The sequence below is a fragment of the Nocardia sp. NBC_01377 genome, from assembly GCF_045040005.1.
GTDB classification, from domain to species: domain Bacteria; phylum Actinomycetota; class Actinomycetes; order Mycobacteriales; family Mycobacteriaceae; genus Nocardia; species Nocardia noduli.
Genome location: NZ_CP109566.1, coordinates 2417565 through 2473247, shown reverse-complemented (window position 1 = coordinate 2473247; position 55683 = coordinate 2417565). Strand labels below are relative to the sequence as shown.

The 55683-nt window shown below is 66.1% G+C and carries 58 protein-coding genes and 7 pseudogenes (1 of these 65 cut by a window edge); 28 read left to right on the top strand and 37 right to left on the bottom strand.

The features are described from left to right. Positions 1-165 precede the first annotated feature (165 nt). The 5 genes from OG225_RS11235 to OG225_RS11215 form a co-directional block, all read right to left on the bottom strand. The gene (locus OG225_RS11235) at positions 166-426 is read right to left on the bottom strand and encodes a hypothetical protein (protein ID WP_405183537.1); all 261 of its coding nucleotides are present in this window, start codon (positions 424-426) and stop codon (positions 166-168) included. 311 nt (positions 427-737) lie between these two features. Next, complete coding sequence (locus OG225_RS11230) at positions 738-1226, bottom strand: hypothetical protein (RefSeq protein ID WP_405181611.1); 489 nt, start codon at positions 1224-1226, stop codon at positions 738-740. Further along, the gene (locus tag OG225_RS11225; protein ID WP_405181610.1) at positions 1227-1832 is read right to left on the bottom strand and encodes a hypothetical protein; all 606 of its coding nucleotides are present in this window, start codon (positions 1830-1832) and stop codon (positions 1227-1229) included. A gap of 118 nt (positions 1833-1950) precedes the next feature. Next, positions 1951-2289, bottom strand: coding sequence for a hypothetical protein (locus OG225_RS11220; protein WP_405181609.1), 339 nt, complete (start codon positions 2287-2289; stop codon positions 1951-1953). Positions 2290-2722: 433 nt separating this feature from the next. Then, complete coding sequence (locus OG225_RS11215) at positions 2723-3184, bottom strand: SLATT domain-containing protein (protein WP_405181608.1); 462 nt, start codon at positions 3182-3184, stop codon at positions 2723-2725. Between the two features lie 67 nt (positions 3185-3251). Here OG225_RS11215 and OG225_RS11210 point away from each other — a divergent pair, with 67 nt between their 5' ends. Further along, positions 3252-3521: a hypothetical protein gene (locus OG225_RS11210; RefSeq protein ID WP_405181607.1), complete on the top strand. Its 270-nt coding sequence runs from the start codon at positions 3252-3254 to the stop codon at positions 3519-3521. Between the two features lie 376 nt (positions 3522-3897). On the opposite strand, the gene OG225_RS11205 is transcribed toward OG225_RS11210, so the two are convergent. After that, on the bottom strand, positions 3898-4593 hold the full coding sequence (locus OG225_RS11205; RefSeq protein ID WP_405181606.1) for a hypothetical protein: 696 nt from the start codon (positions 4591-4593) through the stop codon (positions 3898-3900). 89 nt (positions 4594-4682) lie between these two features. Between OG225_RS11205 and OG225_RS11200 the strand changes: the two genes are divergently transcribed. The 3 genes from OG225_RS11200 (at position 4683) to OG225_RS11190 (ending at position 8166) form a co-directional block, all read left to right on the top strand. After that, a complete protein-coding gene (locus OG225_RS11200; protein ID WP_405181605.1) occupies positions 4683-5450 on the top strand; it encodes a transcriptional regulator in 768 nt (255 codons plus the stop codon). 59 nt (positions 5451-5509) lie between these two features. Continuing rightward, positions 5510-7228, top strand: a complete 1719-nt coding sequence (locus tag OG225_RS11195) for an MOSC domain-containing protein (protein WP_405181604.1) — start codon at positions 5510-5512, stop codon at positions 7226-7228. Positions 7229-7668: 440 nt separating this feature from the next. After that, complete coding sequence (locus OG225_RS11190) at positions 7669-8166, top strand: hypothetical protein (protein ID WP_405181603.1); 498 nt, start codon at positions 7669-7671, stop codon at positions 8164-8166. An 84-nt stretch (positions 8167-8250) separates the two neighbouring features. On the opposite strand, the gene OG225_RS11185 is transcribed toward OG225_RS11190, so the two are convergent. Further along, positions 8251-8820, bottom strand: coding sequence for a TetR/AcrR family transcriptional regulator (locus OG225_RS11185; protein ID WP_405181602.1), 570 nt, complete (start codon positions 8818-8820; stop codon positions 8251-8253). Positions 8821-8962: 142 nt separating this feature from the next. On the opposite strand from OG225_RS11185, the gene OG225_RS11180 reads away from it, so the two are divergent. Beyond that, positions 8963-10252: a glycosyltransferase gene (locus OG225_RS11180; RefSeq protein ID WP_405181601.1), complete on the top strand. Its 1290-nt coding sequence runs from the start codon at positions 8963-8965 to the stop codon at positions 10250-10252. Between the two features lie 76 nt (positions 10253-10328). Here OG225_RS11180 and OG225_RS11175 read toward each other — a convergent pair whose 3' ends face one another. The 3 genes from OG225_RS11175 to OG225_RS11165 form a co-directional block, all read right to left on the bottom strand. Then, on the bottom strand, positions 10329-11192 hold the full coding sequence (locus tag OG225_RS11175) for a class I SAM-dependent methyltransferase (RefSeq protein WP_405181600.1): 864 nt from the start codon (positions 11190-11192) through the stop codon (positions 10329-10331). A gap of 101 nt (positions 11193-11293) precedes the next feature. After that, entirely contained in the window at positions 11294-12304 is a 1011-nt protein-coding gene (locus OG225_RS11170; protein ID WP_405181599.1) for a hypothetical protein, read from the bottom strand. Between the two features lie 76 nt (positions 12305-12380). Continuing rightward, entirely contained in the window at positions 12381-12977 is a 597-nt protein-coding gene (locus OG225_RS11165) for a helix-turn-helix domain-containing protein (protein WP_405181598.1), read from the bottom strand. 94 nt (positions 12978-13071) lie between these two features. Between OG225_RS11165 and OG225_RS11160 the strand changes: the two genes are divergently transcribed. Both OG225_RS11160 and OG225_RS11155 read left to right on the top strand, forming a co-directional pair. After that, positions 13072-13770 carry an MFS transporter gene (locus tag OG225_RS11160; RefSeq protein WP_405183235.1) on the top strand — a complete coding sequence of 233 codons (699 nt, stop codon included), beginning with the start codon at positions 13072-13074 and terminating at the stop codon, positions 13768-13770. Between the two features lie 23 nt (positions 13771-13793). Continuing rightward, positions 13794-13943, top strand: a complete 150-nt coding sequence (locus tag OG225_RS11155) for a hypothetical protein (RefSeq protein WP_405181597.1) — start codon at positions 13794-13796, stop codon at positions 13941-13943. A gap of 22 nt (positions 13944-13965) precedes the next feature. On the opposite strand, the gene OG225_RS11150 is transcribed toward OG225_RS11155, so the two are convergent. The 4 genes from OG225_RS11150 to OG225_RS11135 all read right to left on the bottom strand — a co-directional run bounded on the left by OG225_RS11150 (position 13966) and on the right by OG225_RS11135 (position 16366). Beyond that, a complete protein-coding gene (locus OG225_RS11150) occupies positions 13966-15063 on the bottom strand; it encodes a YihY/virulence factor BrkB family protein (protein ID WP_405181596.1) in 1098 nt (365 codons plus the stop codon). A 130-nt stretch (positions 15064-15193) separates the two neighbouring features. After that, positions 15194-15448: a VOC family protein gene (locus OG225_RS11145; RefSeq protein WP_405181595.1), complete on the bottom strand. Its 255-nt coding sequence runs from the start codon at positions 15446-15448 to the stop codon at positions 15194-15196. Continuing rightward, complete coding sequence (locus tag OG225_RS11140; RefSeq protein ID WP_405183536.1) at positions 15352-15654, bottom strand: hypothetical protein; 303 nt, start codon at positions 15652-15654, stop codon at positions 15352-15354. The genes OG225_RS11145 and OG225_RS11140 overlap by 97 nt, the downstream gene beginning before the upstream one ends. Positions 15655-15682: 28 nt before the next feature. After that, positions 15683-16366, bottom strand: a complete 684-nt coding sequence (locus OG225_RS11135; protein WP_405181594.1) for a TetR/AcrR family transcriptional regulator — start codon at positions 16364-16366, stop codon at positions 15683-15685. Between the two features lie 213 nt (positions 16367-16579). On the opposite strand from OG225_RS11135, the pseudogene OG225_RS11130 reads away from it, so the two are divergent. Beyond that, positions 16580-17149, top strand: a pseudogene (locus OG225_RS11130) (molybdopterin-dependent oxidoreductase); the annotation flags it as partial. 361 nt (positions 17150-17510) lie between these two features. Then, positions 17511-17693, top strand: coding sequence for a DUF6011 domain-containing protein (locus OG225_RS11125; RefSeq protein ID WP_405181593.1), 183 nt, complete (start codon positions 17511-17513; stop codon positions 17691-17693). A gap of 97 nt (positions 17694-17790) precedes the next feature. On the opposite strand, the gene OG225_RS11120 is transcribed toward OG225_RS11125, so the two are convergent. Then, complete coding sequence (locus tag OG225_RS11120) at positions 17791-18195, bottom strand: nuclear transport factor 2 family protein (RefSeq protein WP_405181592.1); 405 nt, start codon at positions 18193-18195, stop codon at positions 17791-17793. A 68-nt stretch (positions 18196-18263) separates the two neighbouring features. Continuing rightward, positions 18264-19145 carry an SDR family NAD(P)-dependent oxidoreductase gene (locus OG225_RS11115; protein ID WP_405181591.1) on the bottom strand — a complete coding sequence of 294 codons (882 nt, stop codon included), beginning with the start codon at positions 19143-19145 and terminating at the stop codon, positions 18264-18266. Positions 19146-19468: 323 nt separating this feature from the next. Between OG225_RS11115 and OG225_RS11110 the strand changes: the two genes are divergently transcribed. Next, complete coding sequence (locus tag OG225_RS11110) at positions 19469-20338, top strand: helix-turn-helix domain-containing protein (RefSeq protein WP_405181590.1); 870 nt, start codon at positions 19469-19471, stop codon at positions 20336-20338. 60 nt (positions 20339-20398) lie between these two features. On the opposite strand, the gene OG225_RS11105 is transcribed toward OG225_RS11110, so the two are convergent. Further along, a complete protein-coding gene (locus OG225_RS11105; RefSeq protein WP_405181589.1) occupies positions 20399-21103 on the bottom strand; it encodes an SDR family NAD(P)-dependent oxidoreductase in 705 nt (234 codons plus the stop codon). Positions 21104-21223: 120 nt separating this feature from the next. On the opposite strand from OG225_RS11105, the gene OG225_RS11100 reads away from it, so the two are divergent. Next, complete coding sequence (locus tag OG225_RS11100) at positions 21224-21601, top strand: winged helix-turn-helix transcriptional regulator (protein ID WP_405183234.1); 378 nt, start codon at positions 21224-21226, stop codon at positions 21599-21601. 59 nt (positions 21602-21660) lie between these two features. Here OG225_RS11100 and OG225_RS11095 read toward each other — a convergent pair whose 3' ends face one another. Both OG225_RS11095 and OG225_RS11090 read right to left on the bottom strand, forming a co-directional pair. Beyond that, positions 21661-22638, bottom strand: a complete 978-nt coding sequence (locus OG225_RS11095; protein WP_405181588.1) for a zinc-binding dehydrogenase — start codon at positions 22636-22638, stop codon at positions 21661-21663. A 5-nt stretch (positions 22639-22643) separates the two neighbouring features. Beyond that, a complete protein-coding gene (locus tag OG225_RS11090) occupies positions 22644-23162 on the bottom strand; it encodes a nuclear transport factor 2 family protein (RefSeq protein WP_405181587.1) in 519 nt (172 codons plus the stop codon). 71 nt (positions 23163-23233) lie between these two features. On the opposite strand from OG225_RS11090, the gene OG225_RS11085 reads away from it, so the two are divergent. Continuing rightward, a complete protein-coding gene (locus OG225_RS11085; RefSeq protein ID WP_405181586.1) occupies positions 23234-24094 on the top strand; it encodes a LysR family transcriptional regulator in 861 nt (286 codons plus the stop codon). Between the two features lie 8 nt (positions 24095-24102). Here the strand turns inward: OG225_RS11085 and OG225_RS11080 are convergent, their stop codons facing one another. Then, complete coding sequence (locus OG225_RS11080) at positions 24103-24693, bottom strand: TetR/AcrR family transcriptional regulator (protein ID WP_405181585.1); 591 nt, start codon at positions 24691-24693, stop codon at positions 24103-24105. A 104-nt stretch (positions 24694-24797) separates the two neighbouring features. Here OG225_RS11080 and OG225_RS11075 point away from each other — a divergent pair, with 104 nt between their 5' ends. Both OG225_RS11075 and OG225_RS11070 read left to right on the top strand, forming a co-directional pair. Then, positions 24798-25757 (top strand): SDR family NAD(P)-dependent oxidoreductase, encoded by a 960-nt coding sequence (locus OG225_RS11075; protein WP_405181584.1) that lies wholly within the window; start codon positions 24798-24800, stop codon positions 25755-25757. Positions 25758-26112: 355 nt separating this feature from the next. Continuing rightward, positions 26113-26373, top strand: a complete 261-nt coding sequence (locus tag OG225_RS11070; RefSeq protein WP_405181583.1) for a hypothetical protein — start codon at positions 26113-26115, stop codon at positions 26371-26373. 153 nt (positions 26374-26526) lie between these two features. Here OG225_RS11070 and OG225_RS11065 read toward each other — a convergent pair whose 3' ends face one another. Next, the gene (locus OG225_RS11065) at positions 26527-28116 is read right to left on the bottom strand and encodes an MFS transporter (RefSeq protein WP_405181582.1); all 1590 of its coding nucleotides are present in this window, start codon (positions 28114-28116) and stop codon (positions 26527-26529) included. A gap of 93 nt (positions 28117-28209) precedes the next feature. On the opposite strand from OG225_RS11065, the gene OG225_RS11060 reads away from it, so the two are divergent. Then, positions 28210-28671 carry an Lrp/AsnC family transcriptional regulator gene (locus tag OG225_RS11060; RefSeq protein WP_405181581.1) on the top strand — a complete coding sequence of 154 codons (462 nt, stop codon included), beginning with the start codon at positions 28210-28212 and terminating at the stop codon, positions 28669-28671. Between the two features lie 82 nt (positions 28672-28753). Here OG225_RS11060 and OG225_RS11055 read toward each other — a convergent pair whose 3' ends face one another. The 5 genes from OG225_RS11055 to OG225_RS11035 all read right to left on the bottom strand — a co-directional run bounded on the left by OG225_RS11055 (position 28754) and on the right by OG225_RS11035 (position 35361). After that, complete coding sequence (locus tag OG225_RS11055) at positions 28754-30520, bottom strand: ATP-binding cassette domain-containing protein (protein ID WP_405181580.1); 1767 nt, start codon at positions 30518-30520, stop codon at positions 28754-28756. Further along, positions 30517-32361, bottom strand: coding sequence for an ATP-binding cassette domain-containing protein (locus OG225_RS11050; protein WP_405181579.1), 1845 nt, complete (start codon positions 32359-32361; stop codon positions 30517-30519). The genes OG225_RS11055 and OG225_RS11050 overlap by 4 nt, the downstream gene beginning before the upstream one ends. Positions 32362-32592: 231 nt before the next feature. Then, positions 32593-32856, bottom strand: coding sequence for a hypothetical protein (locus OG225_RS11045; RefSeq protein ID WP_405181578.1), 264 nt, complete (start codon positions 32854-32856; stop codon positions 32593-32595). Between the two features lie 22 nt (positions 32857-32878). Then, the gene (locus OG225_RS11040) at positions 32879-33682 is read right to left on the bottom strand and encodes a HEAT repeat domain-containing protein (RefSeq protein ID WP_405181577.1); all 804 of its coding nucleotides are present in this window, start codon (positions 33680-33682) and stop codon (positions 32879-32881) included. Between the two features lie 155 nt (positions 33683-33837). After that, complete coding sequence (locus tag OG225_RS11035) at positions 33838-35361, bottom strand: carboxylesterase/lipase family protein (RefSeq protein ID WP_405181576.1); 1524 nt, start codon at positions 35359-35361, stop codon at positions 33838-33840. A gap of 263 nt (positions 35362-35624) precedes the next feature. Here OG225_RS11035 and OG225_RS11030 point away from each other — a divergent pair, with 263 nt between their 5' ends. Beyond that, complete coding sequence (locus OG225_RS11030) at positions 35625-36512, top strand: YihY/virulence factor BrkB family protein (protein WP_405181575.1); 888 nt, start codon at positions 35625-35627, stop codon at positions 36510-36512. Between the two features lie 47 nt (positions 36513-36559). Here OG225_RS11030 and OG225_RS11025 read toward each other — a convergent pair whose 3' ends face one another. Both OG225_RS11025 and OG225_RS11020 read right to left on the bottom strand, forming a co-directional pair. Then, positions 36560-36940 (bottom strand): inorganic diphosphatase, encoded by a 381-nt coding sequence (locus tag OG225_RS11025; protein WP_405181574.1) that lies wholly within the window; start codon positions 36938-36940, stop codon positions 36560-36562. Positions 36941-37096: 156 nt separating this feature from the next. Beyond that, positions 37097-37747: a TetR/AcrR family transcriptional regulator gene (locus OG225_RS11020; RefSeq protein WP_254189130.1), complete on the bottom strand. Its 651-nt coding sequence runs from the start codon at positions 37745-37747 to the stop codon at positions 37097-37099. 415 nt (positions 37748-38162) lie between these two features. Here OG225_RS11020 and OG225_RS11015 point away from each other — a divergent pair. Both OG225_RS11015 and OG225_RS11010 read left to right on the top strand, forming a co-directional pair. Continuing rightward, positions 38163-38636, top strand: a pseudogene (locus OG225_RS11015) (TetR/AcrR family transcriptional regulator C-terminal domain-containing protein); the annotation flags it as partial. A gap of 9 nt (positions 38637-38645) precedes the next feature. Next, entirely contained in the window at positions 38646-39071 is a 426-nt protein-coding gene (locus OG225_RS11010) for an STAS domain-containing protein (protein ID WP_405181573.1), read from the top strand. A 47-nt stretch (positions 39072-39118) separates the two neighbouring features. On the opposite strand, the gene OG225_RS11005 is transcribed toward OG225_RS11010, so the two are convergent. Next, positions 39119-39520 carry a DUF2867 domain-containing protein gene (locus OG225_RS11005; protein ID WP_405181572.1) on the bottom strand — a complete coding sequence of 134 codons (402 nt, stop codon included), beginning with the start codon at positions 39518-39520 and terminating at the stop codon, positions 39119-39121. Positions 39521-39783: 263 nt separating this feature from the next. Between OG225_RS11005 and OG225_RS11000 the strand changes: the two genes are divergently transcribed. Beyond that, on the top strand, positions 39784-41064 hold the full coding sequence (locus tag OG225_RS11000; RefSeq protein ID WP_405181571.1) for an FAD-dependent oxidoreductase: 1281 nt from the start codon (positions 39784-39786) through the stop codon (positions 41062-41064). A 146-nt stretch (positions 41065-41210) separates the two neighbouring features. Further along, a pseudogene (locus OG225_RS10995) lies at positions 41211-42512 on the top strand (protein kinase domain-containing protein); the annotation flags it as partial. On the opposite strand, the gene OG225_RS10990 reads toward OG225_RS10995, so the two are convergent. Further along, entirely contained in the window at positions 42437-43444 is a 1008-nt protein-coding gene (locus OG225_RS10990; RefSeq protein WP_405181570.1) for a putative zinc-binding metallopeptidase, read from the bottom strand. The pseudogene OG225_RS10995 and the gene OG225_RS10990 sit on opposite strands and share 76 nt — an antisense overlap. A 531-nt stretch (positions 43445-43975) precedes the next feature. Between OG225_RS10990 and OG225_RS10985 the strand changes: the two genes are divergently transcribed. Then, positions 43976-44548 carry an aldo/keto reductase gene (locus tag OG225_RS10985; RefSeq protein WP_405181569.1) on the top strand — a complete coding sequence of 191 codons (573 nt, stop codon included), beginning with the start codon at positions 43976-43978 and terminating at the stop codon, positions 44546-44548. Here OG225_RS10985 and OG225_RS10980 read toward each other — a convergent pair. Further along, positions 44487-45476, bottom strand: coding sequence for a cupin domain-containing protein (locus OG225_RS10980; protein ID WP_405181568.1), 990 nt, complete (start codon positions 45474-45476; stop codon positions 44487-44489). The two genes, OG225_RS10985 and OG225_RS10980, sit on opposite strands and share 62 nt — an antisense overlap. A gap of 82 nt (positions 45477-45558) precedes the next feature. On the opposite strand from OG225_RS10980, the gene OG225_RS10975 reads away from it, so the two are divergent. Both OG225_RS10975 and OG225_RS10970 read left to right on the top strand, forming a co-directional pair. Then, on the top strand, positions 45559-46404 hold the full coding sequence (locus tag OG225_RS10975) for an NAD(P)H-binding protein (RefSeq protein ID WP_405181567.1): 846 nt from the start codon (positions 45559-45561) through the stop codon (positions 46402-46404). Between the two features lie 1024 nt (positions 46405-47428). Continuing rightward, positions 47429-48529, top strand: coding sequence for a GDSL-type esterase/lipase family protein (locus tag OG225_RS10970; protein WP_405181566.1), 1101 nt, complete (start codon positions 47429-47431; stop codon positions 48527-48529). A 187-nt stretch (positions 48530-48716) separates the two neighbouring features. Here OG225_RS10970 and OG225_RS10965 read toward each other — a convergent pair whose 3' ends face one another. The 4 genes and pseudogenes from OG225_RS10965 to OG225_RS10950 all read right to left on the bottom strand — a co-directional run bounded on the left by OG225_RS10965 (position 48717) and on the right by OG225_RS10950 (position 50415). Next, on the bottom strand, positions 48717-49187 hold the full coding sequence (locus tag OG225_RS10965; protein ID WP_405181565.1) for a response regulator: 471 nt from the start codon (positions 49185-49187) through the stop codon (positions 48717-48719). Between the two features lie 272 nt (positions 49188-49459). Next, positions 49460-49656: pseudogene (locus OG225_RS10960) on the bottom strand (aldehyde dehydrogenase family protein); the annotation flags it as partial. A gap of 15 nt (positions 49657-49671) precedes the next feature. Continuing rightward, positions 49672-50141, bottom strand: a pseudogene (locus OG225_RS10955) (CoA transferase). 25 nt (positions 50142-50166) lie between these two features. Beyond that, positions 50167-50415: a hypothetical protein gene (locus OG225_RS10950; RefSeq protein ID WP_405181564.1), complete on the bottom strand. Its 249-nt coding sequence runs from the start codon at positions 50413-50415 to the stop codon at positions 50167-50169. 90 nt (positions 50416-50505) lie between these two features. Between OG225_RS10950 and OG225_RS10945 the strand changes: the two are divergent. From OG225_RS10945 to OG225_RS10935, 3 genes and pseudogenes are all read left to right on the top strand, one after another. Continuing rightward, positions 50506-50778 (top strand): annotated as a pseudogene (locus OG225_RS10945) (hypothetical protein); the annotation flags it as partial. Between the two features lie 62 nt (positions 50779-50840). Continuing rightward, complete coding sequence (locus tag OG225_RS10940) at positions 50841-51293, top strand: TetR/AcrR family transcriptional regulator (RefSeq protein ID WP_405181563.1); 453 nt, start codon at positions 50841-50843, stop codon at positions 51291-51293. A 104-nt stretch (positions 51294-51397) separates the two neighbouring features. Next, positions 51398-51685: a hypothetical protein gene (locus OG225_RS10935; protein WP_405181562.1), complete on the top strand. Its 288-nt coding sequence runs from the start codon at positions 51398-51400 to the stop codon at positions 51683-51685. 42 nt (positions 51686-51727) lie between these two features. Here the strand turns inward: OG225_RS10935 and OG225_RS10930 are convergent, their stop codons facing one another. Together OG225_RS10930 and OG225_RS10925 are read right to left on the bottom strand one after the other, a co-directional pair. Further along, positions 51728-53065, bottom strand: a complete 1338-nt coding sequence (locus OG225_RS10930; protein ID WP_405181561.1) for a HupE/UreJ family protein — start codon at positions 53063-53065, stop codon at positions 51728-51730. Between the two features lie 67 nt (positions 53066-53132). After that, positions 53133-53267, bottom strand: a pseudogene (locus OG225_RS10925) (IPT/TIG domain-containing protein); the annotation flags it as partial. A 520-nt stretch (positions 53268-53787) separates the two neighbouring features. Here OG225_RS10925 and OG225_RS10920 point away from each other — a divergent pair. Further along, complete coding sequence (locus tag OG225_RS10920; protein WP_405181560.1) at positions 53788-54636, top strand: LLM class F420-dependent oxidoreductase; 849 nt, start codon at positions 53788-53790, stop codon at positions 54634-54636. Between the two features lie 444 nt (positions 54637-55080). Next, on the top strand, positions 55081-55683 hold the start of the coding sequence (locus tag OG225_RS10915; RefSeq protein ID WP_405181559.1) for a diguanylate cyclase domain-containing protein. The gene runs 687 nt beyond the window's last position; the window shows 603 of its 1290 coding nt (coding positions 1-603); it begins with the start codon at positions 55081-55083; its stop codon lies off the right edge, out of view.

The window sequence follows — 55683 nt, the reverse complement described above, 5'->3', positions numbered from 1 at the left end:
CGTGCAGTCGAGTGGACAGGTCCGGCAGATGCCGCGGGATTCGAGTACAGCATGTTGGCAGGTGTCGAAACGCTCCGAGTGCCTGTGAACAAGTCGATCGTTCGGCGGCTCCGATGGCTGAGCTGCGAAAATTCTGAGCGCCTGTTGTGGTGCTCCGGTGGGCGTTCAGCGATTCCCGGCCCGATTTTGCTCGACCGCGGCCACGAAATCCGGGTGCGCGGAAATGATCAGCTGGTCGGCTGTTTCGTTCGTCCAGACATCGGCGAAATAGCGGGAGCGACTCCAGGACAGCACCGCCACCAGCACCGCGATCGGCATGCATCCGGGCACGATCACGAAAGCCAAAGGTAGATAGAGCGGTTCGAGTTCAAGGGCTCGTGCGATGAGGACGGCCGCGATTGTCAGTGGTATCGCCAGCAGTGCCAACAGCGCGATTCGACGAAAGCGCCGGACCGCGTGGAGACAGAACTCGCAAGCCGGGCAGTCGAAGCGGACGCGCGCAAGGACCGGGGCCGCCCGCCCGGGTTTCACGGACCGCAACAAGGCTCGCGGTGTCGGCAGCTCCGATAGTGGGCCACTAGAATTGACTGTGCAGGCACGGGTCTCACTGGCGGTGATACCGTGCTCGCTGCACAGCCCCGGCATCGGCTCGGTGAGAACGAGCTCCGTAGGGGCCGATGAGAGAGTCGGCGTCCAATCCGGGTTGACCTCGGTGTCGAAAACCACCTGCGCCCTGGTCACTGCAACCATCCGCGCTGTCGGCGGTCCCGGAAGTGTTCGTCGTCCTCGTCGTCGTCATCAGTCGGGGCTACGATGCGATCGCGGTTGGGCTTGCGGGTACCTGGGATTACGGCGTTCCCGGCGGGCGCCGACTGCGCCGCAGGAGGGGGTGTCGGCTGGTCCGACGGCCGCTGGTCCTCTAGTGGCTCGGACCGGAGTCGCACCAACTCGGCTTGGCCCTGGGCCGCCAGCCGTTGTCGTTCCTCCTCCGACAAGTCCGCGAACTGCTGCATGGCGGCGGGCAACGTGCGATCGAGCACCCGATTGAATGCCTCGCTATGCATCAATTCGCGAGCACTGCCCTTGCCTTCGAGGACGCCGCGCAACTGCTCCTTCAATTGCGGATCGGTGGCGGTATCCATCAGCACCCGAATCGCCCGGGACAATTGGCGCGAAGCTCCGAGATCGCCATGGGCCAGATCATGAATCGGCTCGGGCGCGTTCATTCAGGCTCCAGGGTGATCGTAGGTGGCGGTGGGCAGGCTCGGCATATCGGCGGACTCGATCACCGCGACCACACCGAAGCCGACCCCGGCGATGGCCTCGAGTGCGACGTACGCGGCGTTGAACTTCTCGACCAGCAGACCCCATTCCGCGATCACCTTCGCCGTGGTCGCGGCGGCAGCGGCGACGAGGGCCGCCGTTGCGAAGATTCCGACGCCGGTGAGCGCTGAGGCCTCGGCCGCGGCCCACTCGATCACCGCCATCGCGGCCCAGTCAAGCAAGGTCTGCAAGGCATTACTCATGGCGGTCGAGAGATGGTACGCCGTCGACGCGAAGCGGTTGATCTCGGCCGCCATCTCCTTCAATGGCTCGACCTGCGCGGAAATCGCTGTCGAGAGCTTCGTGAAATAGCCTTGGGCGCTGGTTGCCGCGTTACCGTCCCACGTCGCGTCGACAGTCGTCGCGGCGGATTCGACCGATTCGGAGAAGCTCGCGCTGTAGGAAGCCAGGTTTTCCACCGCCTTGCCCGCCTTCTGCAGGGCCTCCCAATCGCCGGAGATCTTGGTGGTGAGCCATTCAGCGGGTCCGTCCCGAGGACGTTTTCGCACCACTTACAAGCCCAGTACGTCGGCGAAATGGCGTTCGAGGTGATGAGGAACTCGAAACTGTCGTTGAGGGGATCCTCGAGCGAAGGTTCCACCAAGTGCTCGGACGGCGTTGTGGTCATCAGTTGCTGCCTATGGGGTACGTGCTGTCCAACTCGTCGGCGCGTGCGCGGTCGGTAGTCCGGTAAACCTGCGCGACTTTGGTCAGTTCGGTCGCCGCCGACTCGGCGAGGGTGCCGAGGGTGCCGAGGGTGACGTAATTGGGCTTCAGCTTGTTGTGCGCCTCGGCAACGGCGCTGAGGCCGGTACGGATGAGCCCGCCGTCGCCCCACACGGTGTTATCCAGGTCCAGCCACTTGTCCAGATAGGTCGCGACATTCGCATTGGCCTCGGCGAGCGTCCTCAAAGCCTCGACGAACGTATCCAGTGCGACTGGATCGACTTTCAAAGTCTCCGACATAGGATCCCCCTCTCGGCTGTACGCCAGCCGCTCTCCACCGAAGCACCTTCACACGAGATATCGGCTCAGCGCAACTCGCCGATATCTCGGGCGGCATCGCATGGCAACCGTCCCGACCGGAACCCTTTGCGCGACTATGACTGGCGACTTCGCGGGGCGAATTTCACTCGGTACACGTTGGCTGGAGCAAGGACACCCGAGGCGGGGCCTATCGACGTGGAACCGTTCCAACTGCGGCTTGTCGAGAAACCCGGAACTGATACTCGGCGTCCAGCTTCCAGTAACCGAGACGACCGCGCGACGGGCCATCGAATTCTGCTCGAAGTCACCACGCCGCACGGGTGAAAGATTCACGAGCCCAGCTCATCTCGACCGGACGAACACACTGAGTTGCCGATGAACGCGGTCGCGGAACAGCGAGGCTGGATGAGCGTCAGCGTTCGGAGTGTTCGCGGAGTCTGATCCAGCTGGTGCCCAACTGCTCCCAGATTCTCTGGTACTCATCGAAGGTATCGCGAACTCGCTGGGGATCGAGTTGGTCGGCGGCGGTTGTGGCGACGTAGAACGCCAGTTCATCCCGGAGACGGTTGAATCGATACGATGCTTCCTCCATGGCAACCCACAGGGGTCGCCAGGCAAAGAATGGCTCGAGGGCGCTGAAAGCCGTGACCACGGCCACCAGCGCGAACGCGGTGCCGGTCCAGGGATCGAGGTTTTGCAGCCCGAGGATGATCGTCGACGCGGCAGAGAAGGCGACCAGCGCTACACGCAGCACGACAGCACGCCACCGGAATCCGTGCTTACGGCGCCGAGCGTAGGCGTGACCAGCGTCGATCTGAGCCCGGACGTAGGCTGCGAGTTCTAAAGGTGTTAAGCCAGAAGGCAAGTCGCTCACGCGCTGACAATAGCGGGCCCTCACCGACCACGCTCGCCACAATCGGACACGGTATAGCGTTCAATACATGCAGGTCGATATTCAGGGCGCGGTCCGGATCGTGGGTCTGGCCATGGAACCGGGTTGGGACTGGAGCGTCGGTGCGATGGAGCAGTTCTGTGCGTCCGCGGGCTGGGAGATCATCGACCGATCCAGTCGGGGATCCGCGACCCTTCGAACGAACTTGAGAGTCGGCCGACCCGAATCCGATGTGTACGGCAACCCACGGAGTACCAACCTGATCTCCACCTACGTCAGCGATGTGGGCGATCCCGATCTGCCCGGACTGAGCGAGTGACTGGCCGAAGCGTTCGACCAGTTGTGTGCGGCCTTCACCGGCATCCTGGGAGAACGCAGGCGGGACAAGCCCGGCCGTGAAGCGACAGTCTTCCGGGATAAGCCGAACCTGACGATCGAGCTGTCCATGACTTGGCAGTCGATTTCTGTGGATCTGGTCAGGCCGGACGGCTTTTACGGTAGCGACTACCGGGAATGAGCGGGCCGAGCGGTGACCCGCACATGCCGATGCGGCGGCGAGTGCCATCCACCGTCTGCGGATCGGTCTTCGACCGCATCGACTACTACCGAATCGGTCTGAGCATCCTGAAATGCCGAATACCGTGCATAGCGTCGGTTCCTCTCCGGGAAATCGGGCCGCCCCGCGCTGGCGGTCGTCAATCGGTCACACTCAAGGACAGACGGGCTACGTGCGTCTGGGAGATCAGGACGAAATCGTCCCAGATGCTGGCGTAGTAGCCTTCCGGCCGGATCTGGACCTGCGCCGCGAATCGGATGGAGCAGGTTCTCTCGATGTCTCGGGCGAACTCGTCGATCAGCGCGTTGAGCGCGATGTCATCGGCGTCCGTCCGTTGCGGTGGATTCATCTGACCGACCGCGCTCCGAAAGTGCTCCACCCACCGCGAAACCGGTTGTATCACTTCGGTATTGAGAACCGGGTCGGCTATTACACGGAGTATGCGATCCCGTAGCGGCGTACGGGGAACAAGAAGTTCGCCGTCCAGCGCGATTACTGGGGCGAGGTCGATGCTGAAGGCATGATCGGCCGCTGACATCGCTTCCTCGAGTAGGAGCGCAGCGTCGACCGCCGCCGATTGCAGGATCCGCCAGCCGAATCGGCGCGGTTTTCTGCTGGGCGAGGCTTCTTTCTCACGAGCAGAGTGTCTATCGGCGATCGCGGCCGAGCGACTTCTTTCCTGCAACGAGCGCCGAACTGAATGCCCTGCGATGCCGCCTACCACGCGAAGAGCCAGACGTGCAGTGCCACCTGCGCGCAGCCTCGATCGGCCGACCGGGTCGGTGCCGGAATGAGCGAGGGATTCGAGGTGTTCCTTGCGCTGTTCAGGCGACATGGAGTGCATAGTGCGCACATCTGGCCGGGATCAGCGTCGACTACTACGCCCGCCTCGAGCGCGGCAACCTCACGGGGGTCTCCGAAGACGTGCTCGACAGCCTGGCCCGCGCCCTGCTGCTCGACGAAGCCGAAATCCAGCACCTGCACGACCTCACCCGTGCCGCGCAACCCCGGCCGACACGCGGCCGCAAATCGGGGCAGGACCACACCGTGCGTCCAAGCCTGCAACGATTCCTCGACGCGATCACCGACGCGCCCGCCTGGATCCGCAACAGGCGGATGGACATCATCGCCACCAACCCGCTCGGACGTGCGCTGCTCGCCCCTGTGCTCGATGATCCCGCCAACCGAGCCAACGATGCCCGGTTCGTCTTCCTCGACCCGGCCGCGCGCACCTGCTATCCCGAATGGGAACTGGGCGCGAACTCCATCGTCGCGACCCTGCGCAGCTACGCGGGCCAGAACCCACTGGACAAGGAGCTCACCGACCTCATCGGCGAACTCGTCACCCGCAGCGACACCTTCCGCCACCGCTGGTCCGCCCACAATGTGCGCTTCCACCGCACCGGCACAAAACGGATCCACCACCCCGACCTCGGCGACCTCGAATTCGTCTACGAGGGAATGGATCTCCCCGGCACACCCGACTGGACGCTCTACGCGCTCACCACCGAACCGGGGTCACCCACCGAGGAACGGATCCGCCTCCTCGGCAGCCTCGCGGCCCACCCATCTCTCGTCCGACCAGCCGAAGCATCACCGGTAGCATCAGGACCGACGGGGTCCGGTCGCATCCCGACCACAGCGCCTACCCGACCAACTCGTCGCTCATCGATCGAACCTCACACTCGATGAAGGATTGCCCGTTCGGTTGTCGGCTCGCGCACCGCTACCACCGTCCCTGGAGGAAACCGATGCAATCGTTGCTGTCGGTGAACGTCGGAATGCCGAAGGACCACTGCCGGCAGGGCAGAACTGTGCACACCGGCGTGTGGAAGTACCCGCAGGACGGCCCGGTGATGGTCCGACGCCTCAATATCGACGGCGACGGTCAGGGCGACACCGCGGGCCACGGCGGTGAGCAGCGGGCCGTGCTCGTCTACCAGATCCAGTCCTACCGGTTCTGGCAGGAGCATTTCGGACGCGACGACTTCGAGTACGGCCAATTCGGGGAGAATCTCACCGTCGACGGACTCTCCGACGACGAGGTCTGTATCGGCGACCGGTACCGCATCGGCGAGGCCGAATTCGAAGTCACCCAGCCGCGCGTCACCTGCTACCGCGTCGGCCTGCGCCTCGATGAACCCGAAATGCCCGCGCTGCTGGTCAGCCACCACCGGCCGGGCTTCTACATGCGCGTCATCCGAGAAGGACACATACGGGCGGGCGACCCGATGGTCAGAACCGTGATCGGCCCCGGCGCCATGAGCGTGGCCGATATCGACGCATTGCTCTACCTGCCCGAACGCGACACCGCCACGCTGCGCCGAGCCACAAGTCTCACCGCGCTGAGCCCGGGATGGCAGGGCTCGTTCCGTGAACTGCTCGCTGCCGCCGAGGCGTCGAGCACCGCCGTCGGTCCGGCCTGGCCCGGCTTCCGCGCGCTGCGCGTGGCGAAGGTGGTCCCCGAGAGCGCGACGGTCTCCTCGATCCATCCGACCACCCCGGATGGTGTCCCACTCCCGAATGTCCGTGCGGGCCAATACCTCACGCTACGGCTCCCCGGCGCGGGCACACCCGCCCCGGTGCGCAGCTACTCGCTGTCGACGGTGTCCGACAACGGCGACTACCGGATCAGCGTCAAACACGAACCGCACGGCAGCGTCAGCACCTACCTCACGACGAGGACACGGCCGGGCGATACCGTCGACGCCGCGGCACCGCGCGGCGACTTCGTCCTCGATGACGACACCGGCCCCGTCCTGCTGGTCTCCGCCGGTATCGGCCTCACGCCCGTACTGGCCATGCTGCACGAACTCGCCGACCTCGACAGCGAACGCGAGATCTGGTGGATTCACGGCGCACGCCGCCCGCGGGAACATCCGCTGGCCGCCGAAGCCCACGCCCTGCTCGCCTCGCTTCCGCACGGCCACGAGCACGTGTTCTACAGCGCCGAAGCGCCCACCGAACCGAGCGGGACCCACACCGGACGCCTCACCGCGGACAAACTGATCGCGCTGTCGATCCCCGCCACCGCGACGGCATACGTCTGCGGCCCCACCTCCTTCATGTCGGACATGCGGCAGGCACTCACCGCCTCCGGTCTCGACACGGCTCGTATCCACAGCGAACTGTTCGGAACCCTCGCTCCCGTCAATCCCGGTATCGACGAACAGACCGGGCCGCCACCGCACCAGCCACCCGGGCCGCCAGGCACCGGCCCGCTGGTGACCTTCGCCCGCAGCGGCCTCTCGGTGCCCTACCCGGAAGACGAGCACAGCGTGCTCGACCTGGCCGACGCCTGCGACGTCCCGTCGCGGTGGAGCTGCCGCACCGGCGTGTGCCACACCTGCACCACCACCCTGCTGGCCGGCGCGATCACCTACCGTCCCACCCCGCTGGAAGCCCCACCCGACGGCGAAGTCCTGATCTGCTGCGCCCGGCCCTACACCGATATCGTCCTGGACATGTAGAAGGTCGGGACACCCGTCTGCGGCAGCGATCGTGAATTCGGCTGATGCGCAGCCCGAGTGCTGATCCTGTTCTCGACAGCGACAGCCGGGCTCACAGTAGGGCGTCGAATTCGGTGCGCAAGTCGATTCGGGTTGCGCGGACTCCGGAATGGCAATCAACGCCCGGCAGTTGCGCAATCGGGATATTCCTCACCGACGATTCGACGAGAAGGTGCGACACAGCGCCGGTAGCGAGCGGAACCGACTCGGACCAGCGGTAGTTCGCCGTTGGGTACCGATTTCCTCTCGTCCCGTCCCTACGATGTGGCGGTTCCGCGAGTTCGCGGCGGTCGATCGAAACGCCGATATGCCGAATTGCCAACGGCGAGCAAACAACCGGCGTAGAATTTTCCTCCGGGCAGCCACATCGGAATACAAGGGGATCCTCAGATAGCGAGCACATGGTGACCACAGCCCGTCGACAGCACTCCTTTTCCCAGCCGCAGGCAACCGAAGTTGCCGGGCATCCCCAATTGCCGACATTGCCGGAATGGCCGCGTGACACCATCGGGGTACTCGCGACAGCCGACGACACCCTCCACGCCATCCCCGTCTCCTGGCCTGTCCGCGCTGGTGATCGTCGAATCCTGCTGAGTCTCATGAACCATCGCGGATCGCTGACACGCCTGCGCGCACGCCCCGAGGTGGTGCTGATGATCCTCGCCGGTGGCAATGTGGCCGTGAGCGCCGGTGGCTTCGCGCGGGTGGTTGCCGACCCGATGCCCGACGCACCGGACTACGTGGCCGTCGCCCTCGAGATCGATACGATCGAGGACCATCGCCAGGGCGCGTTCCTGGTCGAAACCGGTATCCAGCGAACCGTCGTCGACGGCACAGAACTCGCCTACCTCGAAGCGCGTTTCGCGACATTGCACGAGATCGCCAGGCGAATCGCGTAATTCGCAGGGACTGTCGCGATTCTGCACCTGCCCGGGCATCGATGCCGGGCAGGCCGTCCACATCGGACGGGTGTGATTCGGCGATCAGCGGAACAGTAGATCGCTCAGCGCGCGCGTCAGCCACTGCTCGTAACGTCGGGGGCTCCAGCCGAGGCGACCGGTCAGCTTGTCGTAGTTCTCGATGGAGACCAGCAGCCACAGGCTCACGGCGAGTTCGTCGGGTTCGATATCGGATCGCAGCCAGCCGCGACCGGACAGCATCTCGACCGCGCTGCCGACATTCGCCCTCACCGACGCCTGAACCTGCGACAGTTCGGCATCCACCTCCGGGTCGTCGGCGGCCGCCGACACGAAAGCCCGCCACACCCCCACCGTGCGCGAGGCGAGTCCGGTCAGTAGTCGGGCCGCCGCCAGCGCGAACTCGTCGGGGGTCGAGGCTTTCCGGAGATCGTCGGCTTCGGGAGCCGCGAGCACGGGCTCGTCGACGTCACGGCCGAAACTGAGCACTCGCACCGACGACGCCAGCAGACTGCGCTTTCGCCCCTGGGCCCGCACGGTCTCGAGCGAAACTCCCGCCGTCTGCGCGATCTGGCGCAACGACGTGGGCCCGTAGCCCTGGGCCGCGAAGAGTTGCGCGGCCGTGTCTATGACCATCCGGCGCGTGGCCGCCGCCTGTCGCGCTCGCAGCGGTGAAACGTAAAGCGGCTCGGACACCATATTCCTTCGACCAGATTCACCTGTACTTCGTACAGGTGAATGTTATCGCATACCAGCCGACCGCCACCGAAGGAAGATCATGGCCCACTACCTCATCGCCAGCGTCCCGATACACGGGCACGTCACTCCCCTGCTCGGAATCGCCACCGAACTCACCCGGCGAGGGGATCGGGTCGAATTCCTGACCGGAGCGCGGTTCGCCGACGCGGTCACGCGGACCGGAAGCCGATTCATCGCTCTACCGGCCGAAGCCGACTACGACGACCGACTCCTCGGCACGGGCCCCGACAGCGACCGGCCGACCGGGATCGCCGGATTGCGCCACGACGTCGCCCAGAATTTCCTGCGACCCGCCCGCGCCCAATACGACGCGCTCCTGGCGCACACACTGGCCGCCGAAACCTCACCCGACACGGTCGTGGTCGACCCGACCTTCGTCGGCGCCATGCTCCTCAGCGGTCATCCTCGGGACAGGCGACCGCCGGTGATCGTCGCGGGCATGCTTCCCCTGCCGCTCAGCTCCTCGGCGGTGCCGCCGTTCGGACTCGGGCTCCAGCCGTGGCGCGGCCCCGTCAACCGCCCGCGCAACGCCGTCCTGCGCACCCTGGTCGAGAAGTGGATCTTCGCCCCGGTCCAAGCCGACGTCGACGCGCTGTACCGTTCCGTGCACGGACGCGATGCCGAAACTTTCGTCATCAACTGGATGAGCGAGGCGGACGCGATCGTCCAGTTGTCCGTGCCGGGTTTCGAGTACCCGCGCCCCGATCTCGCGGTGCCCGTGCGCTTCGCCGGTCCGGTCATCGCGTCCACCGACGGACCCCTTCCGTCCTGGTGGGACGAACTCGACACCTCCCGACCGGTGGTGCTGGTCACCCAGGGAACCATCGCCAACCAGAACTTCGACGAACTCGTGCGCCCCACGCTCGACGCACTCGCGACCGAGGATGTCCTCGTCGTCGTCACCACGGGTGGCCGACCGATCGAGCAACTCGGAGTACTGCCGGACAATGTCCTGGCCGCGCAGTTCCTCCCCTACGACCGTCTCTTTCCCCGGCTGAACCTGCTGGTGACCAACGGCGGATACGGCGGCGTCCAATACGCGCTCGCGCATGGCGTGCCGATCGTCATCGCCGGAGACACCGAGGACAAACCCGAGGTGGCCGCCCGAGTCGCCTGGTCGGGCAGCGGAATCGATCTGCGCACCGGCCGCCCGGGCGCCACCTCGATACGCCGAGCCGTGCGAAAAGCACTCGCCTCGCCCAGCTATCGGGAGGCAGCCGCCGCGCTGGGCGAGCAGATCGGCGCCGCGCGGGGGATCGATGAACTCGTCGACACCGTGGCCGCCGTCTCGGCCGCGACGATCCGGTAGGCGACGCTCGAATCACATCGGCCGACAACCTGATCGACGTCGATGGCCGGCGGAGCGGGCCGGAGCGTTCTGTATCTCAGGTGCGGCGGGCGGCCCACACGGTGCGTTCGGTGCGGAGTGCGAGGTCGGCGCGGCGCAGGAGGCTGTGCGGGCTGTCGGTGTCGAGCAGTCGGTCGAGCGCGGCGAGGTCCTCGGGCGAGAGCACGTCGGCGACGGGGTCGCGGAGGCGTCGTAGAGTGCCGAGTGCGTAGCGGCCGATGGCGGCGCTGCCCGCGCCGTCGATGTCGACAGCGAGGGTGCGAACTCCTTCGACGGTGAATCCGGCGGCGGTCAGCATCGGCCCCCAATCGGCGCCACGGTGGGGCATGTGTTCGGCATGGAGGTGATCGGCCGCGGCGTGGCACCGGTTCTCCAGGCCGGGCCGGTCGTCCGGGGCGGCCTCGGGCAGGAATCGCGGCATTCCCGCCAGTTCCACGACCGCGAACAGTCCGCCGGGTGCGAGCACGTCGTGCACTTTTCGCAACGCGCGGTCGGGGTCGGCCGTGTGATGCATCGAGGCCGAAGCCCAGACCAGGTCCGGCGTGCCGAAGTCGGGCCATTCGGTGGCGTCGAGGTCCGCCTGAATCGTGCGCACGTGCTCCTGCACTCCCTCGGCGCACGCCTTTCGATGGAGGCGGTGGAGGTGTTCGACCGAGGAGTCGATGGCGGTGACCTGCGATGTCGGATAACGCGCGAGGAGAGCGAAAGTGCCCGCGCCGGTGCCACAGCCCAGGTCGAGGATCTCGCGCGGAGCCGCCGCGATCGGCAGCCACGAGATGACGGCGGCGGTGTGGTCGGCGAGGATCTCGGCGTCCAGGTCGAGGATCTCGGCTTGGACGGCGGAGTCTGCGACGTGCGCGGAGGAGTGGTGCGCGCCGTGGTGTGGGTGTGCGGAGGCCATGACCATGACGCTAGAGCGTCATGCGCACACCGCATAAGAAATTGCCGAATAGGCAAGAATGGGGCCGCTGAGGCTGCCGCATACGCAAGCGCGGCGACGGCTCAATCCTGCGGACCCCGGTCCACGAAGTCGAGGTACATGTCCACGGAGAAGCCCTCGACCGCCAGCGGATCGCCGGAGACCACGATCCCCAACATGTCGTCGGCCATTCCGAGGTGGTGCAGGAGAACGACGGTGGCGGTGGCGGCCACCCGGGCCTGTCCGGGTGCCGTCGGCCACCGACGCAGCACGTAGCCGTCCGGGCCGTCGACGAATCCGTGTGCGCTCAGGTAGTCCTCGGCGAGTTCGGTTCGTCCCACCCGCAACCGGATCTCCTCGCTGTCCAACTCGAGAACCGGGCGTGGCTGTGACCCGCCGGCGAAGGCGAGGCGAAGGGCCTCGGTCCCGGTGCCGACCGCGCGCATTGCCAGGTGCACGCCATCGAGCAATTCGGTCAGCACCCCGCGTAGTTGTTTGGGTGTCTCGATCCGCCATTTCTGATATCCGGGGCTTCCGCCCGCGGACCACAGGTGCGAGAACTCGTATCCGTCCGCCACCGAATAGGCCAGATCGTTCACGTCGGTGAGGTCCATGTCGTCCTCACCGATGGATTCGAGATACTCGTGCGGGTTCTCGTACCAGTGCATCCGTCGGTGATTGTCGCCTTCGACGGAACAGACGGTCAGATCCACTGTTCCGTAGTCGGACAGGTCGAACTTGCGCAGCACGCCACCGTCGACCCATGCCACCTCGAGATTGCTCAGCCCGCAGTACCACGACGGCGGACCCCACGTCGCGGTCATCACAGCGTGGAAGTGGCGAAACCGTTCGGGCGTGGTCGTGCCGAGCGGGACGGTGAACTGCGTGGTCCACGTGCTGTACATGGGCCCCGGCGCGGGCTCGATGCGGCCGTGGAAATCGGTGCCGGAAATCAGCACCGACGGGGAATCGCCTCGCTGCCACCCCAAACGGCCCCATTCATCCTCGATCTCGCCCGCCGCGTAACCGCTGACCCGCAAAGGCCGCACTTCGGTGAGTAAACGGGTGAACTGGGTATCGGTGATCGCCTCCACGCCCGTCGACGGTAGTAGCAGGGACCGACAGCGATCGCGTCAACTCCCGGAACGTGTTGTCACACTTCCTCGCACGTCACAGTTCGGTGGCCATCGGACCACGGCTGCCTCCCTCGGGCTGGTGGCCGCGTTGGGCGTCGCGGTCGAAGATACCGAGGATCTCGCAGGGGCCCGCCTCGGCTCCGATGGCGTGCGGCAACATGGTGGGGAACTCGGCGGCCTGGTTCGTCTCGACCCGGAACCGCTTGTGGCCCAGCACGAGGATCGCGGTTCCCGAGAGCACGACGAGCCACTCCCGGCCGGGGTGCGCGCGCATGCGGGCGGGATTGTCCGGCGGCGGTTCGGTCACTCGCTTGCGCACGACACTCATGCCCGGCTCGCCCTTCATCGACCAGCGCATCACCCCGTGGGCCGCGTCGATCATCGGGCTGATGACGACGTTGTCGTCGGCGGCGGTCTCGACCAGTTGATCCAGGGACGTGTCCAGGACGCGGGCGAGGGTGACCAACTGGTCCAGCGCGAGTCGGCGTTGACCGTTCTCGATGCGCGAGAGCGTGGACTGACTCAGATGGGCGCGGGTGGCCAGTTCCTCCAGTGACCAGCCCTGCGCGACACGCAGCGCCCGGATGCGTTTGCGTACGAGGCCGTCCAACTCACCATCCGCCTGCGTCATACGCAAGATTGTATGCCTCATATGCAAGGCTGGGCTATGGTCACCGACAGGAGTCCGGAACCGCTGAGCCGCCGAAGCCGCGGCCTCACCACCGCTGCTACCGCTGGGCGCCATCGGCGACCGGGTGGGCCGCAAGCCCATGCTGATCACCGGTCTCGTCGTCTTCGGCATCGCGAACGTCGCGGCGGGCCTGGCTCCGACCACAGAGGTGATGCTGGCCGCGCGGGTGTCAGCCGGTGTCGGCGCGGCGATGATCATGCCGATCACCCTGGCCGTGATCACCTCGACCTTTCCCGAGGAGCAGCGAGGAAAGGCGATCGGCGTGTGGACGGGTGTGGCCGGAGGTGGCGGCATCCTGGGCATGTACCTGTCCGCCCTCCTGGTCGACATCGTGGACTGGCGTTGGCTTTTCGTCCTGCCCGTCGTCCTCGTCGCCATTGCCCTGGCCATGACGCTGCGGTCGGTTCCCAATTCCCGCGAGCGGTCCGCCCATCCTTTCGACACAGTCGGCGCGCTGGTATCCGTCGTCGCCGTGGTCGGTCTCATCTTCGTGCTACAGGAGGGTCCCGAACGCGGCTCGACCGCGCCCGCCACTCTGATCGGCCTCGTGGTCGGCCTCGTCGCCGCCGTCGGCTTCATCGGCTGGGAACTCCGGCGCCGCGACGCCTCCCTGCTGGACGTGCGCATCGCGACGACGGGTGCCCGTGCAACAGCCGATGGCGCGTACCTGTCTGCGGCCATGCGGTTGCTTGTTTGCCGCGACCACTACCGGGCACACGACCTGTGCCCATGACACGAGACCGAGAGGACCCGGCCATGAATTCCGGACCACGCACCGACGGCGCCCAGAACTCCGACACCGACCGTGCCGACGTCGATCATCTGCCGGATTCGGACGAGCAGACGCCGACCGACGAGAAGGACCAGGCCGCCGAGATGGACTACGAGGGCGACACCCCCAATTGACCTGCGGCCGCGCCGATCCGACTCAGCCGCGCCTGGCAGATCTCACGGCTTCGGCGGCTTTTTTGTCCGCCGGGTCGAGTTTGCGGGTGTCCCGCGGTTCGGCGAACGGCTGCGCGTCCTCGGGCAATCCCGCCGCGATCGCCTTGCCGTGGTCGAGTTCGGCGTTGATCTCGGCGCCCAGCAGTAGCGCGATATTGGTCAGCCACAGCCACACCAGGAAGATCACCACGCCCGCGAGCAATCCGTAGGTCTTGTCGTAGGAGGAGAAGTTGGCGACGTAGACGGCGAACAGCGCCGAGATGACCAGCCAGATCACCACCGCCATGATGCCGCCGGGGCTGATCCATTTCACGCCGCCCTGTTTGGCGTTCGGGCTCGCCCAGAACAAGATGGCCAGCAGCACCGACACGAGTATGAACAGCACCGGCCATTTGACGATGTTCCACATCAGCACGGTGGTGTCGCCGAGGCCGAGGAAGTCGCCGATCTGCTGGGCGACGGGACCGCTGGCCACCACGATGACCGTGCTGATCACCAGCAGGATCACCGCGATGATGGTGACGCCCAGCCGGATCGGCGCGGTCTTCCATATCGGGCGCCCCTCCCCGATGCCGTAGATGACGTTCGACGCGCGCATGAACGCCGCCACATACCCCGACGCCGACCACAACACCACACCCAGGCCGACCAACGCCCCGATGCTTGCACCACGCTTGTTGGACTGTGCCTGGGTGATGAGCGTGTGCACGAAATCGGCGCTCGAGCCCGGCGCGAGCTGCTCCACCTGGTTCATGAGCTCATCGGCCGCGTCGGGTCCCAACAGGCCGAGCAGCGAGACCAGCACGATCAGCCCCGGCACGATCGCCAGAATCGCGTAATAGGTGAGCGCGGCGGCCAGATCGGTCAAATTATCGCGCTGGAACTCCTTGGCCGCGCGTTCGACCACGGCGATCAACGACGGCCGCGATAATTCGGCCGGACTGCTCGGCTCGTTCGGGTCGAGGTCCGGTCTGGCCCCGGAATCGGTCGCCGGGTCCCGAGCCTCGGCACCGTCATCGGTGCTCACCGCTTTCCCGGCCTCATCACCGTGCCGGGCCGCGCCGCGCCGATCTGTCACCATGTCGGTCCGCCTCGTTCGAGTCCATTTCTCGGTCAGGGTGCGCTGAGGAGCAAATATCGCACTGATCGAGCTGTGCCCGGAGCAGCGGCGCTCAAACACTCCGGTCGCGCCGCGCCGGTCGGGACTCGGGTTATCCCGTACCGGGCGGAACCGTGAGGCGGAATGGGTGGCCGGAGGGATCGATGAGCACCCGCCATCGATCAGGTGCGGGCTGGAATTCGGCCTCGACCGCGCCGCACTCGATCGCGGCGGCCTCTGCGGCGGCGAGATGACCCCGGACGAGATCGATTACGAGGTGGTCGGCAGTCCGAGATGATTCGTGAGTAGCGCTATCACCGCGGCCACCACCGAGGTTGCCTCTTCGGTCCGGAATCGGAACAGCCACCCGGAGACCTTGGGCCCGAACGTACCGTTCTGGCCGACATGTCCGTCGGCATCCAAAGCACGTGCCAGACCGTCGATCTGGCGATCGGACAGGCCGACTTCGCGCAGGGACGCGACGAGCCGATCGTCGGTCCCGTTCGAGTCGGCGTTCGTCGTTTCCGCCGTCGACGTGTCGACATTGTCGGATGTGGATTGGTTCCCGGTCATAGGATTCCTCGTCTCACTCGATATTCGGCTACGGGTGCGGGCGCGTCCGTCGTGCGCCGGATCCCGGTTCGGCATTGGACCTCTGCCACACTCCGACGATGGCATCGGTGAGTTCATCGGCGGCATCGGTCCAGTTCCACTCCGATCGAGGACCCCACTCCGCGAGTTCACCCTCGAGTTCGGCGCAACTGTGTATCAACAGGTTTCGTGTCATCATCATGCGGCGTGAGCGCACCGCCTCGGGAAGATCCGGCAGGCATCGGGCGATTCCCGCCAACGTCAGGACCAGCGGAGGCGAGGCCAACGCGTCGGCGGACACGACATCGCGGTAGGCCGGATCGGCGATCGCCTGCGCCGCGAAACGCGCGTACCAGCTCGGGACGCCCAGCTCGTCGAGGTGCTCGGTGAACGGACGCACGAAGGCATCGACCCAATCGCCCAGATCGGCCGAATCGGCGATCCGGGTGAGCATGCGCTGCCGTAGTGCCTCGATGGGCTCCCGATGCTTGCTTTCGATCGCGCGCAGCAGATCCGCTCGCGTGCCGAAGTGATAGCACACCGCCGCGTTGTTCCGTTGTCCCGCAGCGTCACTGATCTGTCGGTTCGACACCGCGTACATTCCGGATTCGGCCAACAGACGCTCCGCGGCCCGAAGCAGCGCATCGCGGGTCGCGGCGGCCCGATCGTTGCGCAACTCCGATGAGGCTGTCACTGCACCAGTGAAACATCGCCCTTTGATTAAATCAACCAGTTTATTTAATGTCGAGGCCGGACCACGTGTCGCCTACGGGCCCCGTTCGGCCTGCTGAGAACGTATTTCTTCACCCGAGCGACATGCGGGCGCATCGACATGGCGTCAGACGTCGCCCGTGCCGTCGACAACTCTCGGTAGCGGATGAGCCCCGCGGAGAACGGAGGCCGTCCGATGAGCGACGGACCGGCGAGCACGGACATCGATCGCGATCCGCCCCGGGTGACCTACACCTTCTGCCGCTACTGCCCGGCGTCGTGCGAGGTGAAGGTGACCGTCGAGGGGAACCGAGTGCTGAGAATCGGCCCCGACAAACAGAATCCGCACAGTTGGCGCGATTTCTGCGCGAAAGGACGTACCGCGAATCGCCTCGTCGAGCATCCACGCCGGATCACGACTCCCCTGCGGCGGGTGGGCGATCGGTATGTGGCAGCGACCTGGGAGGAGGCGATCGCCGATATCGCCGAGCGGATGAACGCCGCGATCACGGCGGGTGGACCCGACGCGGTCGGTATCTACACCGGCAACCCGGCCGGTTTCTCGTCCTCGAACCTGGTGTTCATGAACGGGTGGCTCGACGGGATCGGCACGCACAATCGCTACGCGGTCGGCTCGGTCGACCAGAACGCGGTCCACGTGGTGGCCGAGGCCATGTACGGGTCACCGCTGATGGTGCTGACCTCCGATATCGACAACTGCGACTACTTTCTGATCGTCGGCGCGAATCCCGCGGTGAGCGCCTGGACCAACCGCAACCTGCTCGTCGACACCGCGGCCACCGATCCGCTGTCCCAGACCTCGGCACTCAACGCAGTGTACGTCGCCGTCGAACGCATCGGATCCCTCGCCGGATGAAACGTGACCGAATCCGATCCACCCCGGGACCCGGCCCGTAATACTTGCGGCCGAACCGTGCGCTTCACTTCTCCGCGGCGCTGCGCATCGAACAGCTGGAGGCGAATATCGCCGAGCAGTTCGGTATCGCGCTGTCGGATCTGATCGCCGAATACGGTCCGTCCGAGGATCGGAACCGTTGTCCTCGCATCGATGTCGGTCCCTCGTGCCACACTCACCACGTAGCTGTCCGGCCACGAGGGAGAACGATATGGCCGCCACCGAAGACCGTCCCGAGGTGAGACTGGTCGCGCACTGCCGCCGCTGCCACGGCTGGCTGCTCTCGCCACGATCGGTCGCCGACGGCATCGGACCGACCTGCGCGATCCGCGAACGAGCCGAACTGCGCGCTGCCGGATCCCCGGCGCTGACGCTGTTCGACATCGCGGCCTGAACGGCCGAAGAGTCGGGGCGAGCCTGCGCTTCGCGCGCCGGGTGACCGTACGCCGCCCTCCCCGAACACCCATCGAACTGCGGGTTCGTGAATGGACCTACGGCGTGGTCGAATCCATTCGCAGCCGGGTCAGTTTCGATCGTTCGATCAACCAGTGGTCGCCGACTTTGCGGTACGACTCGTGGTAGTGGCCGTATCCGCGTAGTTCGGTGCCGTTGGGCCAGCGCAGGTTGTCCTCCATTGCCCAGATACCGCGGGCGGTGGTCTCCGAGATCAGCTCGATCTCGGGAGTATGACCGTGGTGCACCGTGACGACGCCGTCCAGCGCCGCGGTGAGAAAGGTCATGAACTCGTCGGCACCGTCCACGAGCGAACCACCGGATTCGCCGGAGTCGATGACGACGTCGTCGGTGAACAGTGCCCGCATACCGGCCCAGTCCTTGGTGTCCATCGTGCGGAAGTATCGAGCCTTCAGCTGACGGATCGCCTCGTAGTCATCCATAATTCGTTCCCTTCCAGGGTGATCGCTGCGGGATTGTGCACGATGAGCGCTGCCCCGGCAGACCGTGGCTAGTGCCGAGTCGACTCGGCGGTGGATGTCCTGGACAGGGCGCGCTGTGCGGCGTCCTGGAGTAGCGCCGACCGTTCCCGCACGGCGACGTCGAGGTCGCCGTGGGTGATGATGTAACGGGTCCCGGCCAGCACCTCGTCGACGATATCGGCCGCGGCCTGCTCGGGGGATGCGGGTGCGCGCACCATGCCGGGGTTCGATGCCGCCATGGCCTCGAAATCGGCGGGCTCGCCGATGGGGCGCCGCAACTCGGCAGGCTGCACGGCCGCGCTCGATTCCAGGTGCCGCGACGCCATTCCGGACGGGAAGATGACCGAGACCGTGATCTGCCCCGCCAGTTCCAGCCGCAGGGTCTCCGCCAGACCCCACACGGCGAATTTGCTGGCCTGGTAGAGGCCGAGTCGTCCGGCCGGATCCAGGACCGATGACGATGTCGTGAAGGCCAGGCGGCCGTTGGGTGCGCTGCGCAGCAGTGGCAGGAAGGCCCGCGCGGTTCGGGCGGATCCGATGACGTTGACGTCGAGCACCCACTGCCATTCCTGATCGGTGAGTCGTTCGACCGCGCCGAACAGTTGCACCCCGACGTTGGACACGACGAGGTCGGCGCGCCCGTACCGGTCGGCGACGGTCGCGGCTGCCGCGTCGACCGAAGCCGAACTCGACGCGTCCATCTCGACAGCGGTCACGGCGATGCCGTGTCGCGCGGACAGGGTCTCGGCTTCGGCGCGCGCCCGCTCGACATCGATGTCGAGCAGCGCGACCCGCATCCTTCGTGCCGCGCCCCGATCGGCCAGTGCGAGCCCGAAACCCGAAGCACCGCCGGTGATTACAGCGACCTCGGTGTCCGACTCGTCTGCAGTCGGACAACTCTGCGACGTCATGGTGATCTACTCCTGTCGGCCGAACGGCCCCGTGAGGTATCGCGGCGGACCATGTGCGCCGCGCGAGGGTGGGCAGGGTAGGTCGGGCGCTTCCGGGTCCGCGTAGCCCATGCCGCTCCTTCACTCCGATCCACCCAGGATCGAATATTCAACTTTCGAAGTTGTATATTCGAAGAATGTAGGGAAGTTCGCGGTCCGGGTCAATCCCCCGGCCGGTTGCTCGGGGCACCCGTGTGCCCCCGCATCCGGTCGCCACAGGCACCCGACCGGGAGCGTCGTTGTAGTCTTCGCGAAGTTCGTTCGCCGATGGTCAGGAGTTGCCGGTGCCCGCGTCGTCACCACCGACCCGGCGCGTGGTCGAGGTCGTGGCGCTGCTCGCCGAGCGGCACGACCGACCGCCGAGGCTCAACGACGTGGTCAACGCCCTCGGTCTCAATCAAGCGACCGCACACGCGATCCTGGCCGAACTCACCGCTGTCGGATGGATCTCACGCGACCCGATCGACAAGACCTACGCGCTGGGTGCCGCACTGGTACGGCTGGTCGGTTCGGCCGACCGGACACGGCACACGGTGCACGCCGCGCACGCCGCCGCACACGCGGCCGCCACCGAAACCGGTTACGCGGCGTCGGTCTCCGAACGACTCGAGGACACGCTCGTCGTCCGCGCGTTCGTTCCCGCCGCCGCACCCGGCTGGACCTTCGCCGCCGGGGACACGATTCCCTTCGAGGCCCCGTTCGGGCCGGCCTACGCGGCATGGGAACCCGCACACGAACGTCGAGACTGGCTCGAGCGCAGCGGAATCACCACCGCCACCCACCGGGCGCGCATGGAGCAACAATTGGAAACAACTCGCGAGCGCGGATACAGCATCGAACACCTCAGCCCCGACATGGCCACCGCCATCCCCGCGATGACCCGCATGCAGACCGGCGCGCTCTCCGAATCCGTACGGGCCCGCATCGACGAGGTCATCCTCGAACTCACCACGAGCCCCGGCCTCGGCAGCCCGAACAACCCGGCCGAGAAATACTACATCGGCGCGATCGCCGCCCCCATCTTCGACGACCACGGCCGCACCGCGTTCAACCTCTGCCTGCACCCGTTCACCACCCTGCCCCTGCCCGAGGTCGAACTGCTCGGCTCGCTCCTCGTCCGCGCCGTCACCGCGATCGACACCACCCACTCCTGACCACACGGTCCGACCGGCTGCGCCCCGCGCCGAACCGGCAGGGACGGTGGTGTCGTCTGGTCAGAAGCCGATGGTCGTTTCGAAAGTATCGCGACTCCGGGTGAGCCGGTACCAGCGGTCGGCGATCGCGTCCGGATCACCGTCCCCGGCGCCCGGGGCGATCGGCAGACCGATGCAGACGTGTCCGATGTAGATGCCGTCCTCGGCGAGGTCGTCGCGGACCGCGCTCGCCCAGTTACGGAGTCCGGCCGCAGCGATGCCCGCGTTGCCCATCATCGCCAGTGGGACGATCGCGGACATGCCGGTGGTGAACATCAACGCGCCGTCACCGGCGCCGCGCATGGCGGGCAGCACCGCTCGCGCGGCGATGAGCGCGCCCTCGACTCCGACTGCGAACTGCGTCCGCGCTGATAGCGCGGTGGTGTCCCGAGCACTGGTGTACCCGAGCGCGGCAGGATCGGGCATCTGTCCACCGGCGTAGTCCCACATGGCGTTGGGGCTGTAGGACAACACGCCGATACGGCCGAGGCGACCACCGGCCGCGGCCAAGGCGGCGGTCAGTCCTTCTTCGTCGGTGACATCAGCGGGAAAGGCCTCGACGGTGATCCCCTCCTCGCGTAGGGCAGCGGCGATCGGGTCGAGTTTGGCGCGGTTGCGCGATATCAAGGCCACGGGATGACCAGCCGTCCCGAAACGACGGGCGATCGCGGCGCCCAGGCCGGGGCCAGCGCCGACGACGGCGATGGCGGCAGGGGTGGAAGTCATGGCGCTCCTCATTAGTTACGATTTGTATGTAACGCACGCTAGCGAGAAGAACGCACGCCGACAAAAGGCACTTTCATGTCAGAAACGCACCCCCTGCCCGATCTGGTCGCCGCCCCTCCGATGCATCCGTGTGCGGCGTGGCCCGACAACGGCCGGACCATCCGCGAGACGCTGGACCGGGTCGGTGACAAGTGGTCGGTGCTGGTCATCGGGATTCTCGCGATGTCGGGGCCGTTGCGGTTCGGCGAGCTGTACCAGCGCGTTCCCGGAATCTCGCAACGAATGCTCACCCTCACCTTGCGTCACCTGCAACGCGACGGCCTGCTGACCCGCACCGCCTACGCGGAGTTCCCACCGCGCATCGAATACCGGCTCACCGACCTCGGCGACAGCCTGCGCACCGTGGTCACAGCCCTGGCCCAGTGGGCCACCGACCACGACGACGAGATCGAAGCCGCGCGAAACGAATTCGACGCCGACACATCGGCACGCCGATGACACCCGGACGCGGGCACTGCACAACCCGAGCCCGGACCACGGCTCCGCCCCAATCGCGCTCAATCGCAACGTAGGACGACCTTTCCGAAAGCGTCACCGGTGCGCACGTGGTCGAACGCGGCATGGGCTCGCTTCAGCGGCCAGACCGAATCGATGGGTATCTCGAGATCCGCGGTAGCGCACAGGTTCGCCAAGAGCCTCAGTTCGGCGGCCGATCCCATGGCGGTGCCCAGCACCGACAGCGACCGCGTGAAAATCTGTGTGAGGTCGAGGTACGCGGTCGGGTGTCCACCGGCGACGCCGACGCTGACCACGCGTCCGCCCGCCCGCAGCGATGTCAGCGCGTGGCCGACCGAGTCGCCGCCGACGCAGTCCACGACGGCGTCGACCGGTGCGGGCAGGGGCGCTCCGGGTTCGAAGGCCGCCTCCGCACCCAACTGCGCGACCGCGCGGGCGCCTCGAGCGGCGCTGCGGGAACTCACCCATACCCGCGCACCCGCGGCACGGGCGAGCACGATCGTCGCGGTGGCCACTCCCCCACCGGCGCCATGGACGAGAACCGTTTCCCCGGGCCTGATCTGCGCGCGAGTGAACAACGCGCGGTAGGCGGTGAGCCATGCGGTTCCCAGTGATGCCGCCGATTCCCACGACAGCGCAGCGGGTTTGGGCACCAGATTCGCGACCGGTACGTGCACGGTTTCGGCGAAGGTGCCGTCGATGCCCTGGGACAGCATCCGCAGTCCAGGGTCGAGTATCGGGTCCCCGACGGTGCGCGTCGGGTCGGTGACGACGGGGTAGACGATCACTTCGTTGCCGTCGGCGTCGATACCCGCACCGTCGGAACCGAGAACTGTCGGAAGTCTGGTCGGGTCGGCGCCGTGGCCACGCATCATCGCGAAATCGCTCGCGTTGATGGTGGCCGCCCGCATACGCACGGTGGTCCAGCCCACCGGGACCAATGGTTCCGGCCCGTCGGTGACGGAGACAGCGAGACGCGGGTCGGTAGCGGAGGGATCCACCAGGCGGACTGCCAGCATCCGGTTCACCGTGCCGGGAACGCGTAGGGCAGATCGTGTTCGATTCTCAGGTGCGAAATCCGCCATTCACGATCGCGGAATCGTAGATCCGCCTTCAGATATCCGCACTCGATCGGTGTGATGACGCCTTGGGCGCCGAGCGCGTCCGCGGGCCAGCCCGAATCGGGGCGTGCCGCGCCCGCGGCGTTGTAGACGATGAACTGGGCGTCGAATCGTGCCTGTTCCCCGGCGACGGAAACCAGCGGGTTCACGGTGGTGTGATGGCTCCAACTCCGGGCCGGATGGGGTGCCATCGCCGTGGTGACGGCGGTCGCGATCGTCGCCGCGCCGGTGAGTTCTGCGAGCAGTTGTGACTGACCCTCACCCCGGTAGTAGACGGCCACCGTGGCGTTTTCCCAGAAGACCGATTCCATGGCGTCCGGGTCGCGGTGGTCTGCGGCGCGCACGTATCGGGCGAAGACCTCCGAGACGAGGCGGTGGGATGTCGGGGTGAGAGCATCGGGATTCGGGATGGTTGCGTTCATATCGTCGAGTTCACCGCGTCGCGCGGCCGGGAGCTATGCCCCGTTTCGTCTCGGACCTATACCCTGTGGGTATGGATCTGGAGATCAGGGACCTCGAGTACGCGATCGCCCTGTCCGAGGAACTCAACTTCACCCGCGCCGCCGCCCGTCTCGGGATCGCTCAACCACCGCTGTCCCGGGCGATCGCGCGCCTGGAGCGTCGACTGGGAGCCGCGCTGTTCGCACGCACCAGCCGCTCGGTCACGCTCACCGCGACAGGGGCCGAGTTCGTCGCCGACGCGCAGACCATCCTGAAAGAACTACAGGCGCTGATCGATCGGACCGGTGCCGCCGATCGGCGGCGCGAGTTGGTGATCGCGGCCCGCCCGGCCACCGGCTCAGGACTGCTGCACGACATTCTGGAACGCGCCGCCCGACTGCCCGATCCCCTTCGGCTGCGCGTGATCCTCGAACGAGATCCCGGCGCGGCGGTCCTGTCCGGGGCAGCCGATATCGCGCTGCTCTGCCTGTCCCAGGCTCCCGCGAGTATGGCCCTCGATCAACTCGTCGATCAACCGGCGGTCGTCCTGCTGCCGGAAAACCACCCGCTGGCAAGCCATTCCACACTCGGCGTCGAACAAGTCCGGCGACTGCCCGGCCACATGGTCGACTGCCCGCAGATACCCCTGGACGAGATCGTCGACCTGATCCGCCTCGAGGGGCGCTCGGTGTTGGCCAGCCACGATGTGACAACACGTCTCGGTGACCACGTCGTCGCCGTCGCAGTGCCCGACGCGCCGACCATCGGCTTCGGACTGGCCTACCCCGCCACTACGACGCACCCACGTCTGCCCGAACTCATCCGCGAGGCCCGGCGTGTGGCCTACGCCTACACCGAAGCGCCGGACGGCAAATTCCCGACCGCGCCTTCGAGGCGAGCAGACAGCCCGTGACGTTACGGTCAGTCCGGCGGTATCCCCTCCACCCGGTTCGGCCGTACCCCGTCGATGAGCAAATCCAGCAGGCGTGGCGCGAGACCCTCCTGTTGAACGCTCTCGGTGATCAGGGCGATCCCGCCCAAACCCATGAGCAGGTCATAGGCGTCCACTCCGGAGCGGATCGTGACGTCGGCGCGTCCGGCATCGAGCAGGGTCGCGAGCGCGTCTCGTAGTAGTCCGCGGGTGCGCATACGGTCGTCGTCGGTGGCCAGAACGACCCGTAGGGCGTCCGCCATCCCGTGTTTGGCGGCCATGAAATCCAAGAACTGCCCCATCCAGGCACGCAAAGCCCGCACTGCCGAAAGCTCGGCGGCCAACACTTCCGCCGACCGGCACAACCGAGCGATCTCGTTGCCGTACACCGCCTCTACCAGCGCTTCGCGGGTCGGAAACCGCCGGTAGAGGGTCCCGATACCGACACCCGCCTCCTCGGCTATCGCCTTGAGCGAAGCCCCCGTCCCCTCTCTGGCAAACGCCGCCGCGGCGACCTCGAGCAGTCGCTGATGATTCTGGCGCGCGTCCGCTCGCAGTGGCCGTCCCGAACGATCGGTCATCACGTCTCCCCATGCACAGCGGTTGTAAGCGGAGCCATCTCCGCTTACAGTGGACGAGTAAACGGAGTCAGCTCCGTTTACTGTACGTGTCGAAAGGTTCCGCAATGAACAGCACTCTCGTCACCATCCCGTTCGGGGCCCGATCCACCGCAGCCGAGGTCATCGAAGGCATCGACCTGACCGGGCGACGCGCCATCGTCACCGGCGGCGCGTCCGGCATCGGCGTCGAAACCGCCCGCGCGCTGGCAAGCGCGGGCGCCGACGTGACCCTGGCGGCCCGCGACCCGAAAACCGCCGCACGCGTCGCCACCGACATCGCCGAAGACACCGACAACCCGAACATCCGATACGCCCACATCGACCTCGCCGACCCCGCGTCGGTCACCGACTTCGTCACCGCGTGGAACGGCCCACTACATATCCTCGTCGCCAACGCCGGCATCATGGCACCACCGGAAACCCGCACACCCCGGGGCTGGGAACTCCAGTTCGCCACCAACCACCTCGGCCACTTCGCCCTGACCACCGGACTGCACGACGCATTGGCGGCGGCCGGGAACGCCCGCGTCGTCGTGGTCAGCTCCGTCGGACATCTCAACAGCGACATCGACTTCGACGACATCCACTTCACCCACCGCCCCTACGATCCGTGGACGGCCTACGGCCAATCCAAGACCGCGAACATCCTGTTCACCGTCGAAGCCGCACGGCGCTGGGCCGACGACGCGATCACCGTCAACGCCCTCAACCCCGGACGGATCACCGCAACCAATCTCGCCCGTCACATCGGCGACATCGCCTCTGCCCCGGCGTCGTTCGACCCCACCAGCACCGACGTATCCTGGAAAACCGTCGAACAAGGCGCCGCGACCTCGGTCCTGCTCGCCGCGTCCCCAGTCGTCCAGGCCGTCACCGGAACCTACTTCGAAGACTGCAACCAAGCCGTCCCGCACCAGCCCGGCATCCGACGAGGCGTTGCCGCCTACGCGCTCGACCCTCAACACGCATCCCGGCTCTGGCATGCCTCGCATGACATGATCACCGCCGCGGAACACGTCGAGTAGCAGAAGCCGAGGAAGCGGGGCTTCTCGACGAAGCACACAGCCCGCCAACTGATTCCATCCCACATCGACCCGATGGGGACAGCCCGGATTCAGAGCCACGCAAGACCCCGGAGCCGTCGACATCAGCGAATTCACTGACGTACATGTTCACGAACGAAATATTGTTCTCGATCGAATTCGACACGGTGAGCAGGCTCGGATTCGCGGCGTGGCCGACCACACCGGCGAGTCGACCGAACCCGGGCCCTGCACGAATGGCGCACGACGAACTCGGATTTGTCGGCGTGTAACCCAGCGCGCGGATCGCGAAGCGTGATTAGTGTGGGGTATGGCGATCAGGGACGTCACAGTCACCGTGACGATCGACGAAAACGACTGGCGGCTTCTGCAAGAGGCCGCGGACTGTGCGGGAATGACCGCGCAGGCCTACATCGGTTGGAACACAAAACTTTTGGCTCAGCAGTCAGGTCCCGCTGTGGCCGAGGTTCGACACCAGAGATCACCTTCACGTTCTCGACGCGTTCCCGTGGTGGTCGACGAAACCGAGGAACAGGCGTGGGAATCCTCGTTCACCGAACGCCTGTCCCACCGCGCCGACCTCTACCGAGAACACTGAACCTCACTGGAATACGCGGTGGTACACGCCGCGTGATCGGTGATCACCCGACCCTGTGAGTGTCGCGATAGCATGAATTCCGGTTGCCTCCGCGTCCGGACGGCGACCAACGCGAACATGGCGCCGGGGACGGGTCCCTCGCAGATCGGCACGCTACCCTGTTCGGGACTGCTCGTGAACGGATTGTCGACGTAACAGGTTCAGCCGTGGTCGCCGCCGCCCAGCCGAGAACGACTCCGCGAAGGCAGCCCAGCTCGCGACCGCGAGTGCTGCGACCGCGATAGCACCGTAGAGCGTGGCCAGGCCGAAACCCTGGGTGACGGCGCTCGTCATCCAACTGTGGCTCGGTTCACCGGCGGGAAGTTCTCCGGCGGTATCCATCAGCGGTGCCAGGTCCTCGTTGTTCGTCACCCGTGTAGCGAGATCCCGAAGTCGATCCTCGGACAGGCCGGGCAGGTTTGCGCGCAGGCCGGCGGTGATGCCGGTCATGAGCACCGATCCCATGATCGCGATGTTGATCGCCAAGAAGGTCAGTCGTGCGGTCATGTCGATTCCCGAGGCCGTTCCGGCACGTGACTCGGGAACCGAGGCGGTGGTGGTGTTGGTGACTGGCGTATTGGTCAGTCCCAGCCCGGCTCCCGCGACCAGCGCCCCGGGCAGGATGGTCATCCAACTCGGTTGGCTCACCGCACTTCCCAGGTAGAGCAGGAAAAGCCCCGCGCCGATGACGGCCGAGCCGATCGGAATCATCGTGCGCGCTCCGAAGCGCAGCGCGAGCCGCTCGGCCGAGGGCGGGAGCACGAAGGTGGGCAAGGTATAGGCCAGGAGCACGGCGGATGCGGTAGCGACGTCGTAGCCGAGTCCGCGTTCGAGGTAGATGGGGAGATAGACGATCAGCGGCCAGAAACTGAAGTTCATGCCCACCGCGCCCAGTAGTGCGCCACGAAACGGTCGGATGCCGAACAACGTCAACGGAACCATCGGCCGGTCGACGTGTAGCTCGATGAGGATGAATGCGATGAATCCTGTTGCAGCACAGCACAGCACCGCAATTCCGAGCGGGCTGGCGAACCCTACGGTCGGCCCCTGGGTGATGTAGAAGACGAGAGCGAACAGCGCGACGCTCAGTGTCGCCATGCCGGGGATGTCGAGGTAGCCCCGGGCGGCCTCACAGGATTCCCGAACCCCGAAGGCGATCAGCACGAGAGTGAGCGCGGCGAGCAGGACATGCACGAGAAATACCCATCGCCACCCCGCCACAGCGACCAGCCCGGCGCCGATGATCGGACCGAAGCCGAGTCCGAAGCCGAGACCGATCCCCCATATCCCGAAGGCCCGAGCACGTGGGCGTCCTTCGCGGAATTGCTGCGACAGAATAGCCAGGCCGCAGATCATCATCGCCCCGCCGGCCACACCCTGTAGCGACCGTCCACCGATGAGAACCGGAACCTGCGGCGCCAATCCGCACAGCGCCGACGCTATCCCGAAAACGGTGACAGCAGTGAGGAATACGCGGCGACGACCATAGCGATCAGCCAATACACCCGCCGCGACCAGGACGACGACGCCTGCGATCGTGTACGCGTTCATGATCCACTGCAGATCGGTGAACTCTGCGTTCAGAAGGTCGCCGACCAGCGGCAGGACTACAGGAACGCTGGATATCTCCAGCCCGAACATCAAGGCGGACAGAAAACTCGCGGCAAGCGCGAGTTCAGCGCGACGCGCGGGGGCGTTGTTCATGGCACTATCGTCGCGCCGGGAACCCGCTTCATGAACCACTGATCAACGGAGAATACCACCATTTGCCGTCGGAACACCGGTACCATCAGATCGGTGTCATCGAATCAACGGCCATCTCTCGATTCCACCGACAATGCGATTCTGCAACAGCTTCAGCAGGACGGGCGCATCAGCATCGCCGACCTCGGGCGCGCGGTCGCGATGTCGCCGTCCTCGACCGCCGAGCGTGTGCGGCGGCTGACCGAACTCGGTGTCCTGCAAGGCTATACAGCGATCATCGACCCCGCCGCCCTCGGCTACCCCCTCACCGCGTTCATCCGCCTACGCCTCACTGTCGGCACGGGAAAGGGTTTCCACGAGTTTCTCGACAACACCGCTCAGATCCTCGAAGCGCATCACCTGACCGGAGACGACTGCTTCCTGCTCGAGGTCATCGCCCAGTCGATGACCGACCTCGAATCATTGGCCGACCGGCTGGTCACTTTCGGCCATGTCACCACGAATCTGGTGTTCAGCAGCCCCAAGACCAAGCGAGGCCTACCACCCAGCGTCTGAATCTCACACCCGTTCCCGTCTGCCGAACGAGAGACAGACCCAGGACCTGACATCGGATCCTATTGGGGCAGTATCAATTCCGTCAGCTGTAGGCAGCTTGTTGGTCTTCGAACAGTTGCCGGTAGCGGCCGTTGTGGTTCATGAGTTGCTCGTGTGTGCCGTACTCCGCGACTCGGCCGTTCTCGATCGACAGGACTCGGTCGACCAACCGCGCGCTGGACAGGCGGTGCGAGACCAGCAGGGTGATGGTGCCCTGCCGAGCTGTCACATCGCGTGCCCGCTGGACGTAGTGGGTGAACAGGTCGTGCTCGGCTTGTGGATCGAGCGCGGAGGTGGGTTCGTCCAGGGCGATGATCAGCGGAGCGTCGTTCATCGCGGACCGAGCGATGGCCAACTTCTGCCACTGACCGTGGGACAGGCTCGCTCCGTCTTGTAGCGACAAGGGGGTGCGCAATCCTTCGGGCAGCGCGTCGAACACCGATCCGGCATCGGCCCGATCTATCGCTCGCCACACGGCGGGCTCGTCGTGGAGATGGTCCAGGTCTCCGATCCCGACGCTTTCACCCGCGAGGACGGGTGGTCGCAGGAAGTCCTGGAAGGCGCCGCTGAGTCTGCGCGGGCCGTGGTCGAGGTCCATTGTGGACAGGTCGTTGCCGTCGAGCAGGATGCGGCCGCTGGTGGGGCGCAGCGTGCCGGTGAGCAGGTCCACCAGCGTGGATTTGCCCGCGCCGTTGAGCCCGACGACCGCGACCACCGAACCCGCCGGGATCGTGAGGTCGACGTCGTGGAGAGCGTGGACGCCGTTGGCGTAGTCGAAGGAGACGTTGTCGATGGTGATGCCGTCGCGCAGTTGTGAAGGCAGGCCGGGGCCGGTGGGGTCCGTCGGGACCGATGCGGCTCGAACTCGACTCATGGCGTGCGCGGCGGAGATGCCTTCGGCGACGGCCTCGATCTCGAACAGACTGTGGGAGATCTGAAGTCGAACTCCGGTGATCAGCGTGATCACGAGGATGACGTCGCCGAGGGTGGCCGCCCCGGCCCTCAGCTGGTCTGCCAGCACGGTCAGGCCGAGAACCAGTCCCGCACCGAAGACCACCCACCCCGCGATGGTGACCAACGCTCCCCACAACCGCACCCGCGCTCGGCGCACCGACACCTCTTCCCACACGCGGGATGCGTACGAATCCAGTCGGGGTAATGCTCCGTAGGTTCGTGGTTCGCCGACTCGCTCGGATTCTGTACAGGCGGCGTGAAGTTCGCGTTCCTGGCGCAGTCGGTTGGTCAGATTCTCGTCGGCGGAGCGGATCCGGTTCTGGGTCCACATCGCCAACCCGATCGGCAGCAATACCAGCAGCGCGGTCAGCCCCAGCGCCGGATGCACGCTCACGAGCAGTGCCAGCGAGAGCGCGATACTCACCGCTTGGCCTGCCAGCAGGATTCCGGTCCACGCCAGGTTGCCCAGGGTGAGCGCGTGTTTGCGCAAGATCTCGACGTCGTCGGCATAGGCGCTGTCGGAGAGGAGTTCGTGATCACGGCGGCGGGCGACCAGCACGAACGCCTCTCGGGCCAATGCCCGCCCGGACTCGTGGGCCAGATGATTACGGAGGTTGGTCACCACGCGGGTCAGCGAACCGCTCACCCCGAGCCCGAGAGCTGCCAGCGCCGCCCCGAATACCGCTTCCCACGGGATCGCGGCGTTCGCGCTGTTCACCAGCCAGCGCTGGCCGAGGGCGGCGAGGACGGTGTTGGCCATCGCACAGGGCAACAGCAACGCCGCCAGCACCGACATTCGAGGCTCGACGCGATACCCGAGTTTCAGCGCGTTCAGTATTTCTCGTGCCGTGCTCACGCGCGCACCTCCTCGCCGAAGCGCTCGGCCTGTATTCGGAACAGGCGGGCGTAGGCGCCATCGGTGGCCATGAGGGTGTCGTGGTTGCCGTCCTCGGTGATGCGTCCTTCGGACAGCAGCACGATCCGGTCGACGTGGCGAACCGTGGACAGGCGGTGGGTGATCAGTACGACGGTGACATCGGCCAGGACCGACAACACCTGCTCGTGGAAGCCGAGTTCGGCCTCGACATCGAGTTGCGAAGTCGGTTCGTCGAGCACGACCACCGTGCTGCCCTTAGCGACCGCGAACAGAGCACGCGCCAACGCGACGCGCTGCCACTGCCCACCCGACAATCCGACCCTGCCGCCACGCGCGGTCCACAGCGGATCGTCGAGCGTGATGTCCTTGGCCCGTAGGTGATCCACGAGCCCGACCTTGGCCAAGCAGTCGAGTACCAGTTCGTCGTCGCCGGGATCGTCGGTCAGAGCGAGGCGGATGTTCTCCCGCACCGACAGCGGATACCGCAGGAAGTTCTGGTTCACCACCGCGACATCGGGGCGCTCCGGTGGCGGGTAGGGTCGGCCGTCTCGGACGATCCGGCCCGTGGTGGGCGCGTACAGGCCGGTGAGCAACGTGGTGAGCGTCGATTTGCCCGCGCCGTTGATGCCGACCAGGCCCAAGGTCTGACCCGCCCTAATCTCGAGGTCGACCCCGTCGAGCACTCGGCGCGACGAACCCGGATAGCAGAACCCGACCTGTACGAACCGGATCGCCGCCGCGGGATCCGGATTCGGGTCGGCCGGGTGCCCGGATACCTGGACCTTCGCCGTCGTCGCACTGATTCGCTGGTAGGCGTGAAAGCCCGCCAGCCCGTAGTCGATGTCGAACGCCTCGAAGCCCATGGCGGCGATCTCGAAAACCACGGTCACTGCGACGAGGCAGGCGGTGAGCCCCACGAGACCGAGATCGCCGGTGGCCGCGGCGAATCCGGGGAATCCGAATCCCGCGAAGGCAAGGGTGAAGGCGAGAGCAGTGGTCACGTATTGGCGGCGGATCACCAGCAAGTGCGCCACCGAGAACCTGCGCCGGTGCCGGTTCGCGATCTCCGACCACCGGTCGATGAACCAGTCGTACAGCCGTAGCACGCGCAGCTCTCTGGCGGCGCGCTCATCGGTGAGCAAGCGTCCCAGGGCATCACGTTCATGCAATTCCGCCGTCGTATCGGACTGCAGTCTCGTCAGATAGATCCACTGCCGCCGAACCAGCATGCGGGCAGTCAGGGCCGCGATCAGCACGAACAACGCCAACCACACATCGAACACGGCAAGCACGGCGGTGCCCACCGCGGCACCGAGGAACCGGAACACCAACAGCAACTGCCCGGTACAGGCCGCACCCGCGGTGCGGTTACGCGCCGTCACCCCGGGGTCGCACGCGCGGCCCACATCGGCCTGAAACGCCACCGACGCGACCACAGCGAACGGCGTCGCTCCTCCGGCGGCGCGACGGACCGCCGAACGGATATTCCCGTCCACGACCTCGGTGATCCTCAGGTTCAACACCGAACGCAGCGCGGTCGCCGCCTCCGCCGACACGATCAGCACCCCGACCGCGACCACCGGCAGCGAAAGCGATGAGGAACCCGGCTTCAATGCTCCGATCAGCGCCGCGGTCGCCAGGGCCACCCCTGTCGGCGCCAACACCGAGGTAGCCGTGACGAGGATGTATCCGAGCAGCACAGGCCACGGAACCGGCCTCAGCAGCCCTAACAACGCCACCCGCTCGCGCAACAGCTCGACCGCTGTCCGCGGCGACAGCGCTCCCCGCTGCCACCGTGGATCGAAACCGCCCTCGGCCATTCCGAAGTCCCCCTCCCGATCCGTACCCGACCCGCATCGCGAGAAGTCGGTGGGCACCGATCACGACAACCAATGCTCGGGTCACGGGCCGACACAGACAACGGATTCGATCAATATGACGAAAACAGCTGCACCGACCGATAATTCGCGGCGACGCAACTCAGGGTCGGACGCCACTGCGCGGTACCACGAAATGCCCGCCGGGTTTCACCTCGAGCGAAAGCGTCGTGGTCAGATCAGCTCCGGCGGAAGTGCCAAGGACGGAACGAGTGTCGCCAGGTCGACGAGCTCTATGTGGGCGCAGTGAACGCGAGTGAACTCCGCGATGGTGAAATCGGTGGCGAGCCCGAAGCGTTGCACGAATCGTGCCCTGGCATGAGGGGACGATGGGGCGAGCGCCCACTCGATCGTCGATGTGGATGTCGTGAGAAACCTGCCGGTCAGCGCACCGACCACGAACAGCTGAGTGTGCCCGTTCCAGAGAGATTTCGCCACCACGGGCGACTACAGCCGCGTATCAGGATTCGCGCGCTGCGATCGCGGCTTGGATTCGCCGTAGCGTGCGCAGGCCCTTCTTCGCGGCCACGCTCACCATGCCGTCGAAGACCGTCGAGCCCCGGTCGTTGGCCATCAACCGTTCCAGTGTCGGCACCGCACGATCGTCGCCGGTCGAACCGAGTGCGACAGCCGCCCAGTATCGCTGGTCCGGGTCGCCGCTCTCGGCGGCCGCGCACAACCTGGGGATCACGTCGGGGGCGAATTGGGACAGCGCGCTGGCGATATAGCCGATGCGGAAGTACTTGCGGTTCTCGAATTCGTCCCATAGTGCGGCCAGGGCCGCATCGCCGCCGATCATGCCGAGGGCCTCGGCGGCGCGTTCGCGCATTCCCGCGATCGAGTCGTGCAGCAGGGGCGTGAGTGCGGGGACGACCGATTCGTCGCCGAGGGTGCCCAGCGCGATCACCGCTTGGTCGCGGGCCATCTGTTGTGAGTGGTCCAGCATCGCGACCAAGCCGGGAACCGCCTCGCGGAAGCCGAGCGCCGCGCAGCCCATCGCCGCCCACGCCTGGCAGTTGTACCGAGAGTCGCCGAGGGATGCGAGCAGGGGCGCCTTCAGTGTGTCGTCGCCGAAGACCTCGGCCCGGTTCAACGCGCGACTGTAGAGCGACCGGTGGTAGTCGGGATAGTCGCGCACGAGCGCGCGCAGCGCTTCCTCGGCGAATATGTCCCCGTCACCAGCCCGCGCGAGTAGCAGCCGCAGATTTTCCTCGCGGGTCTCGAGCTCACCGTCTTTCAGGCGACGCGCATCAGCTGGGTTCACCGCCCAACGGTACCTGGCGGTGATCTCTTCCTCTGCCACGCTCGGGGCGTCGGCGCAGCTCGAACGCATATGTGCCGGTACACGGCTTCCAGCCGGACCAGCGTCGAACGCCGAGACCGAGCCGCACCGTCGCTCTCGGCCGCGGGCGAATATTTTCACTGCGCGTGCAGCGGCAGCGCCGGGAAGGTGAAATCCCGCCACAGCAGCCGCGAGGTCTCCTCCGGGTAGGCGGTGACCGTCGACGGCGTGTCGAAGATCTGGGTGAGGCGCTGATCGGCGTCGTACGCGGGCCAGCCCGGGTCGCCGTGCGCGGCGAATGCCGTCCACGACCCGCGTATGCGCGCCGAGAGTTCCGCCGCCTCCGGCGGGGGCGGGTCGCCGATCAGCATGGCGGTCCGCCCACTGTCGAGGTTACCGAAGACCAGCGGCACGTCCAGACCGTGGCAGGCCCCCAGAGCGCCTCCCATGCCGGGGGCGGTCCAGGTCAGCTCGTAGAGGTGGACCCGGCCGCCGCCCGCGATCCGGGCGTCGGCGAGCGCGACGCTGGGCATGCGGAACAGCCAGTCGGCATTGACCATTTCGTAGAGTTCCTCGTCGTCGGCGTCCGGGAACGCCTCGCGATAGCGGCGCGCACCGTCCGGGCCTGCGGTGAGAACGTGCAGCGCGGTCTCGGTTTGTTCGGGGGTGACCTGTCCGAGCACACCGTCGATCAGGCTGAACAGCCGGTGCTCGTGGCGCGTGTGTCCGACGAGAAGCTCGACGTCGCGGGCGGCGCCGTCGGCCAGCCCCTGCCAGGGGGTCGTGGGCAGCACGTCACCGTCGATGACCGGTGCGTACGGAATCGGCCGGAGGGTGATCTGCCCCCAGCGCTCCCGCCACCGGTCCATCTTGGCGAAAACCTCGTCGCCCGCGGCGGGCAGCAGGTCCGGTGGCACCTCCGACAGCCCCGACACCGTGGGCGCCACTCCGAGTTCGGTGGCGAAGGCCGCGGTGAGGTCGGTCGCCAGTTCGGGAGCGAAGAACGTGCCCGGCACGCTTTGCGCGATCGCCCGACGGAAGAGCCCGGCCGCGCGCGGCATCACCAGCAGCGCGGCGACCGATCCGGCACCCGCGGACTGTCCGAAGACCGTCACCCGGTCGGGGTCGCCGCCGAACACCCGAATGTTGTCGCGCACCCACTCCAGGGCCGCGACCTGGTCGAGCAGTCCACGGTTGGCCGGGGCGCCCTCGATCTGGGCGAAACCCTCGATACCGAGACGGTAGTTGAGGGTCACGATCACGGTCCCGGTCGCGGCCAAGTTTCCGGCGTCGTAATCCGGCAGGCCGGAGTTGCCGATAGCGTAACCGCCGCCGGGAATCCACACCATCACCGGAAGTCCGGAGGCCGAATCTGGTTCCGGCGTCCAGACATTGACCGTCAGCCAGTCGTCTCCGGCGACGCTGTCGGCCACCGCGAGTACCGCGGACTGCGGAGGCGGCGGGCCATAGGTGACGGCGGGTCGCACCCCCTCCCAGCCTCGAACCGGCCGGGGCGCGGCGAAACGCAGGTCGCCTACCGGCGGCTCGGCGAACGGGATGCCGCGGAAGACCGCCAGTCCCGCCTCCCGCCGACCGCCCAACACACCGGCCGCCGTGCGGACCTGCGGCTCGGACTCGGACGGCGTGCCGACTGCGGCCATTTCACGTTCCTCTCGATGACTGTTCGACCGAGCATCCCCGCACGCAAGATCGGGCGCAAACCATTTAAGGACCCTTCCCCTCTCGCCCCCGTGTCTGCGGGCGGGTCGCTGCCGACACGCCGAGCCGCGAGAGCAACCTCCCTTTTCACCCGTTTCACCTGGTGTTCGACGGGTATCTGCCGGTGTGAGCGAGAGGTTGGTCGATGTCGGATATCACGGCAGATCCGGTTGTTCGGCACCGGCGAATCAGAGGTCCTTGGGCGTTGCACCGCCCTATCTGGTGGGGGGTGTTGCGCCGCACCGTCTCCGAACTCTGGGGCGACAATCTCACCGATCGGGCCGCCGCGTTGACCTACTACAGTGTGATCTCACTGTTTCCCGGAATCATCGTGCTGTCGGCACTGCTGGGTTTGGCGGGACACGAGGCGACCCAGTCCTTGATCGACACCATCACCCAGGTCGGCGACGGTGACAATTCGGTGATCGTGCAGGTCCTCGAAGAACTGCAGCGTTCACGGTCGCTGGCCGGTCCGATCGCGATCATCGGCATCGTGATCGCACTGTGGACGGCCTCCGGCTACATCGGGGCGTTCGTGCGCGCGGTCAACTCGATCTACGACACCGAGGAAGGCCGACCCCTCTGGAAAACCGTTCCCTTGCAGATCGTTCTGACCGCCGTCATCGTGCTGCTGGTCGCGATATGCACCGTCGGGGTCGTGGTCAGCGGCCAGATCGCGGAAACCGTCGGGCAATGGATGGGTTTCGGATCGGTCGGCGTGACGGTCTGGGGGATCGTGAAGTGGCCGGTGATGGCGATCCTGGTCAATCTGGCCTTCGCCCTGCTGTATTGGGCCGCACCGAACGCTCGCCAGCTCGGGTTCCACTGGCTGACACCGGGTAGCTCGCTCGCCGTCCTGCTGTGGATCGCCGCGTCGGCCGGATTCGCCTTCTACGCAACGCATTTCGGCACATACAACAAGGTCTACGGATCCCTGGCCGGGGCGGTCGTTTTCCTGGTCTGGTTGTGGCTCACCAACATCGCGATCCTGCTCGGCGCCCAATTCGACGCTGAACTCGCGCGAGGGCGGCGGATTCAGCAAGGCGGTTCCGCCGACGAGAAACCCATCCTGCCCCAACGCGACGAACCGTAGTGAGCGGGCATTCCATTCCGCAACGATTACCGGCGCGGGCCGACCGGTCAGGACCGGACGATGACGTAGTGCCCGGGTTCTTCCTGGAACTCGACTGCGATGGCGATCGCCGAGTCATCGAGGTGGAGGCCGTCGGGCGGGACGACGATCAGCTTGTCGTCATCGTCGTGTAGACGGTGGACGATCGCGACGCATGTTCCGGTTGCGCAGGTCATGGGCTCGGTGGGGCCGAGAAAGTAGGCATCGAGTTCCTCGCCGTCGGGCGCGAGCGTGCCGGGAACGAATCCGTAGTTCACGGTGTAGAGGAATTCGCAGGTGGGGTGACGACTTCCGTAAGGCCGGTCGATGGTGAGATCGACTGTGCGACCGAGGAATTGACGTGCCAGAGTCAGTGATGCGGATTCGGCGAGCGGGCGCGGGTCGGTCACCGTTCGAGGCTATCCGCCGGAGGTGCCGCTGCGGCCTGATCGTTCGATCGGGCAAGCGTATCGGTCCCGAGCACGGCGCAGAGGGCGTCGCACGACGGTGTGCGGGGGATCACCGCCCATTTCGTTGGTGAGCGGCACCAAGGGGAAGGGGGTCCTCTACTGGACGTCGACCTGACGCTCGAGCCGGTCCAACAGCGCCTCGAGGGCGTCTTCGAATTCCGCGGCACTGTGGTCCTGGGACAGCAACGTTTGCAGCCGATGCAGGTTCGGATAGTCCGACAACTCCCGTACCGGAGAGGCCACCGATTCCGTCGCAACGGTCTCCTGGGAGGTACGGGCCGCGACCTCGAGCAGAAGTTGCCCCAGCAGGAATGTCGTGTAGGAGCGATAGGCCGCGACGGCGGCCTCGTCATCGAACCCGTAGGAGAGCATCGTCTCCAGGAAAGTCTCCATCCACCGCAGACTTCGCAACGGGGGCCGCACCCACGGCGCTTCCGGGGGGCGAGTCGCCGCCAGCGGAAACAACTCGGGGTGGTCCAGCGCGATCTGACGCACACCGTGCGCCAAGCGCACCAGGAAGTCCTGCCAGCCGTCCTCTTGACGTCGGGCCGCGAGTTGATCGGCGTGTAGATCGTCGACCAGGAGGTCGACCATGCCGCTGAGCAGATCCTCGCGGCTGTGCACGTATCGATACAGGGCCATCGCTTCGACGCCGCACGCCGAGCCGAGTCTGCGCATGGTCAGTTTGCGCAGGCCTTCCTGATCCACGAGGTCGATCGCCAATTCCAAGATCAGACGGCGACTCAACGGCGCACGCGATTCGTGGCGCTCACCCGACCGTGATTCGCGAGAGCCCGGCCGCGTCGCCGGATCCTCGACACGACCGTCGTGATGATCGTCCACCAGGACATCTCCTCACTGCGCGCGTTGAAGCAAGACCACGGCCAGAGTATTTCAACGATCACAGGTGACCCAACTGGCAACGCCGTAGGGAACGGGGCAAGCATCGTTCATCGGCGACGCCCCGACCCTCCGGACGCACGGAAGCGACCGACTGCGCCGCGGTGTGGAAATCCGGAAATGTCACACCTGATCTGCTCAGTTTACAAGGTAAACGCTGCCAGCTACATTGTGTCGAATGTGCGGTCAGGGTTCCGTCGACAGGCGTGACGCCGAGCCCGATGACGCGATCGGCAGATGCCTCGTCGAAGCATCGCGCTCGGACAACTGGCAGGACTTCCTGGTGCGCCTGGCACACGGCGTGCGTCAGGTCGCGCTGAACCACTCGGAACTGTTCCCACAGGCACCCCACCCGCCGCAAGCTCCGTGGGTGCCGCCGTCACTACGCAGTCTGCGATGGACGGAAACCTTCCTGAACACGATATTGTCCTATGGATTCGATGACGAGGCCGCCGTCGCGGCATACCGGACCTACACGACATTCCTGTTCGGCCAACTCCTGCTCGAGGTCGCTGCCCGCGCACCCCACGACACCGCGGGCGTCCACGAGCCCGCAACCGTCCCCGCACGGGACCTGTCGGACTATCCGAACCTGCGTCGGCTTCAACCGATGCTGTCCCAGGACCACAGCGCCGCGGAATTCGAAGACGCCCTCGAAGCGTTGATCGACCGCCTCGAGGGCTGGACCGCACACCGCCCTCGCCGCGCCCAGGTCTCGCCGACGGATACAATGTAAACTCGCCTCGTGACCTCCAATGAACCACAACAGCAGGGTGTGGTGTCGTCGCATCAGTCCGGCACGCAGATGGAATCAGCGGTCGAGGCGATGGGTGCCGTGCGAGTGCTCCGGGTGAGCGGTGAGATCGACGTGCTGACCGCGCCCCGACTGCACGCCGGAATCGAAGAGGCATTGCGCGCCGTCCCTGCCGAGGGGGCCGACGGCGTCGTCGTCGATCTGTCGAACGTGACCTTCCTCGCCTCGGCCGGACTCGCGGTCTTGGCCGAATACGTGCGGCCTACGAACCAGCGCGACCGACTCGTCGTCGTCGCCAACAGCTCCGCCACCCTGCGCCCCATGAGCCTCACCGGCCTCACGGACCTGCTGCACGTCTGCGAGACACTCGAAGACGCCCACGCCGCGCTCGGAGACGATCTCTCCCGCCGCGGCTGATCATCGTTTCCTCCGAGCCCCTGGAGGCATTGTCGCGGGCGGTCTCCTCACGCGGGCGGCGACTCGGCCTGATGTACCCAGCTGCGTGCGATCAACCGCAGCAGAGCCGGGTAGACCAGGATGTAGCGGAACGGAACGATCATGGTCATGTAGACCCTGCCGAACAGGCCGTTGGGTTTGACGAGTACCGCCATCCGGCCGTGGTACCCGGGCCCGGAATCGTCTGGTACCCAACCGATATGCATCGCGGCGTGCACGGTCTTGTTGGCCGTTTCGGCCACCCACTCGGTGTCGGTCTCATAGACCGAGGTGAACCACTCCACCAGACGGTGCAGGTCGTCGGGGCCGCCCGGCGTCGGCAACGCCCAGACGTCTTCGACGGTGAAATCCGACGCTATCTCGTGGATTCTCCACTGCTGAGCGGTGCAGACCGAGTTCGGAATTCTCATCGGCGAGCCTTACGTGCTGTGGGCGAGTCGAGCGTCACGGGAGATCGAGGTGTGTGTGGTGCGAGCATGGAATCATGATCGAGGAACCGAGATCGCCGCGGATACAGGTTTCGCGGACCGATCTCACCTGGTGCGCACCACGGTTGCCATGGGCGGAGTGACGCCCGGCCGTATGGCCGCGGCCCTTCGGGGACGAATCCCGGCCGTGCGGCACCTGCTGCGCGTCGAATGAACCGATCCGACCGCTCGCGCGTGGTTGAGGCATGTGGAAGTCGATATCAGGTCGGAGACCTGGAAACAGCATCCCAACGGCATCCGCGCAGCGGGTACTGATAGTCGGCGCCGGTGTCGGCGGAATAGCCACTGCCCGAGCGCTGTTGCGCGACGGCCACGATGTCACGGTCTTCGAGCAAGCCTCCGCGGTACGAGCCGCCGGTGGGGCGATTACCATCTGGCCGAATGGCGCCCGAGTGCTCACCCAACTCGGCGTCGACATGACCGGAGCCGGTCAACTCCTCTCCGCTGTCCACGTGTCGACAGCCGCCGGACGCCGTGTCGCCACGCTCGACGTGACCGCGTTGAACGCCGAACTGGGAGCGCCCACCCGCATGGTTCCGCGCCGGGTACTCCTCGAACGACTGCTGGACGACTTCCCGATGCATCGCATCCGACTCGACGCGCGCGCGGTCGCCCTGACCGACAGCCCCGACGGCGTGCGAGTCGACTTCGCGGACGGCACAACGGCGGAAGGTGATCTGCTGATCGGCGCGGACGGGCGACATTCGACGGTGCGCGCGGTATTGGACGCCGACGACGCGGAGCCGACCGGCTGGTGCAGCTGGCAGGGGCTGATAGAACTGCCCGATATCGCCGACAGCGACGTCGCGGTGATCATCATCGGCGAAGGTGGAAACCTCGGCCTCTGGCCCGCGGGCAACGGTCACCTCCAATGGTGGTTCGACCTGCCCTGGGCCCCGGATTTCGTGCGACCCGACTCCCCGATCGACACCATCCGCTCGCATTTCGCGGGTTGGTCCCGATCGGTGGACCGGGTGCTGGCGGCATTGACCGACGATGACCTGAGCAGATCGCCGTTTCCGCACTTCCGACATCCGATACCGCGTGACTGGGGACGAGGCCGCATCACGCTGCTCGGCGACGCGGCTCACACCATGCCGCCCACGCTGGCTCAGGGCACCAATCAGGCTCTGCTGGACACGATGGTGCTGCGCCGAGCCCTCGCATCCCAGCGCACCGTGCCTCGAGCGCTGCGCTGGTACGGCAGAACCCGTCGGCGCAGTGTCGCCGCCGTCTCCTGGATGACCTCACGTCAGGTCTCCCACGGCGAGTCCACGATGAAACCGGCCGCGCTGCTGCCCCTGGAGTTGGCGACCAACGCGCTGACATCTTTCCTCCGGGCCACCAGCCACACCGCGATATCGACCGAAGCCACCGAGAGACAGTCCGCGATGGACAACGACCGGACCTCGCCGAACTCGGCCGAGTTCGGCGAGCTGCTGCGACGACCCGGGTGCGGGTCGTGAGGAACGCGAGGTTCGCTCACCCCGACACTCCGGGGTCAACCACCCGGGTCGGACAAAGTTGTCTTGACACCGAGGCTCGGGGGTGAGGTAGTGGGCACAGCGGTGCCTGACCACGTGGCCCGTATTCCCAGGGCCCGAATGTCGACTCGGTCTACAACCGGGGCGACGACAGCGATGCCCTGTGGATGGCGATGCAGTATGTCGACGGGACGGACGCGGCCGAACTCATGCGCAGGGAGCCCGGAGGATTGGCGCCGGACCGAGCGGCGCGCATCATATGCGACGCCGCGAAGGGGCTGCGTCACGTGCACGCGCAGAACTTGCTGCATCGTGATGTCAAACCGTCCAACATCCTGGTCACCGAGGACGACGACGGTGAACGGGCGCTGATCGCGGACTTCGGACTGACTCGTTCCGTCGAAGAGGCCGAGACCGTCACCGAAACAGGTTGGCGCGCTTGCACTCCCGCTTTGGCCGCGCCGGAGGTGCCGCGGGGGCTCGCGGTAGACCGTCGGGCGGACATCTATTCGCTCGGCGCGACCTTGTCGGCGCTGATCACGGGGGCGAATCCGCAGGGGGCTCCACCGTCGCCCGGCGGTGCCCCGACCGTGCTGGATTCGCCTGCGCCGGTGCGGGTGCGCCCCGATGTGCCACCGGAACTGGAAGAGGTGATCGCACGGTCGATGGCACAAGAGCCGGAGCGGCGGTATCAGACCTGCGCGGAATTCGTACGGGCCGTCGAGCTCGCGGTCACGGATTCCGCACGCGGGCAACGACGTAGCGGTTTCCCCTGTCCGGTGCCTGTTCCGCGCCGCCGCATCACGGCCATCGGAGCAATCCTCGTCGCTGTCGTGGCGGCGATGACGATCGCTGTCTGGCCGACCGCTCACAGATCCGATGGCGCGGCCCCGACAACACCGCCCCCGACGAGCACCGGTCAGGCCGTGGCCAGCAGTGTCCGGACGGGACTGCTGCGGTGTTACTGGCGGACGAAGGTCCCGATAGACACCGACTTCTTCCTCGAATTACCGAGCGAGACAGCGGTGAAGAAGTACCAGGGGTCGGTCAAGATCGCCGTCGACGGCAAGGTCGGGTCGGACACCTGGCGTCACATCGCGATCAGCTGCTCGCAACGCGGCGACTGCGACTACAAGTACCCGCACCCGCTCCCCCTGAACTACGCCCTGAATTCTTCGACGGTCCGCCGCGTAGGAGCACAGAGTCCGACACCGAGCGGATCAGCCGGGCGACTGCGGCGGAGGCCATCGGGAAGGTTCGGTACCGTCGGCGCGTGGCGGCGGTACCGGTCCCCTCACTCCCCGATCCGGCCGGTTTCGATGTGGGATGTGGCCGCTCGGTCGTCAGACCAGTCTCAGTTGCCGGGGACGATCAGGTCGTGGACGAACTGCATCTTGTCGAGCACACGCTGCGGCAGGACGAACGGGTAGAGGTCCTGGTGGCCCATGGAGCGGTTGATTTGATTGAGTGCCCATGACAGCGGCAGCCACCATTCGATGATCCGCTCGAATCCGACCTTGCCGGGCAGTAGTGAGTCCAAGGTCGAAGCGGCCGGTGCCATGACGAACGCCGCCGCCGTGTCGAGGGTGTCGCGGATGTGGAGGTAGTGCGCGAAGGTCTCGGCCCAGTCTTCGGCGGGGTGCATCGTCGCGTACGACGAGACGAATTCCGACTTCCAACCTTGCGGGGCCCCTTGGTCGTAATGGCGCGAAAGCGCCTCTTGGTAGTCGGTGTCGGGATCGCCGAAAAGCGCTTCGAATCCGGACCGGTGCTCCCCGGTACCGACCAGCACGGTCTGGTAGTAATGCCCGATCTCGTGGCGGAAGTGCCCGACCATGGTGCGGTAGGGCTCCTCCATCGACACCCGCAGTTGTTCGCGGTGCACGTCGTCACCCTCGGCGAGGTCGATGGTGATCAGACCATCCTCGTGTCCGGTCGTGACTCGCTCGGCACTACTCGAGAGCAGATCGAAACACAGGCCGGTGTCGGGATCGTCTTCACGTCCGGTGATGGGCAGTGCCAGTTCGGTCAATTCGAGCACTACTCGGCGTTTGTCGGTTTCGGCGTCGGCGAACGCCCGTAGACCCTCGACATCGTTGTCGGCCGGTCGCGTCCGCGTCAGCCGACAGGACCGACACAACGGGTCGGCCTGTGCTGCCTCAACCAGCCAATTGCATCGTGCCAGAGACAGATTGTCGCAGCTACGCCAGGCGGTGTCATCGACCTCGACGCTGCCGTGCTGATCGAGTGCCAGCATTGTTCGACTCGGCAAATGGAACCGCACCCGGCTCTTGCAGTGCAGACACACCGAATTCTCGAACGACAGCAGCTGTCCGCACGTGCCGCACACAAAGTTACGCATTCCATCCGCTCCTGGATATTCGTCGCACAGTTCGTCACCGCCCCTCGATAAGCAGGCGGTCGTGTACTTCGGCCCTCGGCGCGAGGATGCCGGAGAGCATTCGGTTGGTCAGGGACGTGATCGGTCGAGGATCCCGGGACATGGCGCGTCCCGTGAATGTAGATCGCGTGCCGAACCTGCGCACCGGCCGAGACCGGCGTTGCCTGTCGTGCAATACCCCCCGGTCATCGAGTGAAACGAACGCAGGGTGAAGGGGTGAGATATTCGGCAACGACGAGAGCCGAACCGGCAGGAACAGGTGCGCACACCGAACGTTCAGAAGTATTTCGACGTACAGGTTTTCCAGCAGCCGCACGCCGTCACGGTCGAGCAATATTCGGTTCGCGCAGGCGGCCACGAGAGCGTTGTACTCCATCGTGGCCCCGGCTCTTCTCGACCGCCGTGGTCGGACCCATCGTCTACTCCCGTCACCCGCGGGTCACCAACGCACTTCGAAGTGCCCACTTCCCACCAGGAAGTTGCACATCCAATATGAAGTCCGGCGCCACGCCTCCTCCGCAGAGTCGATGCGAAAGAAATAGGCATGAGCACACTCTCCCCTTCACTGCCCGGCGACACCTGGGCTCTGGGCGATCTGACCGTCACCTCGGTGTCAGCAACGCCACCGCCGAGCAGGTTGTCGAAGCGCAGGGCATCGCGCCGATCGTGAGCGTGCAGAACATGTTCGACCTCGCCCACCGCCACGACGACGAGTTGATCGACCGACTCGCCCTCGAACGCATCGCCTACGTGCCGTTCTTCCCGCTCGGCGGGTTCAGCCCCGTACATTCCTCCGCGCTCTCGGCGGTCGCCACCCGACTGGACGTCGGCCTCACGTCGGTCGCCTTGGCCTGGCTGCTGCGCAGGTCGCCGAATATCCTGCTGATCCCCGGCACCTGCTCGATCGCGCATCTGCGCGAGAACATCGCCGCCCGCCTCTCGCTCTCCGAAGAAGACCTCGCCGTACTGGACGAGATCGGGCGCGACCGTGCTCTGCACCTCATCAGCGGAGGGCGCCGTCATCTCGATACGAGGCGAGTACCCGGGGGCGAGTACCCGGCCTGAAGATGGACCGATGCTCGGTGGGAGTGATACCCCGACGACGTTTGAAGGCCACGCTCAGAGCAAACGGATTGGCGTAGCCTACTTTTCGCGCGATAGCGGCCACGGTCAGATCTGTCTCGCGGAGCAGATCGGCCGCCAGTGCCGCGCGCATGCCCGCCAGATAGGCAATGGGTGGCTCACCCACTTCGGCCGTGAAACGGCGAGCCAGGCCCGCCCGGGACACTCCGAGGCGAGCGGCCAGCTCGGAGACCGTCCATGCCCGCGCCGGTTGGTCGTGCAGTAGTCGCAGGGCCTGGCCGACGATCGTGTCGTCTCCGGTTCGGTACCAGCCGGGGGCGTGCCGCTGGGGACGGTCGAACCAGGCCCGCAGGGTGGAGGTCAGCATGAGGTCCAGCAAACGGTCGAGCACCGCCTGCTGTCCGGACCGGTCGTGCGGGATCTCGCGGGCGATGATGTCCAGAATCGGATATTCGCCATCGGATTCGGGGACGACGAGCACGGGTGGAAGTTCTTCCAGCAGTCGTTCGCTGATTCCCACGGCACTCTCATAGGCGCCGCTCAGCACAGTCGCGCCGCCCTCGTCGACGTTGCCGCATGTCCGCGGCTGCGCTGGACGCTGCTCCTCACCGAGCCGTGCGGTGGACTCGGCGCAGTAGTCCGCCACCGAAATCACCCGGTGCACCGAGGTCGTCGGATCGTCGGAGATGATGTAGGGGGCCGGTCCCCGAATGATCGCGATGTCACCCGCCTCGATCATCACCGGTTCACCGGTCGACGGCGTGATCCATGCCCGGCCGCTCAGCGTCGTGGCCGTGCTCAATTCGGCGGCGCTGGTGAACCGTAGCGACCACGGCGAACTCAGGATCGACTGCGTCAGCAACGCCCCTCGGGCTCGAACCCCGTCCAGCAGCTCCGAGAGCCCATCCACACCTCTCAATATAGACGCTCGAAAATCCATCCGAGTGTTCTAGAGATGGCCGAGTCACCCCCTCGGCGGTTTGACTCGAGGCATGACAAAGCAACCCATCCTGATCACCGGCGCGACCGGCAAATCCGGCTCGCGCGTCGTATCCCAGCTCGGCGAGAAGGGCGTCCCTGTCCGCCCGGGTTCACGTTCGGCTCAACCTCGGTTCGACTGGGCGGATCGTTCGACATGGGACACCGCTCTCGAAGGGGTCGAGGCGGTGTATCTGGTTCCGTACGAGCTCGATCCGGTCGCGAAGCCCTTCATCGCTCGCGCCCGAGAGCTCGGCGTCGAGCGGGTCGTCGGGCTGTCCGGCCGCGGCATCGACACCCCCGGTTATGCCGGTGCGAACAGCAGCGTGGGACAACTTCTCGGCGATGTCGAGGAAGCGTTGCGGGAATCGGGGCTGCGTTGGACCATCGTGCGCCCGGCGTGGTTCGCGCAGAATTTCAGCGAGGGCTTCTTCCTCGACGCGGTGCTGGCGGGCGAGTTGCGACTTCCGGGCGGCGATGGCGCGGCGACCTTCGTCGACGCCGAAGATATCGCCGCCGTGGCGGTCGCGGCATTGACCGAAGACGGCCATCACCAACAGATCTACGAGGTCTCGGGCTCCCAGGCGGTGACGCTCGCCGAAGCGGCCGCCGAGATCTCCTCCGCCACCGACCGTGACCTGAAATACGTCCCGTTGCGCCACGAACAGTTCATCGCCGAGCTCACCGAACAAGGATGGCCCGCCGCGGACGCCGCGGAATTCGCCGACACCGTCGGAGCTATCCGCCGCGGGATGGACAACCACGTCTCCGACGGTGTGCAACGCGCGCTGGGGAGACCCGCCCGCGACTTCCGAACCTTCGTCGAGACCGCCGTCGCCAACGGCGCTTGGACGACCTGAACGACACACCGACACAATCACCCCGGAAGTTGGGACGGATTATGACGCCGAGCAGCCGGAATACCGTCCGATCAACGCGGCGGCCGACGACATCAGCGTCGAATTCCGCACGATCTGGACTGCGGTCGCTTCCACGCCGCCGTCGCGGCATCACGACGTTTGCCTACGCGAGGATTCACCACACATGCATCACAAATCTATTCAGCGCTGCATATGGTTTTCGACAATTCGCGGATCGCTGGCTCCCCGCCGGCAGTAACCGCGTTACTGTTCATTTGTGCACGTCGCGGCGCATCGGTTCGGTGACACCGCCACGTCACACGGACATCTCGACGAGCGCGCCGAGGTGGTGTCAACGGAAGGGCCGCAATGCATCGAACCCCCACGGCGATCGGCTCGGGTGCGAGTAGGCGGTGCTTCCATGACGGTGGCCGCGGCCCGCGTGACCGGTGGCGCGGGAGGTCGGGGCCCACGCCACACCGGCCGCGGCTACACCCGACGATCGGGTTGCGCACCCGCCGACGCCGGGTCCCTGGCACCGAGGCAGTTCCGGATATACAGAATCCGCGGTCGCGACACTCTCGACTGTTCGGGCGCACGGCTCATTCGGTTCGGCAGGATTGAGACAGATCGATATGTCCCGATAGGCGTGGGCCACGACGATGACCCGAGACGCACCGACCGCACATCACGGCCGATCGACCTACTCGACACGGTGTGCCAGAAATACCCGGCGATACCTCACGACGACGTGAATGGGAGCTCGACGATGAATTTTCCCGGTCCGACACCGCGGCGAAACCGTGCTTCGGGTCCATCTGCGCTGACCGTGCCTGCCGCCGTGGCGGTGCTGGTCAGTGCGCTGGTCGGAGTCGGCGCAGATCCCGCGGTCGGCCACGCGCAATCCAACTGTACTGGAAAGCATTTCGTAGCATCGTGGACGGCCAGCCCCACCGATTCGGTGACCCCGCTCGACGCCTGGGGACAACCGACCCCGCTCACGGTCGATGATCAGACTTTCCGCATGATCATCACCCCTCACCTGGGTGGAACGCAGCTGCGTGTGCATCTGACCAACCGATTCGGGCTCACCCCCGTGACCTTCGACCGAGTCAGCATCGGCAACCAGGTCTCGGGCTCAGTGGTGGGCGACATCGCACCGGTGAGGTTCGACGGGCAGACATCGATCACTGTTCCCGCGGGCAACGATGTCACGAGCGACCCGATCTCCTTCGTGGTCTCTTCCTTCGCCCCGTTGGCCGTCAGCATCCACGTGTCCGGAGCCGCCGGTCCACCGACCAAGCACTGGAACGCCAATGCCACCTCCTACTACTCCCCGCACGGCAGTGGCGACCTGACCGCACAGCCCGCCTCCGAACAGTTCTCCTCGACCACCGGAGCGTGGTTCTACGTCGAGGCACTCGACGTGTCGGCACCGGCGAGTACCCGGGCCGTGGTGGCCTTCGGCGACTCCATCACCGACGGTTTCGTGGGCGCGACCGTGCTTTCGGTACCGGCCGACCGCGCGGTGGCCGACACCAACGGCCGCTACCCCGACCTGTTACAGCGGCGACTCGACGCCGCGAACATCCCGATCTCGGTGGTCAACGCCGGAATCGGCAGCAACCGTGTGCTGACCAGCGGTGAACCACTACTGCTCGGCCCGAGTGGACTGTCACGTTTCCCACGCGACGCGCTCGACCAAGCCGGGGTCGCCGCGATACTGGTCCAAGAGGGAATCAACGATCTCGGGCTCCCACCGGCCCCCGACGTCGCCTCCATGATCGCCGGATACGAACAACTCATCACCGCGGCCCACCGCAGCGGTAAGAAGATCTGGCTGGGCACACTCCTTCCCGCCTCCGACGCGCTGGTCGACGGCGTCCTGCTGGCACCACGCAGCGAAACCGACCGTCAACAGATCAACACCTGGATTCGGACACAGAACCGCGCCGACGGCATAGTCGACTTCGATGCCGCACTCCGCGATCCAGCCGATCCCGCGGTGCTCCGACAGATCTACTCCAGCCCCGACCGACTACACCCCAGCCCCGCCGGCTACCGGGCTATGGCCGACACGATCGACCTCACCATGCTCACCGACACCCACTCCCCCGCCTGCTGACACCTCTCGTCGGCTCCGCGGCGACGTCGATGGACTCGGTACCGTCGACGGCGACACCGAGAAAGGTTCCGTCTTGTCGAACCCGCCGAGGTCACCCGGACCCAGATCGCCGAACGGGCCGGTGTCTCCCAAAGGCAGGTCTCGCGCGCCCTGACCCGCGTTATCGGCGGCCTGCGTGAACAGGCGACTACCGCGGCCCGCTGCCGGGCGAGGATCGGGGATGTTCGGGGAGTCGTACGATCTGGACGAAGAAGTCATCGATCTTCTTGATCGCGTCGAGGAACTGGCTCAGGTCGACCGGTTTGGTGACGAAGGCGTTGGCGTGGCTTCGGTAGCTGCTCACGATGTCGTCCTCCGAGGAGGAGGTAGTGAGCACGACCACGGGAATGTCGCACAGATCCTGGTCGGCTTTGATGCGTTCGAGGATCTGGCGGCCGCTGTATTTGGGCAGGTTGAGATCGAGCAGCACCAGCCCCGGCCGTGGCGCGTCGGCGTGGTCCCCGGTGCGGTAGAGGAAGTCCAGGGCCTCCTGCCCGTCACGGACCACGTGCAAGGTGTTGCCGACCCGGTTCTCCTCCAGGGCCTCGATGGTCATCAACTCGTCACCTGGATCGTCTTCCACGATCAGGATGTCGATCGGTCGGCCGAGTGTGCGCACGAGACTCCAATTTTATGTTGTAGACCTCAGTATGGGGCGTGGCTGTCCGGTGCGGGTGATCGGCGCAAACGCGGCCCGAGTTGTGGCGGTGGTTCGCAACGTGTCGCGCCGGGCACACTCCGTCGCGACGGCACCGGTTCCGCGTTTCCGCTCCGGTACACGAATCTCGGGTGTCTCAGATCGAGGACACCGGGTGGCGTACCGCCTCCACGGCGACGCCCCCTTGGATGTCGTCGCGGACGGCAGGTGTCCGCCGAACGGCCGGATGCGCGTCAGGTCGTTCGGACCGGTTGCGCGGCGCGGGAAATCGATTGCGTCACGAGGTAGCCGTCCAGGCCCTCCTTTCCGAGTTCGCGACCGTAACCGCTGGTCTTGACCCCGCCGTAGGGGCGAACGGGCCCGTGATGCAGCCCTCGTTGATGCCGAAGGAGCCGGTGCGCACCCGCGCGGCCACGGCGAGCCCGCGGTCGATGTAGTCGCGCACTCAGCGCTGTGGACCGTCGGGTTCACCCGCGAGGTAGGCCAGACCCCAGAATCCGTGCGCGACACGGGCGAAGCCCGGCCGGTCCCGGTACGGACCATGCTGACCGTAGGCCGAGACCCGCAGCATGATCGCGCGCTCGTTGAGTTCCTGGATCTGCTCGAAACCCAGTCCCCACCGTTCCATGACGCCGGGGCGGAAGTTCTCGACGACGTCACAGACCCGGATCAGCTCGCGCAGCATTTCACGGCCGCGCGGCTCAACGTCACCGAGCGTTTGTTGCGGCCTGCGCTGAGCCAGAACAGCGTGTCGCCGCACTCGGTGTCGCTGCCGAATCGTCGCAGATTGTCACCCGATGTCGGCCGCTCGACCTTGATGATCTCGGCTCCGAATTCGCCGAGGGCGGTGGCGCAGAACGGTCCGGCGAAGTAGGTGCCCAGGTCGAGGACCCGGACGCCTTCCAGTGCGTGCATGGCGTACCTCCGGCACTCGATGCGTCTACCGGCTCTGCGACCAGGGCTTGTCGTCCCATGCCCGGTCGAGGGGTTCCATCCCGCCGCCGAACGGGAAGAATTCGCGCTGGGCGTAGGTCTCCAGGCCGATGCCCTGCCCCATCCGGTCCAGGAACGCCCGCTTGAGTTCGTGGGTGAACAGCTGTCGGGTGTACCGCAGCACCATCGGCGGTCGTTTGGCGAGTTCGTAGGCCAGTTCCCGGACCCGATCGAGCAGGCGATCCTTGGGGTGCACCTCCGCGACCGCGCCCCAGTCCAGCGCTTCGCGCGCCCCGACGCCTCGGCCGAATCCGTCGTCACCGCGGTGAAGAACGGCGAACTCTCGATGTCGAGGTCACCGAACCGGTCGCCCGCCGCCGCACGCACGTGGCCGGTGCGATACACCGCCTCCTGCTGCGGCGTCCGTCCCGCGGCGAACGGCACATTGCTGATGCTGGCGATATCGGCTTCGCGGCCTGCCAAGCCGAGCACACGTCTGCGACTGGCGCCGATCATCATGGATTTCGCCACTCAGGGCGTGCGGGTCAACGCGATCTGTCCGGGCATGACCTGGACGGCGCTGGCCCACCGCGGGGTCGAAGGGCCGCCGCCCGCCGACTCGATCCCGCCGCAGCCGATGAAACGGTGGGGACTGCCTGAGGAAATCGCGGCCGCCGCCCCGTGGTCTACTACTACTTCGACACGATGGACGAACTGTTCCTCGAGGTCTTCCGACGCGGCGCCGAAGCCAATCTCGAACGGCAACGACAGTCGCTCACGACCGAATTCCCGCTGCACACGCTGTGGGAGGCGAGCACCGGACCGTTCGGCGGCAAACTCCTCATGGAGTTCATGGCAATGGCCAATCACCGCAAGGAGATCCGGCTCGAGATCGCGCAGTACATCGAACGATTCCGCGAGATCCAGCAAGCGGCGTTCACCTTCCTGCTGCGCGCTCGCGGCGTGAACCCCGACGACCTGCCACCGGTCCTCCTGTCCATCATGCTCGGAAGTTTCGCCTCGATCCTGGTCAACGAACAGTCGCTCGGCATCACATTCGGTCACGCGGAACTGATCGCCTTCGTCGAGCGACTGATCACCGGACTCGAGCCCACCGATCCGCCACCCGGGTAGCCCGACGCCACCGGGCGGAACGCAACGCCACAACTCGACGCGTCGCGTGCACCACACGCCGCACCACCGGGCAACGGGGACCACCGGGGCTGCCGCGCGGACAGGTGACTTCGACCTGTTACCGGACTCCCCTGCGGGGAAACACGGTCAGCGAGATCTTCCCGATGGAAACCAGGGCCATGGCCATTGCCTTCTTCTACGCCGTCGGCACCGCGGTCGGTGGCATCGCCGGGCCGCTGGTCTTCGCCGAACTCACCGGTGACGGCGACCCCGGCCGGACCGCGCTCGCTTTCGGCATCGGCGCGATCATGATGATCCTCGGTGGAGTCGTCGAGCTGATTCTCGGAGTTCGCGCCGAGGGCAGATCCTCGAAAGTATCGCCGCGCCAATGAGTTCACAGAGCACCAGCTGATTCCCGCAACCGGCGCGACGCCTCATTCCGACGGAACCATCTCGGCCACAACGAGTGGCGACCGTCGTCTCAGCGCCTGGGTGACCAGGACCACGACGGCGATCACGGCCGCGATGATGATGATCGGGAAAAGCATTGTGCCGCCACGGTCCGCGGCATCGGCGATCGGATTGGTGACGCCGAGTCGATCCAACACCCAGCCGAGGGCGGCGATGATCACCAGGACCGCGCCGCCGACGCGAAGTACCGGCTGCGCTCGGGTGGTGGCCAGTACCAGCAGCGACGGCAAGACGAGGGCGACCAGCAGCAACTGGATGGCCTCGATGCCGACATTGAACCCGAGCACACTGAGCGCCAATTGGCCGGTGGACAACTTCAGTTCGGCCAGGGTGAACGAGAACGCCATACCGTGGACGAGCCCGAATATCCCGGCGACGACAGCTTCCCGGCCCGGGAACAGCGGCCGGACGGCGTGTACGCCGCCCACCAGGATCGTTGCGGCGATGAGTGTTTCGATCGGGGCCGCGGGGATCTCCACCCGACTCAGGGCACTGACCACGAGCGCGACCGAGTGCCCCGCGGTGAATGCGATCGTGACAGCGAGAATGTGCCGCACGGCGCGACGCCAGCGGTTGTCCGGGTGCCAACGACCGTCCCTGGCTATCAGCGCCGCGGGCAGCAGGAGGGTGAACAGAAACAGGAGATGGTCGGTGCCCTCCAGAATGTGATGGCCGCCGAGCACCACCATCGCGGCCAATCCCCGCCACACACCGGCATCGGTCAGATCCACCGGCACAGGCGGCACGGTCATGGACGCCGCGTCCGTGCGCAGGACACCGACCTGCCTGGCGTCGTTACCTGTGTCGACCTGCCCGGCTCGCCAGTCCTGACGGACCGAGACGATGGCGATGTGGGTGGCGACCTCGCGGAGGACGGCGTCGTAGCCCAAGACGAATCGCCGCATGTCGACGCCCGGCGGCGGGGTCAACTCCGCGTGGACGACGAGTTCCTTGTAGGAACCGGTGGCCGACCGGTCGGCGTAGTCCAGATCCATGTCGCCGATCCGGACGGACCACGGCACGCCGTCCGGCGTGGTGGGCCGCACATGGTCGCGCAGATAGTTCGCCAATCCGGCGGAGTCGTCGGCGGACAGGCGCGCGCGCATGTTGACATCGATGCCGCTGGCCCGCGCGAGATCGGTTGCGGGTATCGACAATTCGGCGTCGATCGTTGTCTCGCGCACATCGAGCAGCACGTTGGTGCCCGGCATCGGATGCGCCGGAGCGGCAATCGGGTTGTACAGCAGGACGATCACCGCGCACCCCAGCACGACCAGCGCTCTTCGTAGCGTTCGCTTCACAGGCCAATGATTCGCATTCCACGGGTACGCCCGAATCGGTCGATCTACCTATCTTCTGGGTGGCCGAATCGAGAGTGAATGTGGTTGCGGTCGCACCGAACCGCACCGTGGTCGGTCCCCCGAACCCGGTGCCCGTGATGACCACGCTCGTGCCGCCGGTCGACGGACCGGACGCAGGTGAAACCGAAGTGATGGTAGGCATGACGCCCTCCCCCTTATGGATTGTGTCGATACTGAATCGGACTCTCCGACACCGAAAGCGCCTGTGTGTTCAGCGGTTTCGGTACCTCCATTAACCTCCCGAATCCAGCGTTCGGCCACAGAATTCCGGTCACGGTTTCACCTGTTATCACCTTGTTGCTATGCCAGTGTTTCACCGAACGAAGTCGTTATCACGAATGTCAATAAGCCTTGCCTGAGAACATCTTTCGCGGAGAAACTAGTATCCAAATTGACTAGCTGAGCAATAGCCGTAAAGGAGACAGGCTCCTGTTTTCTCGGCCGAATCCGTGCTTCCGGTAGCTCACCAACACCCAAGCGGCGCTCAGCGGTTTCGTCTACGTCTGGAAGTCGTAGCTCCGGTATCGAATCCGGTGGCCGTGACTCGCAGGAATAAGTGGCGGTGATTTCGCGCCGCGGATCGACAGGCGGTCTGAACTGTTTCACGGCAGCGCGTAGCGGTCGTGGCATCGGTAGACGGGTATCGAGGGAGGTATGGATTCGTGAAGCTGGGCGTGTACGGCCTCAGTGCCAAGGCGACGTTGGGTCCGCTCGACACCGCGCGGCTGGCGCGGCGAGCCGAGCAGCTGGGCTATCGATCCTGGTGGGTCGGCGACCACGTGGTGTTACCCAGCCCACGGGTGCCCGACTCGCCGATGGCGCCCACCGACCCGATTCTCGACCCGCTAATGCATCTGTCCTTTGTGGCCGCGTTGACCGAGCGGATGGAGTTGGGCACCGGAATTCTGATTCTGCCGCAACGCAATCCGGTGGTGCTGGCCAAACAGGCCGCCAGCTTGGACGTACTGTCGCGGGGCCGTTTGTTGCTCGGTGTCGCGCCCGGCTACCTCGAGCCGGAAATGGCCGCGGTGGGAGTGGCGCTGTCCGAGCGCGGCGGGCGCACCGACGAATACCTCGACGCGATCCGGCAACTGTGGACCGAGCCGGAACCGGCCTTCCACGGAAAGTACGTGGACTTCGAGCACGTGGACACCCACCCACGCCCGGTACGGCCCGACGGTGTGCCGGTCGTGATCGGCGGCCACAGCCCGGCCGCCTATCGGCGGGCGGTCGGCAAAGGACACGGATGGATCGGCACCGGCAGTTCACCGCAGGACCTGATCGTTCATCTCGACGGCCTGCGCAGAGCCGCCGCCGAGGTGCCCCGGCCCGCGCACCTGGGACGGCTACAGATCAACTTCATGCAGATCGATCCGGTCGAGGTGGACGCGAACAACGCTCGGCGCTACGCCGAACTCGGCGTGGACCGACTGCTGATCTACCCACTGCCACTGGAAGATCCGGCCGCAGTGGAAACATTCCTGGAAAAGCACGCCGAAATCGCGGGCTGACCGAACGACGGCCGAGGATGTGCCCGTGAACCCGTAGCAGCCCCTCTCGAACACAGCGAGGTATCGTAGGACGAACCGACCGCTGTACCGGAAACAGCCGACCGGATCACGGTCGACGAAGGTGCGGCAGCGGCCCGGATCAGGGTGCGCCCGGTCGATCGACGGACGCATCCGACTCCCGATTTCGGGCGGGCTGGAATGCGGGGATCTTCCGATCGCGACGCCGCACCGAACAGTCCCGCTCGAAATCCGGTCACGGATGGCGTGACGCCCTCGCCCCACACCGGCGAAAGTACTCGCCCGCCTGCCCGCAGGTCGCCGAAGCGTGGTCGCTGCAATAATCGGGTGCACCGATGAAACAGTCGCACGACAACCTTCACGCCCGACGAACGCGCGCCACTGGTGACGACGCGCGCGGGATCGCGCGGCACGTCGACAACGAATGTGGGTGAACGCATCGAGACCGCGGGCTTGGCAGATTGTTGGTGGCAGGCATTGTCCGACGCGATGGATCTGCCGATATCCGACGAACCGGGGCGCTTGCTGTTACGCGACCTGGTGATCGATCTGCTCGCCGCACTGGATGCCGAACCGTTCGATGCGACCATCGGTTCACACGTCGGCGCCGCGCTGGCGGACGCGCGACTGGGTGACGACCGGGTGCCTGCGATCTCCGCTCGCGTGCTGGCCGACCTCGTCGGCAACAGCGTCAGCCCGGACGCGACGATTCGCTTCGCCGTACTGGTCACCGCGCTCGGTCAGGGCTATCAGCGTCGAGAACACGCGCTGCGCACCGGGCGCACGGATCCGACCGGCCACGACGCGGGACTGCATCGCGACGCGCGATTCCGCGTGCTGTTCGACAGCCCCATCGTCGCGGTGGCCTTCGGCGATCTCGACGGAAATATTCTGGATGCCAATCCGGCGTTGGCCGAGATGATCGGCACCTCCGTCGAGGAACTGCGCGGGATATCGGTCTACGACTTCGCGCACCCCGACGACCGCGCTGACATCAGCACCCTGCTCTACGAACATCTGGTTCCGGCA

Bases quoted from the DNA above. Each gene is read 5' to 3' on its own strand.
- OG225_RS11230 (WP_405181611.1), bottom strand. From the start codon at position 1,226: ATGAACGCGCCCGAGCCGATTCATGATCTGGCCCATGGCGATCTCGGA.
- OG225_RS11220 (WP_405181609.1), bottom strand. From the start codon at position 2,289: ATGTCGGAGACTTTGAAAGTCGATCCAGTCGCACTGGATACGTTCGTC.
- OG225_RS11210 (WP_405181607.1), top strand. From the start codon at position 3,252: ATGCAGGTCGATATTCAGGGCGCGGTCCGGATCGTGGGTCTGGCCATG.
- OG225_RS11205 (WP_405181606.1), bottom strand. From the start codon at position 4,593: ATGTCGCCTGAACAGCGCAAGGAACACCTCGAATCCCTCGCTCATTCC.
- OG225_RS11195 (WP_405181604.1), top strand. From the start codon at position 5,510: ATGCAATCGTTGCTGTCGGTGAACGTCGGAATGCCGAAGGACCACTGC.
- OG225_RS11190 (WP_405181603.1), top strand. From the start codon at position 7,669: ATGGTGACCACAGCCCGTCGACAGCACTCCTTTTCCCAGCCGCAGGCA.
- OG225_RS11185 (WP_405181602.1), bottom strand. From the start codon at position 8,820: ATGGTCATAGACACGGCCGCGCAACTCTTCGCGGCCCAGGGCTACGGG.
- OG225_RS11180 (WP_405181601.1), top strand. From the start codon at position 8,963: ATGGCCCACTACCTCATCGCCAGCGTCCCGATACACGGGCACGTCACT.
- OG225_RS11175 (WP_405181600.1), bottom strand. From the start codon at position 11,192: ATGGCCTCCGCACACCCACACCACGGCGCGCACCACTCCTCCGCGCAC.
- OG225_RS11165 (WP_405181598.1), bottom strand. From the start codon at position 12,977: ATGACGCAGGCGGATGGTGAGTTGGACGGCCTCGTACGCAAACGCATC.
- OG225_RS11155 (WP_405181597.1), top strand. From the start codon at position 13,794: ATGAATTCCGGACCACGCACCGACGGCGCCCAGAACTCCGACACCGAC.
- OG225_RS11150 (WP_405181596.1), bottom strand. From the start codon at position 15,063: ATGGTGACAGATCGGCGCGGCGCGGCCCGGCACGGTGATGAGGCCGGG.
- OG225_RS11140 (WP_405183536.1), bottom strand. From the start codon at position 15,654: ATGACCGGGAACCAATCCACATCCGACAATGTCGACACGTCGACGGCG.
- OG225_RS11125 (WP_405181593.1), top strand. From the start codon at position 17,511: ATGGCCGCCACCGAAGACCGTCCCGAGGTGAGACTGGTCGCGCACTGC.
- OG225_RS11120 (WP_405181592.1), bottom strand. From the start codon at position 18,195: ATGGATGACTACGAGGCGATCCGTCAGCTGAAGGCTCGATACTTCCGC.
- OG225_RS11115 (WP_405181591.1), bottom strand. From the start codon at position 19,145: ATGACGTCGCAGAGTTGTCCGACTGCAGACGAGTCGGACACCGAGGTC.
- OG225_RS11105 (WP_405181589.1), bottom strand. From the start codon at position 21,103: ATGACTTCCACCCCTGCCGCCATCGCCGTCGTCGGCGCTGGCCCCGGC.
- OG225_RS11100 (WP_405183234.1), top strand. From the start codon at position 21,224: ATGCATCCGTGTGCGGCGTGGCCCGACAACGGCCGGACCATCCGCGAG.
- OG225_RS11095 (WP_405181588.1), bottom strand. From the start codon at position 22,638: ATGCTGGCAGTCCGCCTGGTGGATCCCTCCGCTACCGACCCGCGTCTC.
- OG225_RS11090 (WP_405181587.1), bottom strand. From the start codon at position 23,162: ATGAACGCAACCATCCCGAATCCCGATGCTCTCACCCCGACATCCCAC.
- OG225_RS11085 (WP_405181586.1), top strand. From the start codon at position 23,234: ATGGATCTGGAGATCAGGGACCTCGAGTACGCGATCGCCCTGTCCGAG.
- OG225_RS11080 (WP_405181585.1), bottom strand. From the start codon at position 24,693: ATGACCGATCGTTCGGGACGGCCACTGCGAGCGGACGCGCGCCAGAAT.
- OG225_RS11075 (WP_405181584.1), top strand. From the start codon at position 24,798: ATGAACAGCACTCTCGTCACCATCCCGTTCGGGGCCCGATCCACCGCA.
- OG225_RS11065 (WP_405181582.1), bottom strand. From the start codon at position 28,116: ATGAACAACGCCCCCGCGCGTCGCGCTGAACTCGCGCTTGCCGCGAGT.
- OG225_RS11050 (WP_405181579.1), bottom strand. From the start codon at position 32,361: ATGGCCGAGGGCGGTTTCGATCCACGGTGGCAGCGGGGAGCGCTGTCG.
- OG225_RS11035 (WP_405181576.1), bottom strand. From the start codon at position 35,361: ATGGCCGCAGTCGGCACGCCGTCCGAGTCCGAGCCGCAGGTCCGCACG.
- OG225_RS11005 (WP_405181572.1), bottom strand. From the start codon at position 39,520: ATGAGAATTCCGAACTCGGTCTGCACCGCTCAGCAGTGGAGAATCCAC.
- OG225_RS11000 (WP_405181571.1), top strand. From the start codon at position 39,784: ATGTGGAAGTCGATATCAGGTCGGAGACCTGGAAACAGCATCCCAACG.
- OG225_RS10990 (WP_405181570.1), bottom strand. From the start codon at position 43,444: ATGCGTAACTTTGTGTGCGGCACGTGCGGACAGCTGCTGTCGTTCGAG.
- OG225_RS10985 (WP_405181569.1), top strand. From the start codon at position 43,976: ATGAAGTCCGGCGCCACGCCTCCTCCGCAGAGTCGATGCGAAAGAAAT.
- OG225_RS10975 (WP_405181567.1), top strand. From the start codon at position 45,559: ATGACAAAGCAACCCATCCTGATCACCGGCGCGACCGGCAAATCCGGC.
- OG225_RS10970 (WP_405181566.1), top strand. From the start codon at position 47,429: ATGATCATCACCCCTCACCTGGGTGGAACGCAGCTGCGTGTGCATCTG.